The 57,671-nt window shown below is 36.0% G+C and carries 49 protein-coding genes (1 of these 49 running past the window's edge); 40 read left to right on the forward strand and 9 right to left on the reverse strand.

The window, feature by feature from the left end:
• Positions 1–187 precede the first annotated feature (187 nt).
• From ACQV2Q_RS06700 to ACQV2Q_RS06770, 15 genes are all read left to right on the forward strand, one after another.
• Positions 188–1,360, forward strand: a complete 1,173-nt coding sequence (locus tag ACQV2Q_RS06700; protein WP_428882342.1) for a hypothetical protein — start codon at positions 188–190, stop codon at positions 1,358–1,360.
• 72 nt (positions 1,361–1,432) lie between these two features.
• Positions 1,433–2,626 (forward strand): class I SAM-dependent rRNA methyltransferase, encoded by a 1,194-nt coding sequence (locus tag ACQV2Q_RS06705; protein WP_428873555.1) that lies wholly within the window; start codon positions 1,433–1,435, stop codon positions 2,624–2,626.
• Between the two features lie 18 nt (positions 2,627–2,644).
• Complete coding sequence (locus tag ACQV2Q_RS06710; protein WP_428873556.1) at positions 2,645–3,346, forward strand: ABC transporter ATP-binding protein; 702 nt, start codon at positions 2,645–2,647, stop codon at positions 3,344–3,346.
• Positions 3,347–3,358: 12 nt separating this feature from the next.
• Positions 3,359–6,271: an FtsX-like permease family protein gene (locus ACQV2Q_RS06715; RefSeq protein ID WP_428882344.1), complete on the forward strand. Its 2,913-nt coding sequence runs from the start codon at positions 3,359–3,361 to the stop codon at positions 6,269–6,271.
• 93 nt (positions 6,272–6,364) lie between these two features.
• Positions 6,365–8,413: a serine hydrolase gene (locus tag ACQV2Q_RS06720; protein WP_428882346.1), complete on the forward strand. Its 2,049-nt coding sequence runs from the start codon at positions 6,365–6,367 to the stop codon at positions 8,411–8,413.
• A 129-nt stretch (positions 8,414–8,542) separates the two neighbouring features.
• A complete protein-coding gene (locus tag ACQV2Q_RS06725) occupies positions 8,543–9,064 on the forward strand; it encodes a hypothetical protein (protein ID WP_428873559.1) in 522 nt (173 codons plus the stop codon).
• A gap of 149 nt (positions 9,065–9,213) precedes the next feature.
• Positions 9,214–9,783, forward strand: coding sequence for a glycoside hydrolase family 73 protein (locus ACQV2Q_RS06730; RefSeq protein WP_428882348.1), 570 nt, complete (start codon positions 9,214–9,216; stop codon positions 9,781–9,783).
• A gap of 27 nt (positions 9,784–9,810) precedes the next feature.
• The gene (locus ACQV2Q_RS06735; protein ID WP_428873561.1) at positions 9,811–10,947 is read left to right on the forward strand and encodes an ATP-grasp domain-containing protein; all 1,137 of its coding nucleotides are present in this window, start codon (positions 9,811–9,813) and stop codon (positions 10,945–10,947) included.
• Between the two features lie 140 nt (positions 10,948–11,087).
• Entirely contained in the window at positions 11,088–13,469 is a 2,382-nt protein-coding gene (locus ACQV2Q_RS06740) for a UvrD-helicase domain-containing protein (protein WP_428873562.1), read from the forward strand.
• A gap of 10 nt (positions 13,470–13,479) precedes the next feature.
• A complete protein-coding gene (ligA, locus tag ACQV2Q_RS06745) occupies positions 13,480–15,504 on the forward strand; it encodes an NAD-dependent DNA ligase LigA (RefSeq protein WP_428874874.1) in 2,025 nt (674 codons plus the stop codon).
• On the forward strand, positions 15,494–16,795 hold the full coding sequence (locus ACQV2Q_RS06750; protein ID WP_428873564.1) for a CamS family sex pheromone protein: 1,302 nt from the start codon (positions 15,494–15,496) through the stop codon (positions 16,793–16,795). Before ligA ends, ACQV2Q_RS06750 begins: the two co-directional genes overlap by 11 nt.
• 16 nt (positions 16,796–16,811) lie before the next feature.
• Positions 16,812–17,111 (forward strand): Asp-tRNA(Asn)/Glu-tRNA(Gln) amidotransferase subunit GatC, encoded by a 300-nt coding sequence (gene gatC, locus ACQV2Q_RS06755; protein ID WP_428873565.1) that lies wholly within the window; start codon positions 16,812–16,814, stop codon positions 17,109–17,111.
• Between the two features lies 1 nt (position 17,112).
• Positions 17,113–18,579, forward strand: a complete 1,467-nt coding sequence (gatA, locus tag ACQV2Q_RS06760; protein WP_428873566.1) for an Asp-tRNA(Asn)/Glu-tRNA(Gln) amidotransferase subunit GatA — start codon at positions 17,113–17,115, stop codon at positions 18,577–18,579.
• A 10-nt stretch (positions 18,580–18,589) separates the two neighbouring features.
• Positions 18,590–20,020 carry an Asp-tRNA(Asn)/Glu-tRNA(Gln) amidotransferase subunit GatB gene (gatB, locus tag ACQV2Q_RS06765; protein ID WP_428873567.1) on the forward strand — a complete coding sequence of 477 codons (1,431 nt, stop codon included), beginning with the start codon at positions 18,590–18,592 and terminating at the stop codon, positions 20,018–20,020.
• 110 nt (positions 20,021–20,130) lie between these two features.
• The gene (locus ACQV2Q_RS06770) at positions 20,131–21,018 is read left to right on the forward strand and encodes a YitT family protein (RefSeq protein ID WP_428873568.1); all 888 of its coding nucleotides are present in this window, start codon (positions 20,131–20,133) and stop codon (positions 21,016–21,018) included.
• A gap of 808 nt (positions 21,019–21,826) precedes the next feature.
• On the opposite strand, the gene uvrC is transcribed toward ACQV2Q_RS06770, so the two are convergent.
• Positions 21,827–23,638: an excinuclease ABC subunit UvrC gene (gene uvrC / locus ACQV2Q_RS06775; protein ID WP_428873569.1), complete on the reverse strand. Its 1,812-nt coding sequence runs from the start codon at positions 23,636–23,638 to the stop codon at positions 21,827–21,829.
• A gap of 15 nt (positions 23,639–23,653) precedes the next feature.
• Entirely contained in the window at positions 23,654–23,977 is a 324-nt protein-coding gene (locus ACQV2Q_RS06780) for a hypothetical protein (RefSeq protein ID WP_428873570.1), read from the reverse strand.
• Positions 23,978–24,106: 129 nt separating this feature from the next.
• On the opposite strand from ACQV2Q_RS06780, the gene ACQV2Q_RS06785 reads away from it, so the two are divergent.
• The 7 genes from ACQV2Q_RS06785 (at position 24,107) to map (ending at position 31,461) form a co-directional block, all read left to right on the forward strand.
• Complete coding sequence (locus ACQV2Q_RS06785) at positions 24,107–25,810, forward strand: M3 family oligoendopeptidase (RefSeq protein WP_428873571.1); 1,704 nt, start codon at positions 24,107–24,109, stop codon at positions 25,808–25,810.
• Positions 25,811–25,835: 25 nt separating this feature from the next.
• Positions 25,836–26,846 carry a Gfo/Idh/MocA family protein gene (locus ACQV2Q_RS06790; RefSeq protein WP_428882351.1) on the forward strand — a complete coding sequence of 337 codons (1,011 nt, stop codon included), beginning with the start codon at positions 25,836–25,838 and terminating at the stop codon, positions 26,844–26,846.
• 61 nt (positions 26,847–26,907) lie between these two features.
• Complete coding sequence (locus ACQV2Q_RS06795) at positions 26,908–28,176, forward strand: DEAD/DEAH box helicase (RefSeq protein WP_428882353.1); 1,269 nt, start codon at positions 26,908–26,910, stop codon at positions 28,174–28,176.
• A 98-nt stretch (positions 28,177–28,274) separates the two neighbouring features.
• Entirely contained in the window at positions 28,275–29,426 is a 1,152-nt protein-coding gene (locus tag ACQV2Q_RS06800; protein ID WP_428882355.1) for a glycosyltransferase family 4 protein, read from the forward strand.
• 109 nt (positions 29,427–29,535) lie between these two features.
• Entirely contained in the window at positions 29,536–29,781 is a 246-nt protein-coding gene (locus tag ACQV2Q_RS06805) for a GlsB/YeaQ/YmgE family stress response membrane protein (RefSeq protein ID WP_428873575.1), read from the forward strand.
• 84 nt (positions 29,782–29,865) lie between these two features.
• Complete coding sequence (locus ACQV2Q_RS06810) at positions 29,866–30,657, forward strand: acyl-ACP thioesterase domain-containing protein (RefSeq protein WP_428873576.1); 792 nt, start codon at positions 29,866–29,868, stop codon at positions 30,655–30,657.
• Between the two features lie 45 nt (positions 30,658–30,702).
• Entirely contained in the window at positions 30,703–31,461 is a 759-nt protein-coding gene (gene map, locus ACQV2Q_RS06815; RefSeq protein WP_428873577.1) for a type I methionyl aminopeptidase, read from the forward strand.
• A gap of 640 nt (positions 31,462–32,101) precedes the next feature.
• Here the strand turns inward: map and ACQV2Q_RS06820 are convergent.
• The 4 genes from ACQV2Q_RS06820 to ACQV2Q_RS06835 are packed head-to-tail and all read right to left on the reverse strand — an operon-like array spanning position 32,102 to position 35,223.
• Positions 32,102–33,214, reverse strand: coding sequence for a glycosyltransferase family 4 protein (locus ACQV2Q_RS06820; RefSeq protein ID WP_428882357.1), 1,113 nt, complete (start codon positions 33,212–33,214; stop codon positions 32,102–32,104).
• Between the two features lie 5 nt (positions 33,215–33,219).
• Positions 33,220–33,492 (reverse strand): hypothetical protein, encoded by a 273-nt coding sequence (locus ACQV2Q_RS06825; protein WP_428873579.1) that lies wholly within the window; start codon positions 33,490–33,492, stop codon positions 33,220–33,222.
• 24 nt (positions 33,493–33,516) lie between these two features.
• Complete coding sequence (locus ACQV2Q_RS06830; protein WP_428873580.1) at positions 33,517–34,758, reverse strand: aminopeptidase; 1,242 nt, start codon at positions 34,756–34,758, stop codon at positions 33,517–33,519.
• Positions 34,759–34,773: 15 nt separating this feature from the next.
• Positions 34,774–35,223 (reverse strand): flavodoxin, encoded by a 450-nt coding sequence (locus ACQV2Q_RS06835; protein ID WP_428873581.1) that lies wholly within the window; start codon positions 35,221–35,223, stop codon positions 34,774–34,776.
• A 195-nt stretch (positions 35,224–35,418) separates the two neighbouring features.
• On the opposite strand from ACQV2Q_RS06835, the gene galE reads away from it, so the two are divergent.
• From galE to ACQV2Q_RS06880, 9 genes are all read left to right on the forward strand, one after another.
• Entirely contained in the window at positions 35,419–36,429 is a 1,011-nt protein-coding gene (galE, locus tag ACQV2Q_RS06840) for a UDP-glucose 4-epimerase GalE (RefSeq protein WP_428882359.1), read from the forward strand.
• 24 nt (positions 36,430–36,453) lie between these two features.
• The gene (locus ACQV2Q_RS06845; RefSeq protein WP_428876295.1) at positions 36,454–37,284 is read left to right on the forward strand and encodes a hypothetical protein; all 831 of its coding nucleotides are present in this window, start codon (positions 36,454–36,456) and stop codon (positions 37,282–37,284) included.
• 23 nt (positions 37,285–37,307) lie between these two features.
• Positions 37,308–38,483, forward strand: a complete 1,176-nt coding sequence (locus tag ACQV2Q_RS06850) for a glycosyltransferase (protein WP_428882361.1) — start codon at positions 37,308–37,310, stop codon at positions 38,481–38,483.
• A 3-nt stretch (positions 38,484–38,486) separates the two neighbouring features.
• The gene (locus tag ACQV2Q_RS06855) at positions 38,487–39,899 is read left to right on the forward strand and encodes a lipopolysaccharide biosynthesis protein (RefSeq protein WP_428874868.1); all 1,413 of its coding nucleotides are present in this window, start codon (positions 38,487–38,489) and stop codon (positions 39,897–39,899) included.
• Between the two features lie 35 nt (positions 39,900–39,934).
• Positions 39,935–41,236, forward strand: coding sequence for an O-antigen ligase family protein (locus ACQV2Q_RS06860; protein WP_428873586.1), 1,302 nt, complete (start codon positions 39,935–39,937; stop codon positions 41,234–41,236).
• Positions 41,233–42,300, forward strand: coding sequence for a hypothetical protein (locus ACQV2Q_RS06865; RefSeq protein ID WP_428873587.1), 1,068 nt, complete (start codon positions 41,233–41,235; stop codon positions 42,298–42,300). Before ACQV2Q_RS06860 ends, ACQV2Q_RS06865 begins: the two co-directional genes overlap by 4 nt.
• Before the next feature lie 13 nt (positions 42,301–42,313).
• Positions 42,314–43,075: a glycosyltransferase family 2 protein gene (locus tag ACQV2Q_RS06870; protein WP_428874867.1), complete on the forward strand. Its 762-nt coding sequence runs from the start codon at positions 42,314–42,316 to the stop codon at positions 43,073–43,075.
• A 48-nt stretch (positions 43,076–43,123) separates the two neighbouring features.
• Positions 43,124–44,446: a nucleotide sugar dehydrogenase gene (locus ACQV2Q_RS06875; RefSeq protein WP_428873589.1), complete on the forward strand. Its 1,323-nt coding sequence runs from the start codon at positions 43,124–43,126 to the stop codon at positions 44,444–44,446.
• A gap of 129 nt (positions 44,447–44,575) precedes the next feature.
• Positions 44,576–45,454, forward strand: coding sequence for a M15 family metallopeptidase (locus ACQV2Q_RS06880; RefSeq protein ID WP_428882363.1), 879 nt, complete (start codon positions 44,576–44,578; stop codon positions 45,452–45,454).
• Positions 45,455–45,612: 158 nt separating this feature from the next.
• Here ACQV2Q_RS06880 and ACQV2Q_RS06885 read toward each other — a convergent pair whose 3' ends face one another.
• Complete coding sequence (locus ACQV2Q_RS06885) at positions 45,613–46,167, reverse strand: chromate transporter (RefSeq protein WP_428873591.1); 555 nt, start codon at positions 46,165–46,167, stop codon at positions 45,613–45,615.
• Between the two features lie 4 nt (positions 46,168–46,171).
• Positions 46,172–46,723, reverse strand: coding sequence for a chromate transporter (locus ACQV2Q_RS06890; protein WP_428873592.1), 552 nt, complete (start codon positions 46,721–46,723; stop codon positions 46,172–46,174).
• 144 nt (positions 46,724–46,867) lie between these two features.
• On the opposite strand from ACQV2Q_RS06890, the gene ACQV2Q_RS06895 reads away from it, so the two are divergent.
• From ACQV2Q_RS06895 to ACQV2Q_RS06935, 9 genes are all read left to right on the forward strand, one after another.
• Positions 46,868–47,983: an ATP-NAD kinase family protein gene (locus ACQV2Q_RS06895; RefSeq protein WP_428873593.1), complete on the forward strand. Its 1,116-nt coding sequence runs from the start codon at positions 46,868–46,870 to the stop codon at positions 47,981–47,983.
• A 301-nt stretch (positions 47,984–48,284) separates the two neighbouring features.
• A complete protein-coding gene (locus ACQV2Q_RS06900; RefSeq protein ID WP_428873594.1) occupies positions 48,285–49,955 on the forward strand; it encodes a formate--tetrahydrofolate ligase in 1,671 nt (556 codons plus the stop codon).
• Positions 49,956–50,049: 94 nt separating this feature from the next.
• Positions 50,050–50,904, forward strand: coding sequence for a bifunctional 5,10-methylenetetrahydrofolate dehydrogenase/5,10-methenyltetrahydrofolate cyclohydrolase (locus ACQV2Q_RS06905; RefSeq protein WP_428873595.1), 855 nt, complete (start codon positions 50,050–50,052; stop codon positions 50,902–50,904).
• A 9-nt stretch (positions 50,905–50,913) separates the two neighbouring features.
• Complete coding sequence (locus tag ACQV2Q_RS06910; protein ID WP_428873596.1) at positions 50,914–51,540, forward strand: cyclodeaminase/cyclohydrolase family protein; 627 nt, start codon at positions 50,914–50,916, stop codon at positions 51,538–51,540.
• A gap of 18 nt (positions 51,541–51,558) precedes the next feature.
• Positions 51,559–52,695 (forward strand): glycine cleavage system aminomethyltransferase GcvT, encoded by a 1,137-nt coding sequence (gene gcvT / locus ACQV2Q_RS06915; protein ID WP_428873597.1) that lies wholly within the window; start codon positions 51,559–51,561, stop codon positions 52,693–52,695.
• 83 nt (positions 52,696–52,778) lie between these two features.
• On the forward strand, positions 52,779–53,138 hold the full coding sequence (gcvH, locus tag ACQV2Q_RS06920) for a glycine cleavage system protein GcvH (RefSeq protein WP_428873598.1): 360 nt from the start codon (positions 52,779–52,781) through the stop codon (positions 53,136–53,138).
• 118 nt (positions 53,139–53,256) lie between these two features.
• On the forward strand, positions 53,257–54,606 hold the full coding sequence (gene gcvPA, locus ACQV2Q_RS06925; protein ID WP_428874864.1) for an aminomethyl-transferring glycine dehydrogenase subunit GcvPA: 1,350 nt from the start codon (positions 53,257–53,259) through the stop codon (positions 54,604–54,606).
• Positions 54,606–56,099 (forward strand): aminomethyl-transferring glycine dehydrogenase subunit GcvPB, encoded by a 1,494-nt coding sequence (gcvPB, locus tag ACQV2Q_RS06930; RefSeq protein WP_428873600.1) that lies wholly within the window; start codon positions 54,606–54,608, stop codon positions 56,097–56,099. The genes gcvPA and gcvPB overlap by 1 nt, the downstream gene beginning before the upstream one ends.
• A 127-nt stretch (positions 56,100–56,226) precedes the next feature.
• Entirely contained in the window at positions 56,227–56,685 is a 459-nt protein-coding gene (locus ACQV2Q_RS06935; RefSeq protein WP_428874863.1) for a Fur family transcriptional regulator, read from the forward strand.
• A 47-nt stretch (positions 56,686–56,732) separates the two neighbouring features.
• Here ACQV2Q_RS06935 and trpS read toward each other — a convergent pair whose 3' ends face one another.
• On the reverse strand, positions 56,733–57,671 hold the 3' portion of the coding sequence (gene trpS, locus ACQV2Q_RS06940; RefSeq protein ID WP_428874862.1) for a tryptophan--tRNA ligase. The gene runs 51 nt beyond the window's last position; the window shows 939 of its 990 coding nt (coding positions 52–990); the start codon falls outside the window, past its right edge — the gene reads right to left on this strand; it ends in the stop codon at positions 56,733–56,735.

The following is a 57,671-nucleotide window of genomic DNA, read 5'->3' on the forward strand; positions in this document are numbered from 1 at the left end:
TTTCAATTCAGAAGCCTATTTTTAGACATAAAAGTACCCCCAAAAGTTAGTTTTTAACTCGAACTTTTGGGGGTCACTTCAAATTTAGAGGTTTTTTGAAGCTAATTTTATAGAGTAGATTGTTGGTGTATTAAAGCTGAACTTCATTTATAATAATAGTAAGACTTTTTAAAAAGGAGAAGGATTTATGGATAGAGGATTTAAACTAGTCAATAAGCTTTTTATTTTCACTATATTATTAGCTTTATTATATACTCCTATTTCTGCTAAAGCGAATCAAATAACCACAGAGTCATTAACAGAAACTAAAACATCAATAGAAAACAAAGTGGATCAAGAATTACTTAAGAAACTTTCAGAATCATTAATTGATTTGAAAGAGGTTGAAGAATTTGAGGTCAAGATGAAGTGGACCAACCTGGATAAAAATCAAGCGATGGGGCAAGCGACCTACCAAGTAGATGTTACAAAAGGAGACCTGAAGGGCGATTTAAAGTTTCAAATGGAAGATGATTATCCCGAGACAGCAGATTTTGGCTTTATATCATATGGAAGACACCGTTTGTTCTATGTAAAAGAATTTGCTTTTTTAGATAGCCTAGCTTATTTTAAACAAGCTTTTTTTAATTACCAGTTTGATAAACAAATGGCTAAGTACACTAATCTTTATACAGAATTTTCAAATGAAACAATCGGGACGGTTAATCTTAATGAAAAGCCTGCGACTTCTTTGCTGCTCATTCCTAATCAGGATAAGTTAATGAGAGTAGATAAGGGACAATTAAGTTTCAAGAAGGCTCAATATCATTTAAATATTGAAAGAATCGATATTCCAAGTCTTTTCTTTGATAAGCACCCCTTCTTATCCATCTCTTATCGTTTAGATCATTTAATTCAACCTTCTACTTCATCTATCATGAGCGAGTATCAAGATTGGGAAAATCAATTCAACCATCAAATTAAAATTAATGAGCAAGCGAATGATTTTTTATTCGGAACAAAAATTGAATCCGAATTTTCTAACCATTTACAAGTTAAGGAAACGGAACACCGAACACCACAGTTCAATAAAACACTAAATTTGATGAGCCAAGGTTTAACTGATAAATTAACGAGTTTCACCATGGACTTTGATCCAGATAAACAAATTTTAGATGTTACCTTGGAGGGTATTGTAGAAAATGTAGCTTTTAACTTTTTTAGCAAAGATACAGCTGAACTTACTACTAAAAGAGTTCGATTAGAATATTCTTTTAAACCTAAAAAAGTAGTTATTCCCCAAAGAACAAGTCTTAAAACAATCAGTCCGGCAGCTGCTGACTATTTAATGGAAGAATTACTATCAAAAGAGAAAAAGTAATGCTTTAAGAAATGGGCTTGTTTTCTAGAGACTTCTACTATAAATGATCTTAAGAATGAAAGAGGTAATAGAATGAAGTGTTTTTATTTAAAAGATTTTGCGAGTCAAAGGATTCAAGCAGGAGAAAAATTAATAAGGTTAGAAGACTTTGAAGATCCTGATGATATTAAAGATGCACCTGAGGGGATGATTATCTTTATTACTGATCGCAGTCATAACTTTAAAGGGCAAGCTTTCGTTGGTCGGCAAAACAAAGGCTTTGCTTGGGTTTTCAGCTTAAATTTGGAAGATTTGTGGTCCAAAGAACTCTTTTCAATTTACTTTCAAGAAGCTGTTGAACGTAGACAATCTCTATTGGACGACCCTACAACAACGGGTTTTCGTTTATTCAATGGTGAAGGAGATGGATTAGGAGGAATATCAATCGACTGGTATGACCATTTCATTCAAATCAACTGGTATTCTAAAGGTGCTTATGAGTATCGTGATTGGTGGCTTGAAATTCTTTTAGAATCTCCACTTGAAGTTGCAGGTATATACGAAACCAAGCGTTTTCCAATAGGTGATAGTGAAAAAGCAATGGGACATGTTACCGGAAAAGAAGCCCAACAGCCTCTAATTATTAAAGAACAGAATCGAAAGTATGCTATTTATTTAGGTCAGGATTGGATGACAGGCCTTTTTTTTGATCAAAGAGAGGTACGACAGTATATTCAAGAGCAAGCAAAAGGCTTGTCTGTGTTAAATCTTTTTTCATACACGGGTGCATTTTCAGTTGCAGCTAGCCTAGGTGGTGCCAGTAATACTATCAGTGTAGATGTAGCTAACCGTTCATTAGAGTTAACTAAAGAAAATTTCTTAATTAATCAATTGGACGCTGATAATTTATCTAACGAGATTAGAATTATGGATGTGTTTGATTATATTGACTATGTCAAACGCTCTTCAAAAGATTTTGATATGGTGGTATGTGATCCTCCTAGTTTTGCCCGAACCAAACGTTATGTTTTTTCAGCCTTAACTGATTATATAAAAATGGCTAAAGATTTGTTTAAAATAACGAAAGCAGGAGGTTTGTGTGTCTTATCCACAAACCATTCAGCTTACTCAAAAGATAAATTTATTGAGGATATGAATGAAGCTGGGCGTTTAAGTGGCAAGAAGGTTCAATTGATTCAAAGTTTTAGACTTCCCGAAGACTACCCTTCTTCCGTTGATCCTACGAGTCAGTATCTTACAGTTCTGGTATATTATTGTTCTGAATAAGAAAGGCAGGGAGTAAGAATGTCTTATATTGCATTAAAAGAAGTTGTTAAAGAATATAAAACTGGCGAAGTCGTTACACGAGCAAATGATGGAGTCAGTTTTACAATTGATGAGGGAGAGTTTGTGGTTATTTTAGGTCCTTCCGGAGCTGGTAAATCAACTACACTAAATATCTTAGGTGGAATGGATCAAGCGACCTCCGGACAGGTAGTTATAGATGGAGAAGACATTGCTAAATACAAGGCTAAGCAGTTAACGCGTTTTAGGCGAAATAACGTTGGTTTTGTCTTTCAAAATTATAATTTAGTTCCTAACCTAACAGCTAAAGAAAATGTGGAATTAATGATCCACATTGCTAAAAGTAATATGCAAGCAGAAACCGTACTTAAAGAAGCAGGGTTAGGACATCGATTAGATAGTTTTCCTGCTCAGCTATCTGGTGGAGAGCAACAGAGAGTTTCTATTGCGCGGGCCTTAGCAGGTAGACCCAAAATTCTTCTTTGTGATGAGCCTACAGGTGCTTTAGATTATGAAACCGGCAAACAAATTTTGAGATTATTACAAGATACATGTCGAGAAACACGTACAACTGTTGTGGTAATCACTCATAATACGGTGATTTCGAAAATGGCAGACCGTGTGATTAAAATTCGTAATGGACAAGTAGAAGAAATCGTTAAAAATCCGCATCCTACTAATGTATTAGATTTACATTGGTAGAAAGGAGGTAACATGAAATCGCTCATAAAGGATATCTTTCGTGAGATATTAAAAAGTTTCCCACGATTCTTATCGATATTAGCTATTATTAGTCTAGGAGTTGCTTTTTTTATTGGAATCAAAGCAACAGGACCAGCTATGGTAGAAACCGCGCGTGACTATTATGAAACTTATGATTTGCCCGACGGTCGTATATTATCTACTCAAGGTATTAATGATAATGACATTAAAGAAATTAAAAATTTAAAAGATGGCGCAGAACTTCGGTTACGTCCCATTAAATCAGTTATTGGTATGGTTGAGCCAAGTACTCAACCTATCAAAGTTTTTGGTATCAATGAACAAGATAAAAAATATTATCAATTGGTTGAAGGGAGATTTCCACAGAAAGCTTCTGAAATCACATTGGATAGTAAGTATCTTGATTTAATTAATACTGATCCAAACGAGTCTGTCAAAGTTGGAGATAAGGTAAAAATCACTCTGAACCAACGAGCAAGTGAAGACGCTATAGATAGTGATAATTCAGATTCAATCTTTTCAATAAAAGATAGTGAATTGATAACAAATGAGTTTGAAGTTGTTGGATTTGTTCAAACACCACTTTATTATGAACGCATTAATCGAGGCCTCGACCATTCTGTTTTTGGGTTAATTCAAGAAGATCAAATACAAGCCAGTTACTATAGTGAAGTTTTCTATTGGATACGTAATAATAGAAAGAGAGCTTATGAACCAGCTTATCAATCAAGGCTCGATCAACTAAAAATTAAATTAGAAGATTTGTTAGCTAATCGTCCAAAACAGCGTTTGGAAGCCAGTAAAAAGGATATTCAAGCTAAATATGATGAGGTTAGTTCAGATTTAGAAGAAGCTAATAATGACTTTGAGGCGGCAAATAAAAAAATCTCCGAAGTCGAAAAGACACTGATAGATTCTGAACAAGACCTTCAAGAAGCTAAGATAGAATTTAGTCAAATTGAAGAAAACTTATTGCGGCAGTCTCTAGAAGGCAATATAGACTCTAATAATCCTCAAGCTTTAGGAAAGCCTGAAGAACAAGCAGAGTTGTTGGAAGGTCAAGAACAAAGCTTAATGGCTAGTAATGAGTTGTTTTTCGGAGAAAATCAACTGAGTCGCTCAAAAAAAGCTGTAGCAGATAGTATTGCTGAGAATAATCTAGAATTAAGAGAAGGACAATTAGCACTTGAGGAACTTAAAGAATTAGAAGCAGATTTAAAAGAACCGACTTATCATGTGTTGACACGTCAAGACGATGCAGCTTATAAATCTCTGAAAGAAAATGCGGAAAAATTGAATGTTATTTCTAATTTGTTTCCAGTTTTCTTTTTTGCTATTGCCGTTTTAGTTGTTTTCACAACTGTTAAGCGCATGTCAAGTGAACAAAGAAACTATATGGGAACCATGCAACAAATGGGATACCATCGCTGGCAAGTAATCTTAAAATTTGTGGTGTATGCTGGGTTAGCAGGAGTGATTGGAATAGTCTTAGGAATATCTTTGGGCTATCGTATCTTTCCACCAATTATTCTACAAGCATATAATTCCATGTTTTATTTGGCTAACCCATTGATTCCTCGCTCTTTATATTGGAATATGATTGTCGGTGCTATTGCTTTAGCTTGTACACTGATACCAGCAATATATACACCTTATGTATTGTTAAAGCAAGCTCCTGCACAACTTTTAAGACCTGAACCCCCTAAACAAGGTAAACAAATTTTACTTGAAAATTGGACTGAGTTTTGGAAACGCATATCTTTTAATCGTAAAATGACTTTGAGAAACCTTTTCAGATATAAAGGAAGAAATCTCATGACTTTCATTGGTGTAGCAGGCTGTTCAATGTTAATTCTCACTGGTTTTGGAATTAGTGATACTATTTCAGGTTTGCTTTCTAATCAATTTGAGCAATTACAACGCTATGATGCTACTCTGGTCTTGAATGAAGATTTAGGCCAATATCAAACTCAAAAACTGCAAGAAGAATTAGCAGATTACGAAGGCATTGAAGCGTATTATCCAATCCGTTCAGAATCCTTAGAATTAGAAAATGATGTTGAAAAAGAAAATGTCAATTTAATAGTTCCGCTAGGTGATGTTCAATCATTTAAAGACTTTGTATTTGTAAGACAAGGTGGAGATGATAAAGTGGCTGAACCAGTTGATTTAGATGAAGCAGGACCACTTTATACAGAACGATTAGCTGAGTTATTCAACTTAAAACCCAACTCTAAAGCTATCTTTAAAATGGACGATGAAAATTATACGATTCCTTTAAAGGGAGCAGCAGAAAACTATGTCAATCATTATCTCTATATGGGAGAAAATGACTACAATCAGGTGTTTGAAAAGCCCGCTCAAATTAATGCTTTTTTACTGAAATATGAAGCTAATGCCAAAGTGACTCGTATAGAAGACCAGTTACAAGATAATGAGGATGTTCAAGCTATCGTTAATATAACTAATATAGAAGAAGTAGTTAGCAAGACGATGGATAGTTTATACGTCATTACAATTGTTTTAATCGTTTCAGCGGCAGCCTTAGCTTTTGTGGTCTTGTATAACTTGACCAATATTAATATAGAAGAGAGAAATCGTGAACTGGCCACTATCAAAGTTTTAGGTTTTTATGCAAGAGAAGTGAGTTTGTATGTCTATGAGGAAATCTTTATAATCACAGTATTAGGTTCTTCTTTTGGCCTGATAGCTGGACGTGTGCTTACACATATTATTATGAAACAGATGCAAATGAATTCAATGCTCTTTTATCCTAGGGCAACCCTAGCATCCTTTTTAATATCCTTTATTCTTACATTTATTTTCTCAAGTTCTGTTATGCTGATCATGCACCAAAAAATAAAACGTATTAATATGGTAGAAGCTCTCAAGGGACTTGATTAATCAGTCCCGTATTGTTAAGCCCTTTAAGAATATGCTACAATGGTTTAAGTTAAGAACCAATTATAGAGCGACTATCTAAGAGGAGGCAATCAAATGAAGTGTCCAAATTGTGGACGGAATGTCCGTAGTAAGACCCAATGTGCGTACTGCGGTTATAGATTTAATCAAGCAGATAAAAAAGAACAGAGTTTATTGAAAAAGAGAAAACCTAATGATGAAATATCAGTTGAAAAAGATATCCGTGGTCTAAATGAAGTAGCTGATAATGAAAAACAATCTCAAGCTATCAAAGACAATAGACAGCACGTTCCTGTTAGGCGATCTCTTGAAAAAGAATTAGCAGAAGCAGAAAAAGAAGCTAAATTAGCTTATGAACGTTCACTTCAATCAAATTCAAAAGGCAATGAATCGGAAGAGGATTCAGAAGAAGCTTTTAAGAAAAGGGCAGACGAAATTTTATCTTATCCGTACACTGGCTCATTATTTTCTGATGAATCCACCGATAATGCTGAAGATTATATTGTCCCTAGAACTAAAAAGACTAGTTTTGGTAAAACGCTTTGGACTATTGTCAAATGGTTAATTTTATTGGCAGCCTTTTTTTTAATGTTTGTTTACGGACCTCAATTGGTAGGCATGGTTAAGAGTTATTTGGACCCAATAATAAATCAAAATAGTGAACAACCTGTCCAAGAAACTGAGACTTCTCAACTTCCAAAGGATACTGAAAAAACAATGAATGTTACTTCAGATAATTCTTCTTCTGAAGTAAAATCAGAAGAAGAAAATCAAACAACCACTGTAGAAGATACTGTTTTTGAAATAGAAAAATCAAAGGTAGATGTGGATGCTTATCCGATGATTACAGTTAATCTCGATTTTGCCAACTCTCTTTCTGATGTAGATCAAGAAACATTTAACTTTAAAGTGAAATATAATGAGACTGAAGCAGAATTGAAGGATGAGTTTTCTCTTTTTAAAGAAGGCAAGAAACTTAGATTATCCTTTAATGATCCCGCTTTATCAGTGATTGGTGAAGATACAAGTCAACAAGAGCTTTTAATAAGTGCAGAGAATTTTTCAGAACGCATCGCTTATGAAGTACCAAATAAGCAAGATCAAGCAGAAAGAATTGATCAGTTTAATCAAATAGTTACCAATTACTTTTCTAATCAGGAAACAGTAGCTTTACAAATTCAACAGCTAGGAGATAAAGCACCCTTTGTTTATGAAAACCAAACAATGGAGGCTGATCGTCTAATCGCTTGGTTTATTTTACAACGTACCTATGAATTGCTAGCAGAAGAAACAATTACTCTTGACCAAGAAATCCCTGTTAAAACACAATTAATTGCTTCTGGGGATTCAGGACAAGTGGCAAGTCAAGCTAGAGATTCCTATACAGTCCAAGAGTTGATTGATTTAACTATTCAATCAGGAGATGCCTCTGCCATGAATCATCTCGTTCAGCTTGCTGAGGGTGTCAACCGCTTTAACTACTGGTTAAAAGAGTCTGGATATTTTGCTACTCGTATGAACGCTCCATTAGCTATTGAAGAAGATAGTTACATAACGGGTGCAGTCACTGATGTAACGGACTTAGCTAATTTACTTATCAAATTAGCTAAAAACGAATTGATTGATGGAGAATATGACGACTTGCTGAAAGAATCAGTCAATCTCTCACCATTCACAGATAAATTTCCCAATTATAATGCTAATGTGACTCAACGTTACGAATTATTAACTACCGAAGAAAACCCACAACTTCAACATATTGCCGGGATTGCTCAAGCAGCAGGAGAAGACTATATTTATGTAGTTCTTACAAAAAAATTCACTGAACCTTATGAAATGAATGGTAAGATAAGCCAAACAATTAATGATATACTCATACAATATTTAGCGAACCAAGAAGGTGCTGAGATCTTAGAAAATGAAACTACTCTTGAGGTGACGCAAGAACCAGTTCAGACTACTCAAGCAGTAGTAACCCCACCTGTTACATCGGTTGAAACAGGTGTAGAGCCGACAGATAATTTATATAATGGCAAGCAAACAGAAAATTATTACTGGTTTGGCGATGAATACCGTAGAGGCACCTGGTATCAAGATGAAAATGGTGCTTGGTATTATTATTAAAAGGTTTATTCAAATGATTAGTTTTGAGATAGAAAGACTTCAATTTAAGAAGTCTTTCTATTTTTAAGAGTTTTTCCACTTTTCACATCACTTTTTAGGTGTATAATAGAGAAAAAGGGAGGAATTTCAATGAGTCCTACACTGATACAAATCGTTATTCATGCTATTAAAGAGAAATTTCAAACTGAAAAAGCTTTTTATGCGGAAAAGTTAGGCATTAGTCCTCAATCTTGGGACCGATGGAAAAAAGGAGAACAAGGTTTAAAATTTGAAAATATCCAAATAATATCGACTTTATTTACTGACTATGAATGGATGCTTGTTCAAAAAGTTGTGCGAAATGCTGAAATAATTCCAGAGGTTTCAGCTAATCCTGTTGGAGAATACCTCTATCTTAAATATCAAATCGCCAAGACTTGGGTTAACCATGGTATGGTACGCTTAGAATGGCATCAGAGTGAAAGCTCAGAAAACCAACAGAACACAATGATCTTGCAATTAATTGCAGATTATCAATTTTGGGGATACAACGATATAATAGAAATTCGTCTACCTGGAGTTTTGAGACAACAATTAGAAACTGATGAGGTAAAACTCTTACAATGGTTTGATGACCAAAGTGATAAAGTAAGAGACACTGTCGAAGAATAAAAATAGAGTGGTGAAGCTATTTGGTGCAAAGAAAACGCAAAAAAGCTCATAGACCCAGAAAAAAAACTTTGAAAAATAATAAGAAACTTAAACAATTCAAAAAATGGCAGGAAGCTTTCTTTAAACGATTAGGATGTTTAAGCTTCTTTATGATTATCTTTATTAGTTTACTTTTTGTGTTGTTATTTCGTTGGATGTTACAACCGGCTCCTAATTTTTATCAAAATGAGCTTTATCAATCAGATCACTTGCTCAAAGAACAATTTATTGCAGATTTGGTCCCAACTGCCCAAGCTTTACAAAGAGAGTTTGGTGTCTATGCTTCTGTGTCTTTAGCTCAAGCTGTTTTAGAATCGGACTTTGGTAGAAGTCAATTAGCTAGCCAGCATAATAATCTATATGGTGTAAAAACAAGTGCTGACGATCCTAATTCTGCACTCTATCCAACAATGGAGTTTTTTGATGGCGAGTGGGTTGAGATTAAGGATTATTTTAAGGTGTATCCTTCTAGACAAGCATCAATGCGTGAGCACGCTCTTTTAATGATTAATGGAACTTCTTGGGATCCTAATCAATATCAAGCTGTATTACAAGCCAAGGATTTCCAATCACAAGCTCAGGCATTACAAGATTCGGGTTATGCAACCGATCCAAATTACGGAGAAAAATTAATAAATATGATTGAAGAGTGGCAATTGGATCAATATGATCAACCATAAAAAGAATAATATGATGGGAGGGATAAAATGGTTCGAAGACATCAACCAGGAAGTATGATTGGTATTATTGGAGACTCACTTACAACCGCTTTACTGGCCCAAGAGGCCGGAAGATTGGGGTATCGTGTAGCAAGCATGGTGAGTCATGATGAAAACCCGGTCAAACAATTTTCTTATTGGCAAATAGTCGATGCTAACTATCAAGACGAGAGTTTAATCGAATTTGCAAGCTTAGTGGATATGATATATATTGAACCAGGTATTTTATCAAACCGACATTATAAATTATTGGAAGAATATACTGACTTGGCTTTATCAGAAGATTTAGTTGCAATTACAACAGACCGTTTAATTGAAAAAGTTTATTTAGACTCTACTAAAAGTTTAGTAGCTCCTTTTTCAATGGTGACTTCCATTGAAGATATTAAAGAAGCGATAGAATATATAGGTTATCCTTGTGTTCTTAAGTCAGGACAACGACATTTGAATCAAGCCAAGGACCACATTCTTCTATTCAATGAGGATGATTTACCTTTAGCAGAGAAGAAAGTTGAGCAAGCAACATGTATACTTGAGGCTTGGATTCCAGTTGAGAAGAGAGTTTCTTTGACTGTTGTCAGAAATGAGCGAGGAGAATTATTGATTTATCCTCCCTTTGAATTAGTAGATAAAGGGTTAATTATTGGTACACAAGTAAGGTATCCTGCGCGTATTGTTGATGAGGTTTCTAATGAAATCAACCGATTAGGCCGATTAATTGCTGAGTCACTTACATTGATTGGGGCTTTGACATTAGAGTTCTTTATTACATCTTCTGGTGTTATTTACATCAATCAAGCTTCGATTGGCTTATCGCAAGCGGCAACTTTTACAATCGGCTCGATGTCCATATCGCAATTCGAAGCGTGTATGCGAGCACTGTCAGGCTTGCCTTTGCCTACTTTAAAAGTAAAATCAGCAGCAGCTATAGCGATTCCTTTAGAATATTTAAATATAGAAAATGTCATGACACAATATATGTCTCGCACAGATTGGGGTTTTGCTTTAGTAAATTTTCCTGGACAATTACACAATCATTTGGAAGGACAGGTAATCATAACGGGAGATAGTTTAATATCGTGTGATCGGCAAATTGAAATGACCGGATTATATAAAATTCAATAGAATTAAGAAGCTGAAGGGATAGCCTTGGCTTCTTTTTATTTTATGAGGAGTTGAGAGAAGGCTATAAAGGACATAGGAGATTGTTCTTATTTTTGATATAATATCAAATATTGGAAGCGTTGGTGAAATGGAGTGATAATATGAATTTATTAGAAAGTATAGGTCGATTAAATAATAAGCAAAAGGAGGCTGTATTGACTACCCAGGGACCGCTGTTAATAGCCGCTGGGGCAGGTTCAGGAAAAACACGGGTTCTTACTCACCGAATCGCTTATCTTGTTGAAGAAGAAAGAGTAAATCCTTGGAATATATTGGCTATTACTTTTACAAATAAAGCCGCAAATGAAATGAAAGAGCGGATTAAAAACTTAGTTGGCCCAGATGCAGACTCTATATGGGTCTCAACATTTCATGCAATGTGTGTGAGGATACTTAGAAGAGAGGGCGAAAAAATCGGTTATCAACGAAATTTCTCAATCGTAGACCCATCTGAACAACTAACTTTGATGCGTCAAGTGTTAAAAGAATTAAATTTAGATAGCAAACAATTTAAAGATAAGAATCTTCTATGGCAAATTGAACAAGCAAAAAATGAAGGTAAAAGCCCAGCACATTATTTACAAACTGCCGGTAATTTTGTTGAAGAAATTTATGCAAAAGTCTATCAACTTTATCAGACAAAATTAAAACAAGCCAACGCCATGGATTTTAATGATTTGATTCTTAATACTGTTAAATTATTAGAAGAATATGATGATGTCCGTCACTTTTATCAGCATAAGTTTCAATATATTCATGTTGATGAGTACCAAGATACCAATAATACTCAGTATCAACTCATTCGATTATTAACAGGAATTCTTAATAACATTTGTGTAGTAGGAGATGCTGATCAATCTATTTATGGCTGGCGCGGCGCAAATATGGAAAACATTTTAAACTTTGAATCTGACTTTCCTCAAGCTAAAACGATTCTATTAGAACAAAACTACCGTTCCAGTCAAAATATTTTAGCTGCAGCTAATAGTGTGATTAAAAATAATCGAAATCGTAAAGTTAAGAAATTATGGTCTAATAAGGACAAAGGAAGCAAGATTAAGTTTTATCATTCAGACAACGACTCAGAGGAAGCGCTTTTTGTTATTCAAGAAATTATTGAGCTTAAAGATCGTTTTAATTTAAAAAATGATGATTTTGCTATTCTTTATCGAACTCAAGCTCAGTCACGCTCTTTAGAGGACCAGCTGTTAAAAGCCAATTTACCTTATAAAATTATTGGGGGCTTGAAGTTTTATGCTCGTAAAGAAATCCAAGACACCTTGGCTTATTTAAGGTTAATTAATAACCCCGCTGACAACCTTAGCTTTAATCGAATTGTGAATGTTCCTAAACGTGGAATTGGAAATACCACTATCGAGCGGTTATCAAATTTTGCTGCTCAGATTCAGTTACCCTGGTTCATGGCGATCGATTATTTAGATCAGTCTCAACTATCTAAAGCAGTACAAAAGAAATTACAAACGTTTGCTCAAATGGTTAAAAATCTTCAAGAACAAGCAAAATATCTCTCTATGAGTGAACTAGTAGAGCAAGTGTGGCAGCTTTCAAACTATACTCAGGCTTTAATTGAAGAAGGCACTCTTGAAAGTCGAGCTCGCTTAGAAAACTTAGAAGAATTTGCTTCAGTAACTAAACTTTTTGACCAAGAGGATCATAGTTTACTGTTAGAAAAAGATCCTGATTTTCAAAATCAAGATCAAAGCACTATCGAATCGCAAGCAATTTTAGAAATATCAGGTTCAAATGTTGCTTTGGATCTATTTGAGTCAGCAGTGGAAAGTGAGGACGATACTAATCAATCAACAGCTTTATTGACTCAATTCCTTACAGAATTGTCTTTGGTTAGTGATAACCAAGAAGAGGATGAACAAATGGGTATCACTTTGATGACTCTACATGCAGCCAAGGGCTTAGAATTTCCGGTTGTCTTTATTGTTGGAATGGAAGAAGGGATTTTCCCATCCTATCGTTCTTTTGATAATGAAGAAGATTTAGAGGAAGAAAGAAGATTAGCCTATGTAGGAATGACACGCGCTGAGGAAATATTATATTTAACAGCAGCATCCAATCGTCTACTATACGGACGTTATCAGCAAAATTTAGTTAGTCGATTTATAGATGAGATTGAACAAGATTTACTTGAGCATATTGGACTTCCAGGAAGAGTCAAAAGATTTACTGCAAATAATCGAGGAAAAAACCAAGCCAATAGAGTTAAGTTAAGTCCCCCTTCGGCTCCCGTTAAGAAGAAGCGAGCTTTCCAAGCAACTTCAAATGTCAAAGGTCTAGAAATGATTAACTGGCAAGTGGGAGACAAAGTGGACCACAAAGCTTGGGGTCAAGGGACAATTGTAAAAGTTGACAAGTCAGCTAGCGACCAAATTTTAAAAGTAGCTTTTCCAGAGCAAGGAATTAAACAGTTAATGGCAGCATTTGCTCCAATTACTAAGTTATCAGATTAGGAGGCTCCTGATGTCTAATCAGCAGAAAGAAAGACAACGTTTAGATGCTTTAAAAGAAAAATTAAATAATTATGCTTACTCTTACTATGTATTGGATCAGTCATTAATTACGGATGCAGAGTATGATGAGCTGTATCAAGAATTGCTCATGATTGAAGCTAAGTATCCGGAGTGGGTCACTTTGGACTCACCTAGTCAGAGAGTGGGTGACCAGCTGTTAGAAGGTTTTCAAAAGGTTAAACATGCTCAAACCATGTACTCTTTAAGTAATGCTTTTAATGAAGCAGACATACATGCTTTTATTAAAAAGGTAGAAGAAGTGGTTGGGTCTCAGCATTCTTTTATCTGTGAGTGTAAAATCGATGGTCTTGCCATTGCCTTAACTTATGAAGATGGTTTGTTTGTTCGAGGAGCTACACGAGGTAATGGTCAAACGGGAGAAGATATTACTCAAAACCTACGAACAATCCATTCCTTACCATTACGACTGAGAAAGCCCATTTCAGGTGAATTTCGAGGAGAAGCTTATATGCCTAAAGAGGTCTTTTTAAAATTAAATGAACAAAGAGATGAGGCAGGGGAAAGTCCCTTGGCTAATCCTCGCAATGCGGCAGCTGGTGCATTGCGACAGAAAGATCCCGCAAAGGCAGCAAAGAGGCAACTAAACATATTTATGTATAATTGCTCTAGTCAATCGGATATAGAGGCAACTTCTCAAGGAGAACTCCTAGAAGAGATGGAAGCTGTTGGCTTAAGAACGAACTCTTTTAGAAAAGAATGTCATAATTTTAATGAAGTATGGGAGTTTATCCAAACGGTTGGCCAAAAAAGGCACCAATTACCCTATGAGATTGATGGAGTGGTTATTAAAGTCAATGCTTTTGAATATCAAGAAAAATTGGGGCATACTATTAAAGCGCCCCGTTGGGCAATTGCCTATAAGTTTCCAGCAGAAGTTGCTCAAACAACTTTACTTAATGTAGATTGGACAGTGGGTAGAACTGGAGTAGTTACCCCTACCGCTATTATGGAGGCTGTTCAATTGGCAGGAACTACTGTTCAAAGAGCAAGTCTTCATAATGTAGATCTTATTGAAAAACTTGATTTACATATAGGTGATCAAGTCGTTATCCATAAGGCAGGAGATATTATTCCCGAAATATTAGAGGTTGATCTAACTAAAAGAAAGCGAGATGATCGACCGGTAGCTATTCCTACCGAATGTCCACAATGTCATGAAGAGCTAGTGAAAATTAAAGATGAAGTGGCTTTAAGATGTGTTAATCCTAACTGTCCCGCCCAAAGGTTGGCTCAGATTACTCATTTTGTTTCCCGATTAGCCATGAATATTGATGGTCTGGGTGAAAAAATTATTGAGCAATTATTGGACCATCATTTGATTGAAAATCCGGCTGATCTTTATTATCTCAAGCAAGAAGACCTTTTAAAACTTGATAAGATTAAAGAAAAGTCAGCTAACAACTTGATCCAAGCGATTAATGAGTCTAAGGATAGGGGATTAGATCGATTACTATTTGCTTTGGGAATTCGTCATGTCGGTGCAAAAGCTGCTCGCCTAATTGCCGAAGAATTTGGTACAATAGAAACAGTGATGATTGCCGAGGCAGAACAAGTCGGTCAAATTGAGGGCATAGGTGAAATCATCTCTCAATCACTGGTTCATTATTTCCAACAAGAGTCTTCATTAAAATTGATTGATCGTTTAAAAAAAATAGGTGTCAAAACCGATTTTCAAACAACCGTGATTGGCACTCAACAGACCAATGAATTTAAAGGAAAGACTATTGTTCTAACTGGTAGTATGAATGCTTATACTCGTAATGAAGCAAAGCAAATTTTACAAAATTTAGGAGCAAATGTAACCGGCTCAGTCTCAAAGAAAACAGATATATTGATTGCGGGGGCAGAAGCCGGCAGTAAATTAATAAAAGCTCGGGATTTAGGTGTTACAATCATAGATGAATCTACATTTATAGAAAAATTAGTAGAAAGTGGAATTAACGATGCAAAATAAATTGAAATGTATCACATTGCTAACCTGTCTTACTTTATTGTCAGGTTGCTTAAATAATTTAGAGGTAAAAAAAGAAGAAGCAGAACTGACACCTGAGAAGGTGATGGCCAGGTCAACTTCTAACCAATTAGCTAATGAAAATTATCGAGCTGTAATAACAGATGGTAAGTATCAACTCGGCCCCTCAGCTAGTGCAGACTACACATTATCTTCAACGGGCAATGCCTTTGCTTTCGAAGATGGTCTGTTACGTTTGTCACGAGAGGTGTTTCCTACCGATCAATACTTTTTACAAGAAGGCCAATTGATTGATGGTGATACACTGACTTCTTGGGTAGGCAGAGAAGCAGACAATAATCCAGCAGGCTTAAACCCTGCTATCCCTGTCGATAGTGGTGGTGCTAATCGTGAAACAACATCTTCTGACACTGATACGACTGTTGAGAATCAATCCCCTACTATTGAAGAAGCGACAGTAACTTCGGTTTTAGAAGATGGTCAAGAGGTTATGGTTGATGTAGAGGGTAATATCATTGATGAGAACGCCGGTAGGCCAGATCAGGTTGTCACTCAGGTTCAATCTACGCCTATTTACTTATCGCAAATTTTAGAAAAAAATATTATGGTTGAAACTGAAACAGGGTACAAGCTAGCAGGTATTGTTCTTGGCTTATCCATGAATTCGCGTTATGAGTACACCGACCCAGAGGGGGTTGTTTACGAAGAAGAAATCTCTATGGGAGAAATGCGTGAGCGCGGAAGAGCTTATGCTAATATAATTGTGGGTCGTTTAAGAGCAACCGAAGAATTGAGATCTATTCCTATTCTAGTGGGTATATACCGACAGGCACCTTCTGATGAAATTGTAGGGGGTAGTTTTGTCTTGGATGGTATTTCACGTGAGGGAAATGCGGTTTCTGATTGGAAAGAGCTTAATGAATACCGAGTTGCTCTACCTATGACTGATTCAGGTGTCGAAGCAGAAAAATACGCTTATTTTGATAGTTTTTCTAAAGGCATTCGTGAGTTTTTCCCCAATCTGAATGGTATTTCCGGTCAAGTATTATATGCAGACGATCAGTTGAAAACATTAGATATTGAAATAGTCACACAGTTTTATCAAACAACAGAAATTACTGCTTTAAGTCAGCATGTGCTGGACACTGCGCAGAAAACATTACCTGAGAACATAGCAATTGAGATTAAAATTGTTTCTAATGCGGATACAGAAGCTTATATAGGTAGAAATGCAGGAGAAACGGAGTATCAATCACATATATTTAGACAATAAGAAGAGGGGGAAAAGAATGATTACACGCGAGGAAATTAAGCATGTTGCAAAATTAGCCAAATTAAGTTTTAGTGAGGAAGAACTGGACCAATTTGCTCCAAATATCCAAGAGATTGTTGAAATGGTTGAGCATTTACAAGAGGTGAACACGGAAGGTGTCGAGCCGACTTATCATGGTAACCAGTTGAAGAATGTTTATCGTGAAGATATCGCAGTCCCTAATCCGTCTTATCGAGCCTTATTGGATAATGCCCCAACAGTAAATGAAGGCTATATTCAAGTACCAGTGATTATCGAAGATGAAAAAGGAGATTAAGATGAAAAAATTCCCAACAACCATTACTGAGATGAAAAAAGGGCTAGAATCAGGAACATTTACAGCTGTCGAATTGCTTGAACATACCTACCGGCAAATTGAGACTTTGGAGAGTGCTGTTCAATCCTTTTTAAATTATGAAGATTTTAAAGAGCCGGCTTTTGAAGTGGCTAAAGCTGCAGATGAAGAAGGCTATTCGAATAATGATTCAAAATTATTAAAAGGCATTCCTATAGCAATCAAAGATAATATTTTAACAGCTGATTTTAAAACAACTGCAGCCAGTAAAATGCTTGAAGATTTTGTGCCAACTTATGATGCCTTTGTTATAAAACAATTAAAAAAGGCAGGAGCCATTATAGTGGGTAAGGTTAACCTAGATGAGTTCGCTATGGGAGGATCTACTGAAAATTCCTATTTTAAAACAAGTAAAAATCCTTGGGATCTTGAAAGAGTACCAGGAGGTTCTTCGGGGGGGTCGTCAGCAGCCGTAAGCGCTAGACAGGTGCCAGCAGCTTTAGGAACCGATACCGGTGGTTCGATTCGTCAACCTGCCTCTTATACAGGTATTGTTGGAATGAAGCCAACTTATGGTCGTGTTTCTCGTCATGGAGTGATCGCTTTTGCTTCTAGTCTTGATCAAGTCGGACCGATGACTTTAACAGTTGAAGATAACGCTTTACTTTTACAAGTGATTGCGGGGCATGATCCAAATGATGCGACCAGTTTAGCCGACGAAAAATTAGATTTTAGCAGTTTGATTGGTCAATCCATTGAAGGCAAGCGAATTGCTTTTCCTAAAGAATATCAATCAGAGGTCATTGATGCGGATGTTCGTCAAGCAATGGAAAAAGCAGCTGATTATTTTACAAGTAAAGGAGCAATCGTTGAAGAAGTTTCTCTTCCTCACTCTGAGTACGGGATTAATGTTTATTACATACTAGCTTCTGCGGAAGCTTCATCTAATTTACAGCGTTATGACGGTATTCGCTACGGTTATCGTTCAAAAGCAGCTGAAAATTTAGAAGAAATCTACTTAAAATCTCGCTCTGAAGGCTTTGGTCCTGAAGTCAAGCGACGATTAATGGTAGGGACTTATTCTTTAAGCTCAGGCGCCTATGATAAATTCTTCAAGAAGGCAGCGCAAGTGCGCTCATTAATTATTCAAGACTTTAAAGAAGTATTTGATCAATTCGATCTTATTATGGGACCGGTCACTAATTCGACAGCTTACAAAATTGGTGAACGCATTTCAGATCCGCTCAAAATGTATGTGGCAGATTTGTTGACAATCCCGGTTAATTTGGCTGGAATACCCAGCCTATCTGTACCTGCCGGCTTTGATAGCAAGGGCTTGCCTATTGGAATGGCACTCACAGGCCCAGTGGATAGCGAAGCCTTACTTTACCAAATGGCTTATGATTTTGAGCAAGGTCACGACTTTGTTAAGCAAGCACCTAAACTATAGGAGGATCTAGATGAATTTTGAAACAGTAATCGGACTTGAAGTCCATGTGGAATTAAAAACCCAATCTAAAATCTTTTCTTCCTCACCTGTTGGCTTCGGTGTGGATCCCAACGCCAATACCAATGAGAAAGATTGGGGCTATCCGGGAGCGTTACCGACTATGAATCGCCAAGCGATAGAATACGGAATGAAAGCTTCTCTAGCTTTAAATTGCCAGGTAGCTAAGCAGATGAAGTTTGATCGTAAAAATTATTTTTACCCGGATAATCCATCTGCTTACCAAATTTCTCAATTTGATCAACCGGTCGGGTCTAATGGATACCTGGATATTGAAGTAGAAGGAAAAAAACGTCGGATACGTATTGAACGTGTTCATTTGGAAGAAGATGCAGGAAAAAACACACACGGAGTGGACGGCTATTCATATGTTGATTTAAATCGCCAAGGTACGCCATTAATTGAAATTGTTACCGAAGCAGATATTCGTTCCCCTAAAGAGGCCCACGCCTTTCTAGAAGCCTTACGGGAGAGAATAATGTATACAGGCGTTTCGGATGTGAAAATGGAAGAGGGCTCTTTACGCTGCGATGGTAATATTTCAATTCGACCTTTTGGCCAAGAAGCTTTCGGGACAAAAACTGAAATCAAGAACTTAAATTCCTTTAATTATGTTCGCAAAGGTTTAGAGTTTGAAGAAAAACGTCAGGAAAATATTTTAAGATCTGGTGGTATCATTTATCAAGAAACACGTCGTTATGACGAGAAAACAGGACAAACGATTCTAATGCGTACTAAAGAGGGGGCGGCAGATTACCGCTACTTCCCTGAACCAGATCTACCACCGGTAACTATTTCACAAGAATGGATTGATCAAGTCCAGCAAACGATGCCAGAAATGCCAGAAGTGCGTCGTAAAAAGTATGTTGAGAATTATCAGCTTCCGGAATACGATGCCATGGTCTTAACCCTTCAAAAGGAAATGTCAGATTTCTTTGAAGAAACTATTCAAGAAGGAGCAGATGCAAAGCAAGCTTCCAACTGGTTAATGGGAGAAGTATCTGCTTATCTAAATGCACAACAGCTTGAGCTTTCTCAAACAGCTTTAACTCCTAAGAATTTAGCAGAAATGATCCAACTAATTGATAAAGGAACAATTTCTTCCAAAATTGCCAAAAAACTCTTCAAAATATTAGCTCAAGAAGGGGGCAACGCTAAAGAAATTGTTGAAGCTCAAGGAATGGCTCAACTTTCAGATCCAGCCCAATTGAAACCTTTGATTGAAGATATTATTGAAAATAATCCACAATCCGTTGAAGACTATAAGAATGGAAAAGATCGAGCTGTTGGATTTTTTGTAGGACAAGTTATGAAAAAAACTAAAGGTCAAGCAAACCCCCAAGTCGTTAATGAGTTAATCCTTGAAAAATTGCAAACAATGTAGCTATAAGGAATCATAAACGAGACAAGTGAAAACCGACATTTGTGTCGTTTTTACTGGATTCAAACAATTATAAGAAAAGCCATTTATAAAAGAAGATAGGAAGTGTAAAAATGAAAAATATCATATCGTCATTATTAATGACAATCGTCGGAACATTCTTAGTCGCATTAGCTATCAACTTAGTATCTTTACCGAACGAGTTGGGAGATGGCGGAGTTACTGGTTTTACCCTCTTTCTTCACTATACTCTAAACTTTGATATTCCTAAGACCGCCTTCGTTTTAAACGTGATTATTCTGATTATTGGTTGGAAATTATTGAGTAAAATGACGATTGTTTATACGCTCTTATCAATTGCTGCACTTTCGTTTTTTTTAAAAGTCGTTCAGCCTACCCCTTTCATTCCAGATAACCAATTAGTTGCTCCTTTAGTATCAGGGGTAATTATGGGAACAGGATTGGGAATTGTCATTCGTGGCGGTGGATCAACCGGAGGTACAGATATTCTTGCTTTAATTTTGAATAAGTATGTTGGAATTAGCGTTTCAAATGCTTTACTAATATTTGATGGAGTGATTATTTCCTTATTATTTTTTGCGATTGGTCTAGAAAAAGGCGCTATTTCCATTGTTGGGATTCTCCTGTATAGCCGAATCTTAAACTTCTGGGTTACAGGTTACAATCCTAAAAATGCACTGTTTGTTATTTCAGAAAAACATGAAGAAATTGGTAATGAAATTATGGATAAAGTTAAGCGCGGGGTTACTATCTTCTCTGGTTATGGCTTCTACTCAAAGGCTCAACGACAAATATTATATGTGGTGGTTTCCAATCGTCAGCTAATGGCGGTTAAAAAGATTGTTCATAATATTGACCCTAAAGCATTTATTGCGGTTAACGATGTTCAACAAGTGGATGGTGAAGGCTTTACCTTCTTACGTGAACCTGAAGAAATGACTTTAGAGACTGACGAAAGTATTTTAAATACAAATGGCTAATATAATGCTTTCTATTTCTTAAGAATAATTATAAAAACCTTGCATGATTTGGCACTGCACCCCATAAATGGGACAGAATAAAGAACACCTTTGTTAGGCTGTTTGTTGTCGGTATTGAACCGGTGACACCTAGCCTAATTTTTGTTGAACTCGCTTATGATTAACAGTTTTTTCTGTTTATAAGTTGATTAAATGGGTGATTTTACGGTAACCATAGGTGAAAGGCTGTTTCTTACATAATTGTCCAATTTTAATTTTCCCTTCATTTTCTAGGTTAGCATTTACACGAACTTTCTAACGATAATAAGTAGATCGAGCGATCCCTTAGCAGGAGAGGATTAAACTTACCGAAACATGTGCTTTTAAACTTTCAACCGTTTCGACGACTACTTTTGGTACCCACTCCTCTTCAACACTTTGTGTTTTTTTAGGACATCCATCGCTGCTTGATGACGTTTTAATTTGATTTTGAGTGGATCTATCTCGCTAAGTTCTTCTAATCCTTTGCCATAAGTCTATTCTTTACCTCCAGCTTGATTGAAGCGCTAGGTTTGACCTTAACGATCCCAACGCCAGCAAGTTTTTACTTGAGATGTGTTCTTAATGTTTAATTCATCCATTATTTGTTTATTAGTCCGGCTTTCATTTTTCAATTCAATACATTTCCATTTTGTTTCTGCAGAATAAGCTAGGTGATTAACCCTAATCAAACACCTCCATTAAATTCATTTCACACGAATTCAACGGAGGTGTTTTTATGTTTGTCTCACTATTCGGGGTCAGTGCCAATTATGCAAGGTTTTTCTTATCAGTTATTAGAATCATTAAGAAATTCGAGAATTCGTTTTGAGGTCGGACGGGAAATGCCCAATCTACGCAAAGTGTCTACATCAGATTCTTTAATTTTTTGTAATGATTTAAAGTGTTTTAAAAGTTTAGAGCGTGTAGCCGGGCCAACTCCTGGTATAGTATCTAAAATAGAAGCCACCTGACTCTTAGCACGTACTTTTCGGTGATAAGATATTGCATACCGATGAACTTCTTCTTGCACTCTTTGAATAAAGTGGAAGGCTTGGGAACGCGGATCAAGGTCGACTATCTTTTCAGTGTAACCTTCCAGTAAGGAGGCCGTCTTGTGTTTATCATTTTTAACCATACCGACTACGGGGATAGCTAATCCTAACTCATTTTCCAAGACATCTCTAGCGGCTCTTACTTGTATAATCCCTCCATCCATCAAAATTAAATCAGGTAATGGTTTTTTTTCTTTGAGCAAGCGAGTGTAACGACGCCTGATTACTTCTTGAGAATGAGCAAATTCATTGGCTCCATCTCCACTCTTAATCTTAAATTTACGGTAATTTTTGCGATCTGGTTTACCCTCTTGATAAACAACCATCCCCGAGACCGTATGAACACCTTGGATATGTGAGTGGTCAAATGCTTCAATATGATTAGCCTGTTCAATTTGAAGGGCCTCTGCTAACTCTTCGATGGCGCCCAGCGTTTTACGTGTGCTAGCTTCAATTAAGCGGAATTTCTCATCTAAAGCTAATTTAGCATTTTTTTCACACAAATCGAGCATTGCCTTTTTCTTTCCTCTAAGAGGTGTTTGAACAGGAATTTCAAAGACTTCTTCTAAAACCTCTTGATCAACAGAAGCAGGGACTAAGATAGCTTTTGGAATAACATTATATTGCTCTTTATAGAAGCGAGCAATATAAGTTGTTAGTTCATGATCTGGTTCTTTTTCACCATAACTAGGAAAAAGAGCAGCTTTACGTTTAAGAATAGAACCCTGTCTTAACATAAAGGTTTGTATAGATATCCATCCCCTATCATAATAGAAATTAAAGACATCCATATTATCATAATCTTGACTCATAATAGCTTGTCTTTCAACGGTTGTCTCAATATATTCAATCTGATCGCGTAAATCAGCAGCTTGTTCAAATTCTAGCTTATCAGCTGCTTCAGACATCTTGCGCTTCAAGTCGTTTTTAATTGGACCGACTTCACCATTAAAGAAACGTTTAATCCGATTAATTTGCTTTTGGTAGGTTTCTTTTGAAACGGGATGATCACAACAACCAATACACTGTCCCAAATGGTAGTAAAAGCAAGCGCGCTTTTCATTTTTACCACAACGTCTTAGAGGATAAATTTTATGTAATAATTGTTGAGTGGCTGTAGCGGCTTGTACGTTTGGAAAAGGTCCAAAATAATGTCCGCCATCCTTAAGAACTCGATTGGTAATAATTAATTGAGGGTCCTTTTCATTAGTTATTTTTAAATAAGGATACATACTGCCATCTTTAAGTTTTATATTGTATTGCGGCTTGTATTGTTGAATCAAATTAATTTCAAGGATCAAAGCTTCTTTGTTAGAATTGGTAACAATTGTTTCAAAATGATGAATCTCAGAAACCAGTTTTGCTGTTTTACTATCATGGGCTCCTCTGAAATAAGATCGCACGCGGTTTTTTAAGTTTTTAGCTTTACCCACATAAATAATTTTATCATTAGCATCTTTCATTAAGTAGCATCCGGGCAATTCAGGTAATAAAGGGAGTCTTTGTTCAATATTATGTCGTATTTCTTCAGGGCTTTCTTTAGGCAAGGATGGGTCTCCTTTCTAGAGTTTTTTTTGATTAGGGAGTTGTTGGATTACTTTTTCATATGAGCGGGGGACTCTTTTTTCAATAAGATATTTTTCAGTAATAAATTGCTTTTTATTGTTAAAGTGTCCGTATATAAGAATCTGATCTCCCACCATAACCTCATACATAAAAGTTAAAGCTTTACGGGCAATCAAAGCAGTAAATTCTTGGTTTATTAAGTCAATAGGATTTAATGGATGCTTGATTAGTTTCAATTTAAATAAGACCAATGTCGGATCACTGGCCTTAATTAATTTTTGATAAATGACGATCCCTTTATATTGAAATTTCTTAGTCATTTGGATGCTCCTTAAATTCACTTAGATATAGTATAGCAAAAGCAGTCAAAAAAGTTTATTTTTAAATCGTTTTCAGCATATTCACGCTGTGTTATAATAAAAATAATAAATAAAAAAGGATGTGGAAGCATGAAATTCAATGAATTCGAATATAAAAGACCAGATATGTCTCTTTTAAAACAGTCATTCCAACAGCAAATTGAGGGAATCAAAAAAGCTGAGTCGGCTGAGGATGCACTTGCAGCGGTTAAGGCCATTCAAGACATTCAAAGAGATATTGAAACGAATTCAACATTAACTTCAATTCGTCATTCAGTGGATACCCGTGATCAATTCTATTCAGATGAAACGGATTTCTGGGATGAAAACTCACCCCTTATTAGTGAGTGGGAAAGTGACTATTATCGAGCTACACTTGGCTCACCTTATCGTAAAGAATTAGAAGAAGAACTACCTCACACTTTCTTTAAGTTAGCAGAAAATCATTTGAAAATCTTTTCTCCAGAAATTATACCGCTATTACAAAAGGAAAATCGTTTGGTATCAGAGTATGGTAAGTTAAAAGCTTCTGCTGAAATTGAGTATAAAGGTGAAATTTATAACTTATCAAGTATTGGCGCCTTTACTCAAGATGCTGATCGAAAAGTACGTAAAGAAACTTCTGAGTTAATTACTGATTGGTATTTAGAACGCCAAGATGAGTTTGATCGTATTTATGATCAATTAGTTAAAACGCGTCACGAAATTGCAACAAAGCTAGGTTTTAAAGATTTTGTTGAAGTGGGTTATGCGCGTATGGCACGTTTAGACTATGACCGTAAGGACGTTGAAGTCTATCGCAAAGAAGTGCAAAAACATGTCGTACCTTTAGCTGAGAAACTATTTGAACGTCAGCGTGAACGTCTAGGTTTGGATAAGCTAGCCTTTTATGACTTAGGTCTAACTTTCCCTACAGGCAATGCCAAACCTGAAGGAAGTCCAGAAGAGATTGTTGCTAAAGGTGTTGAAATGTACCATGAATTATCACCAGAAACAGGTGAGTTCATTGACTTATTAATTGAATACGATGTTTTAGATTTAGAGTCTAAACCAGGTAAAGATACAGGTGGTTATTGTACGTATCTACCAAATTACAAGACGCCTTATATTTTTGCCAACTTTAATGGTACATCACACGACGTTGAAGTATTGACTCACGAGGCAGGCCATGCCTTCCAAGTTTATAATTCAAGATGGATTCAAACCCCTGAAGCTGTATGGCCAACTTTAGAGTCTTGTGAGATTCATTCAATGTCAATGGAATTTTTAACTTGGCCATGGATGAAAAACTTCTTTGGTGATAGCATTGAGAAGTTTAAGTATCAACATTTAGCTGGAGCTGTTCAATTTATTCCTTATGGTGTTTGTGTGGACCACTTCCAACATGAAGTATATGAAAATCCAAACATGACACCAGAAGAACGTCGTCAAACTTGGAGAAAATTAGAAAAAATTTACAACCCTTGGATTGATTACCAAGGCAATGAGTTCTATGAAAATGGAGGCTGGTGGTTCAAACAATTGCACATCTTCACTATGCCTTTCTATTATATTGATTATACTTTGGCTCAAGTATGTGCTTTCCAATTCTGGAAACGTAGCCAAGTAGATCATGATCCAAAAGCTTGGGAAGATTATTTGAATATTTGTAAGGTTGGGGGAACTCAGACTTTCACAGAAATTATTGCAACAGGGAACTTGAAGTCACCATTTGAACCTGGCAATCTTGCGGATACTTTAGCAAGTATAGAGGCCTACCTCGACCAAGTCGATGAAGAAACTTTAAGAAAATAATGGTGATCCTAAAGGAGCGTTTGTCATGTTGAACTATGCGACGATCGGTAGCTCATGGATTACTGAGCAAATGATGAATGCGGCTCGGTTAACACAGCGTTACCATCTCACAGCGGTTTATTCACGTTATCTTGACTCGGCTAAACAGCTTGCACAAAAACATGATGCCGATTATTTTACCAATGAATTAAATAATATTCTCTATGATCCTAAAATCGAAGTGATTTATATCGCTAGTCCTAACTCCTTTCATTTTCAGCAGGCTATCCAAGCTGTAAAAGCAAAAAAGCATGTAATTATTGAAAAACCTATGGTAACCTCCTCGGCTCAATGGCATGAGCTCTATTCACTCGCTGACGAAGTCGGAGTTTATGTATTTGAAGCGGCAATGCACTATCATAGTCGAAATTATAGTCGTTTGAAGCCTTTAATTAAACATAAAATGAAAGAGTTGGACAGTCCTTTATATGGTGCTAACTTTAATATGGGACAATACTCTTCTCGCTATGAAACTTACTTAGAATCCAAAGAAAAGGGTTGGCAAGTTCCGAATGTTTTTAATGCTGATTTTCATGGTGGTTCCTTGATGGATTTAGGTGTCTATCCTTTATACATAGCGCTCGACTTATTTGGTCTTCCTGAATCTGTTTACTATCATGCGATAGATGATGGACGACAAGTTGATTTGTTTGGTACAGTCATTTTAAAGTATGCTCAAACACAAGTTTCAATCTTTTTGTCCAAGACTGTTCATTCTTTGATGCCGAGTGAAATTTATATTGGCCAAGAAACTTTTATCATTAATGATATCTCACGCTTAACCAAGGTGAGTTTAGTTAACACAGAGGGTAAGAAGGCCCAAATCATAGATTATTTACCAGCTAATCCAATGTTTGATGAGTTATTAAGCTTTTCAGATATGATCCATGAAGAAAAAACAATTCATCAAGAAATATTGTATGAGAACTGGAGACAATTATCCTTGCAAGTGGTTCAAGTTCTTGAGTTATTACGTCAGTCAGCTAAACTATTATAAGACCCTTGAACGGTTAGAAGTCAATGACTTTTAGCCGTTCTTTCATGAAGAAGGAGATTGTATGAAGGAATTATCAAATACACAATTAAAAAAACACTGGCAAGAAAAACATTTTTCCGAGGCAACACCTATTCAAAAACAAGTCTATCCCTACCTTAAAAATGAAGAGCCGGTTGTAGCTATTTCGCCAACTGGTACGGGAAAAACACTGGCCTATTTGCTTCCTATCCTAGAAAAGATTGAAGTAAACCAACATCTACAAGCCATCATATTTGCCCCTACTCAAGAATTAGCTCAGCAGATTTTTTTAGTGGTGGATGAATGGAGCCGATTACTTGGAATGACTTCTATGAGTATTGTTGGCGGTGCTAATGTCAAAAGACAAATTAAAAAATTAAAAAATAAACCGGAGCTTATTGTGGCAACTCCTGGACGTTTTAATGAGTTACTAAAGCAAACATCTAAACTGAAGGTTCACACGGTTAAATGGATTGTCTATGATGAAGCAGACTATCTTTTTTCAAAAGGTGAGCAGCAAATAGCAGACATTGAAATGATTGAGAAACGCCTCATGAGAGATATTAAACGCTATTATTTTTCAGCTACTAAAAGTAAAGATTTTCTTGATTATTTACAAGCAAAAAATTATGAATATGATCGTTTAGAAATTTCAATGCATTCAGCCAATATGCAAACTGAACATTTGTACCTAGAAGTTAACAATCGACAAAAAACAAATATGTTAAAACGTTTGGCTCAAATTGAAAGCATGCAAGCGATTGTCTTTTTTGATCAAATTAGTGAGTTAGAAAGAGCTGCTGCAAAAATGATTTTTGAAAATTTATCCATATCTGTACTTCATAGTCAATTAACCAATCGAGAAAGACAAATGGCCTTAGAACAGTTTAGACAGCAAAAAACAATCTATTTATTAACGACGGATTTAGCTTCTAGAGGACTTGATATAGAAGGAATACCTTATGTTATTCATTATCATCCAGCACGAGATGTGCGGACTTATTATCATCGTTCAGGAAGAACTGGACGCATGGGGAATGAGGGATGTGCTATTTCACTGGTCAATCAACAAGAAGCTATAGACCTAAAAAATATGCTTGATGACAGTAGTATTCACTTAGAAGAAAGAGTGCTTTATGATCGTAAATTATTAAATGAATGGCCTGAGGAGGAAGAAATAAAACGGTCTAGTAAACGAATAACTAAGAGTAAATCACATCCAAAAAAACCAAAAACAGCAGTCAAAGCTAAAAAGAAAAATCGTAAGCGTAATACTAAAAACATTGGGAAACCGCGCAAAAGGGAAAAATAAAAGCTTTACCTAAATTTTACAATAAATTTACAGTATCTTTTTATCATTGAGTTATAATAATTATTAAGATAGGACATTAAGGTAAAAGGAGAAGTGAAATGAGAATTTTAATAGCAACAGAAACATTTGTACCTGCTACAGATGGTATCTGTACACGCCTTGCTCATATGACAATTGCTATGAAGGACTTGGGTCATGAAATAATTGTCGTATCACCTGATTTAGGAATTACTGAGTATAAGGGTGTAGAAGTGATACCGATGGATTCTTTTAACTTTCCTTTATACAAATCACGTCCTTGGGGTTTACCTTCTCGCAAAATGAAAACAATTATTCAAAATTTTAAACCTGATATTATTCATGCAGTCAATCCATTTTTCATGGTAACTTCTGCTGTTAAATATGCTAAGCAATTGGGAATTCCTTTATTAGCTTCCTACCATACACACTTGCCTGATTATCTTGATTCCTATAATTTACCGCTCTTGAAACCAATTCTATGGGATTATATTCGCTTTTGGCATAATGACGCTGATTTAAATGTTACTGTTTCAGAAAGTTTAAAAGTAGAATTAATCCAACAGGGGATAGCTGCTGAAGGAGTTATGCCGCGTGGTATTGACTTTAAAAAGAGGCATCCTAAGTTTTTTGATCAGAATTTATATAACAAATGGACTTTTGGATTAGATAATCAAAAACTACTAGTCTATGTTGGACGACTTGCTGCTGAAAAAGATTTAGATCATTTATTACCAATCCTTTCTTACCGAGAGGATATCTGTTTAGCAATTGTTGGGGATGGTCCAGAGCGCCAACATTTAGAAGAATTATTTACAGGCACAAAAACGACCTTCACTGGCTTTTTAACTGGAGAAGACTTGTCTAAGGCATATGCAACAGGAGACGCCTTTATATTCCCATCTGTTTCAGAAACTTTTGGCTTAGTTATTTCAGAATCGATGGCTTCAGGAGTTCCGGTAATCGCTGCTGAAAATGGTCCTACCCTAGAACAAATTACTCCCAACCAAACAGGAATGATTTATCAATCAGGGAATATAAAGTCATTAATGGAAGCTTTAAAGATTTTAGATAATCCTTTAAAGCTTAAGAAAATGGGGTTAAGAGCCCGTCGAGAAGCTGAAAAATATTCATGGAAAAACGCCACCAGCATGCTGTTAAATTATTATGAAGAAACAATTCATCTTAGTTCTCAAAAACTCTCACATCTTAGTAAATTAGTAAATCAATAAAAGAGCAGCTCATCAAACGCTTAATAGGGTAAGGACAAAACAAAGGATTCGCAAAATGTAGTAATTTGTTATATAATTTATATAGAAATGAAAGAAAGAAGGTATAATTATGGGACTTATTATGACTTTAATTGTTGGAGGAATCATTGGATGGTTAGCAGGTATGGTTCTAGGTAAAGATATTCCTGGGGGAGTTATTGGAAATATCATTGCTGGTATCATCGGTTCATGGATAGGTGGTCAATTCTTCTCTAATTTTGGCCCTGTAGTATCTGGCATTGCTATTTTCCCATCATTAATTGGAGCGATTATTCTGATTGCAGTAGTATCCTTTGTCTTAAAGAAAACAAGATAAGTTGATTAGCTTAACACTTAGGCGGGTTCATTGAACCTGCCTTTTTTCTTTATTTACTGATATTCTTATTTGGGAGGAAATGACATGGTGGAAAAACTGACGTCTTATACTCAAACATTTAAAATAAATACTGATTGGTTTATCGATCCAGAAAATAAAAGTAATAATTTTACTAAACTATTAGAAGCTGTTCTGGAAACTTCCACAAGGCATGATCAAGTTAATCAATTTGATCAAACTGACTCTATTTTGGGGCAGGATGAAAGTTGGGTAATTACGCAAAACATCTGCATGATCAATCAACTGCCTCAATATGGTGATACGATTGAAGTTCAGACTAAGATTATTCAGGCCAACCGATTTTTATTAGAGCGGTGGTTCGAGATAAGGTCTAAAGATCATCTTTTGTTAGAATGTCAGATGCAATTCGCGGTGATTAATTTAAAAACTAGGAAAATGGGCCGTATTGCTCATAAAAAGTTAGAAGAATTACAACTTATTGACCACCAACAAGAGGTTAAGAAAATAAAGCTTAATTTTCCTGACGATATAACTCTTTGGAAAGAAAAAGACCAAGCTATAACAAATCAAGATATTGATTTTAATCATCATGTCAATAATCTTGTTTATATAAATTGGTCCATTGGTAGTCTTCCTTCTTGGTTACAAAATAATTATGACATAAAAAACTTAGCGATTAAGTATGGTCGAGAGTTGCTTAGAGAGCATCAAGTTAAAATTCTTACAGAGGCTAATGTCAAATTAGAGACTCAAACTGATGCTAAAAAAATAATAACTTATCAAACTATTTATAATGCTACTAATCAGCAAGAAGCGGCTCGGATTGAAATCGAATGGCTGGAAAAAGAGCTGTAATTCGTTATAATAGATTCGATAATGAAATTAGAAAGAAGGCTATTAATGATCACACTTAAATCTGAAAGAGAAATTCAAGCCATGAAAGAATCAGGAAAAATCCTTTCTGATATTCATGTAGCATTACGGGATTTTATAAAAGCGGGGCTAACTACTAAACAAATCGATCAATTTGTTCAAAATAAAATTGAAGCAGCTGGAGCTGTCGCTGCCCAAATTGGCTACGAAGGTTATAAATTTGCTACTTGCACCAGTGTTAATGACGAGATATGTCACGGTTTCCCATCTAATCGTAGCTTAAAAGCTGGTGATATAATAAAGGTAGACTTCTGTGTAGATTTTAATGGAGCTATCTCTGATTCTTGTTGGTGTTATGCGGTAGGTAAAATTAGTCCAGAGCATAAGCGATTAATGGAGGTTACCAAGGAAGCATTATATCGCGGGATTGAACAAGCTAGACCTGGGAATCGTATAGGGGATATTGGACATGCTATTCAAACATATGTGGAAAAAGAGGGCTTTGGTGTAGTTCGCGACTTTATTGGTCACGGTATTGGTCCTACTATCCATGAAGAACCAGCTGTTCCTCACTATGGTATAAAAGGCAAGGGACTTCGATTAAAAGAAGGTATGACAATTACCATTGAACCAATGGTAACCACAGGAGATTGGAAAATGAAGATGGATGCCAACGGTTGGACGGCCAGAACCCGAGACGGAGGATACTGTGCCCAGTACGAGCATTCATTAGCTATTGGACCAGACGGACCTATTTTATTGACTCAACAGGAAAATGAAATATAATTTAATTGTTTAAAAATAAAAACAAGGGGTTGGAACAAAAGCCCTGAATAATTAAAGAAAGTTTGGTAAACGGTACAATCGTTAATCGGACTTTTTCTTTAACAATATAAACATAGAAAGCGTTTCCTACTATAATAGTAGGAAACACAAAACTATTTAGGAGGGGCTTTCTATGTAGCAACAGTGTATTATGAATTAAACTTGCTTGCCTTTGATAAGATCCAATACTAAGCGAGCTCTACGAGGAGCAATTCGAACAGATTCCAGAAGCAAATATTCGCCCACTTGAACTTGCCGATGGGCGACCTGTTTATCATCCTCGTGTCTTACTTAAAGTATTGTTATTTGCTTGTTCTAAAGGCAATTTTTCAGGCCGTCGTCTCAAAAAGTATCACCGAAAAACTGCCTAGGATTTTATTCCTCGTAAAGAAAAACACACCACTTGTCAAGCACATCAACGGTCGCAATAGCTTTTCTAAGACCGATGTCGAGCGAATATTTATGGCCAATAATCTACGTCAATACGCAAAGTAGCGAGCCCAGATTGGAAAGTTACTTTCCAATCTGGGCTCGCTGTAAATTTTGAGGCAGGGCTGAGCAGCCCTTTTGTTCCAGCCCCTTGTTTTTATGATTGAAGCCTTTAGGAAATAACTGATTGATAGAGTTTTTCATAGCGGCTAATTATTTCATCCCATTTGAAGGGGTTGATTGCTTCTAAAGCATCTTGAGACAAACGTTCATAATGGTTTAAAATATAAAGAATTGCTTGATCGAAAGCTGTTTGATCAAATCGATCTACAGAAACGCCTACATGGTAATTTTTAAAAAATGAATCGAATCCTTCGTTTTGAGTATAGATTACTGGCAAACCTTGACTCATTGCTTCTGGATAGACTAATCCAAAGGTTTCAGGGAAAGATAGTAGGGCGAAAAGATCCATTGAACGATATAAACTGACCATTTCAGCTTTGTTTAAAGCGCCGTGGTAGGTAATATGATCCATTGCTTGCAATTGCTTGAGAATTTTAGCATCCCAATTGGGACCAGCAATATGTAACTCCGCTGCTTGGTATTTTTTTGAAAAGTGTTCGATCATTTTAGCTAATTCAACAAAACGTTTACCAGAAGATACTTTACCAGCGGTTACAATACGCAGTGGCTGATGACAAATAAATTTCTTTTCATTGAAGCGATTGTTATGCCAATAATCATCAATGCCGTTAGCAATGACCTGGCTTTTACCTTTAAGATTATCCAATTCTTTAGTGGGTATAAAGCGATTAAAAACCTGTTGGTAAGTATTTTGTGAAATAAAGATAATCTGCTTGGCATCGCGCATAATATCTAAGCCCACATTTCGCATCCATGGCATTTTTTCAAAAAAAGTATGTAGGTCCGCATTGCGTACAGCAACAATATAGGGGACATGATATTTAAGATAAACTTGTCTAGCTAACCAACCATTTGAAAAGAGTGAGTGTGCATGAGTAAGATCAAAGCTATCTAAACTGTATGATTCTTTTAAATCTTGCCAAATCTTATGGTGTTTAAGTGGAAAAAACCAGCGCATCCATTGATCGTGATTTCTAGATAGATTTAAGTAATCTCCACTAGCTGCTACTCTTTCTTGAGGGAATTGATGCGAAATGGGGACATAAACTTTTAATTTATGTCCCTGCTTTACTTGACGATCATAGACTTGTTTAAATAAACCAGAAGTTGAGAAATAGGAATTAATATGTAAAATATCCATATTATCTACTCTTGCCCTTCTTCGATTAGGGCTTCTAATGAAGAAAGTCGATTTTCTAAATCTTCAACTTTTTGATTCATGGCAGCTTGACTGCCTTCATATTCTTTCGTTGTTGGAATAGAGAAAGCTTTTACAGACAGATAAACAAGTAAGAAGAAAATAATGATGCCGATGATTAGAAGCGGCCAACCGGTTCGGTCTACCCGTCGATCTATTTCTTCAATGTGTTTGGTTATTTCTTCTTCAAAATTTGTGTTAAAGTTTGAAGGGGTTACCATCCTTAACACCTCCTTCTAAAGTGATTAAAATGCCCATTCACCTTTACGGAAGATCGGGGTAACAGTACCATCTACTGAGATTCCATCAACATTCATTTCCGCATTTCCTACCATAAAGTCCACGTGAACATTCGAGCGATTAAGTCCCACTTCCTCTAGCTCTTTTTGGCTCATTTTAGCACCATTTTTTACAGAAGTAGCGTAGGCTTGTCCTAATGCGATGTGGTTAGAAGCATTTTCGTCAAATAGAGTATTAAAGAAGATAATGCCTGATTGAGAAATTGGTGATTGATGCGGAACAAGCGCTACTTCACCTAAGGAATCAGAACCCTCATTTTCTTCTACCAGTTGACGTAAGGTTTCTTCACCTTCTTTGGCTGATACTTCGGTAACTTTACCGTCTTTGAAAGTGAATTTCATTTCATCAATTATAGTTCCACCATAAGCTAATGGTTTAGAAGAAGAAATATAGCCCTCTGCACGTCTTGAATCTGGAGCTGTAAAGACTTCTTCTGTAGGCATGTTAGCAATAAAGACTTCGCCTTTTTCATTAAGTGATCCGGCACTTTCCCAGACATGGTTTTTAGGTAAGCCGACAGTGAAATCAGTTCCAGGTCCTGTATAATGCAACTGATCGAATTGTTGTTCATTAAGGAAGCGTGCTTTTTCGCTAAGACGTTCTTCATGTTCATCCCAAGCTTTAATTGGGTCTTCTTCATAAATACGTGTTGTTTTAAAAATTTGATCCCATAAAGCGTCTACTTGTTCTTCAGAAGTTTTTAGTTCAGGGAAAACAAGAGCAGCCCACTCTTTACCTGCACCTGCAACAACTAACCATGAAACAAGATTTGATTGTGTCGCAATACGTACATCTTTCATAGCTTGAGAAGAAGCACGGTTTGCTGCGTTTATTTTTGCAGGATCAATTCCTTTAAGAACATTTGGATCACTTGAACGTAGTGAGATACGTTTAGCTCTTTTTTCTACAAAGTAATTGCCTTCATCAATTATAAATTGCGGAATATCGGTCAGTGTTTCTTCAGATTGATGGGTAAAATGAAGACGAGTTAATGTATCGTCTGCCCAATTTACTTTAACAAACTTAGCACCTGCTTTGTAAGCAGCTTCAGTCACTAAGCGAACTAATGGGGCTTGATCAAGGTCAGCGAAAATTAAAATATAATCTTCTTTACTAACTGCAATTCCTTTATTGACGATTAAGTTTGCATATTTTTCAAGAAGTTGATCAAAATTTTTTAAAGTCATAGTATACCTCTTTCCTTATTGATTTAATTTTTCAGCAATACCATCAGCTAAAGCTTGAAGACGTTCAATATCCTCACCTTCGGCATTTAAGTTAATTTTACATGATGGGCCACCAGCTTGAGCGCCTACTTTTAAAAATTGTTTTTCAAAGTGATCGACAGCACCACAAAAGACTTCATAGTAAGTATCGCCTGAACCAAAAACACCAAAGACTTTATCTGATAGATCTAATTCACCCAAATCATCGTAAAAATCTAGCATTTCGTCTGGTAGTACTCCATCGACTCCGTAAGTATAAGAACCGATTAATACAGCATCATATTCTAAAAAGTCTTCTGCATCTGCTTGCATGACTTCAACCACATCAGTAGTGATACCGTGAGCTTCAAGACGCTCAGCAATAATATCAGCCATTTCTTCGGTATTTCCAGTAAGACTTGCAAAAATGATTAATGCCTCTGCCATTATATTCCCCCTTAAGGTTAAGTTGTTTTAAACCTTGTGTTATTATATCAAACTTCATAGCAATTGTGGACCTCAATTCCTATTAGGTTAAGAAGTAGGAGTAAATTTTGGAAGAAATTATGAAGAATGAATCTAGCTAGATTTGTTATGCTATAATTAATCAGAATATAAATAAGCTAAGGATGGAGGCTATATATGTCAATCTTAGTTACAGGAGGAACTGGATATATCGGCAGTCATACAGTTATTGAACTATTAAACAATGATCAAGAAGTAATCGTTGTCGATAATTTTTCAAATTCAAAACCAGAGGTTTTAAATCGTATTCATACAATTACTGGTAAAAACGTTACTTTTTATCAAACTAACATTGAAGATAAACAGGCAATGGCTCAAATTTTTAAAAATCATCCTGTTGATTTAGTCATTCATTTTGCTGGCTATAAGGCTGTTGGTGAATCTGTTGAAAAACCTTTAAAGTATTATCATAATAATCTTAGTGGTACAATTACCTTGCTCGAAGTCATGCAGGAAAACCAAGTCAAAAATATTATTTTCTCATCTTCAGCAACTGTTTATGGTGAGGCACATAAAGCGCCATTTGATGAATCAATGCCGACGGGTGAGGCTAGTAATCCTTATGGTTATACAAAATTAGTCTTAGAAAAAATATTGCAAGACTTATCGTATTCTGATTCTGAGTGGTCGGTGACTTTATTACGTTATTTTAATCCTATTGGAGCACATCATTCTGGCTTGATTGGTGAAGATCCTCAGGGAATTCCTAATAATTTAATGCCATATATTACTCAAGTAGCAATCGGTAAGCGCCGTGAATTGCAAGTGTTTGGTAATGATTATCCAACACACGATGGAACAGGTGTGCGTGATTATATTCATGTAGTAGATCTTGCACAAGGTCATCAAAAAGCGATTAGCCACAATCTAAAAAATAAAGGTGTCGCAATATTTAATCTGGGGACCGGTCAAGGTTATTCTGTCCTAGATTTAATTAGGGCATTTGAAAAAGCCAATCAAGTCCAAATACCTTATCAAATCGTGGATCGTCGGCCAGGGGATATCGCGATTGCCTATGCCAATCCTGAAAGGGCTAATCAAGAGTTGAATTGGAGGGCTCAAAAAAACTTATATGCCATGTGTTTAGATTCATGGAATTGGCAGAAAAAAAATCCTGAAGGATTTTAATGATAAATTGAACGGAGGAAGCATATGTTTCCAGAACAGAAATCAGACAAACGTCCTTTTTTTTCAAAAAGACTTTTGGTCTTTTTTCTTGTAATGATTCTTTTAGTTTTTTCTACTTTTCTCTTTTTTGGCTATCTGGATGATTTGAAAAATTCTTTCCAAGGCACCTTTGTCCATAATCCTTCTGAATGGCAATACTATACTATTGGACAAGAATTACTAGAAAAAAAAGATAGGTCTTTTGAAGACTTAGCAAAAGATGGCATCGAGCTCTTAGTTTTGAGCTATGATTACAGTCAAGCAGGCCGAATTGGGGAGAAAAGAATTAAAGAATTAACTTATTATTTATGGGATTTTAATCAAGAAAAGATAGTCCAAGTCAACATCGATCCACAATTAGATTTATTTATATCAGATACTAAAATGTCAAAAACAATCAGAGAATATGGTTTAAAGCAAGGAGAGTTAGCTTTAGTTGAACAATTGACTCAATCATATAATTTGCCCATTGATTTTTTAATTGTCTTAGATCTTGATAGGTTAGAAGAAGTTGCTAAAAAGAACTCTAATGGAGTATTATTCAAAAATATTAACAATGATGATCGGCAAGAACAAAAGACAAGTCAAATTATGGCTGACAATTTAATGGATTATCATCACTTTTTAAAACTAGCCAAAGAATTAAATCAAACGGATTACCTGGTAAAAAGTAACATTGGTTTTAACCATTTTTTAAAATTTACTCTCTACTATAATCTTCAAAAGGGTCAAAAAACTGAAACATTTGACCTATCTAGCACACAAACAAGAAGTGAAAGAGAAAGATTACTAGAATCCCTAAATTTTAATCAGTAGAAAGTCGTATAAGGAGGAAGCTTTTGCAAAAAATTAGAATCCTACATCTAATGTCATCTTTTGGAGGAGGCATTTCTACATTTATTCACAATTTAGCTAAAGAAGCTAGCAATCAAGAGATGGTTTTTGATGTAGCTACCTACAGTCAAGTTCCTGACTATTTTAAACAGACGATTGAAGAGACGGGTGGTCAGATTTATTTTCTGAATAACCCCAAAAAAACTTCTTGGCAATCCTTTAAGAATAGTTTTGCTAAAGCTTTTCAAGAGAATGCCTACCAAGTAGTTTATAGTCATATTGCAGGTTACCGTTCAGTCATTTATTATTATTTAGCCCATCAATTCCAAAAGGATACGCCCTTTGATTTCTATATTCATGGGCATTACCGTTATGACAAAAATACAGCTTTAAAAAATAAATTGATGCAAGTTTTTGATGCGCAAGTCAATAGAAGATTGTCTCGTTTACCGATTGGATGTTCTCAACTTTCAATAGAAGAATTGTTTGCTTTGAAAGTTGGAGAATCCTCTGTGGTTATTCCAAATAGCATAGAACCCAATGATTTCTTTATCGATTTTGAAAAGAAGCGAACAAGTCGTAAATATTGGCTAAGCAAATTCACTAAGAAAAGTAAACAAAGCCTAATAATTGGACAAGTGGGGCGTTTAACGGCAATTAAAAATCATCCTTTGACCTTAGAAGTCATAGCTTATAGTAAAAAGCAGTATCATCCCTTGCGTTTAGTGATTGCTGGTGAGGGGGAAGATCGGGATTTTTTAGAAAAAGAGGTAGAAAAAAAAGAAATTGATGCCCAAGTTTTCTTTGCTGGCAGAATTAGTCCGGTTGCTAATTTATTAGCCGGTATCGATTTATTAATTATGCCCTCTTTTTCTGAAGGTTTTGGCACGGTAGCCATTGAAGCTCAAGCGGTAGGCATTCCCGTGCTTGCCAGCGATCAAATAAGTCAAGAAGTAGACTTGGGCTTGGGGTTGATTCAATTTTTATCTTTAAATTGTGAACCTAAAGAATGGTATCAAAGGCTGATTGAATTTTATCATCAAAGTTCAACTAAAATTCCCACTGATGAAGAACGATTTAGAAGTATACAAGCTAAGTCCCTTACTAATGAAGCTGCAGCCAAGCTGTATCGCCAGGTGTTAGATCATCAAGTGAGCCATTTTCGGATAGATTCGAGGTAATATATGAAACATTTTATGAAAAGATTAACAGGGTTTTCCTTAGGACCGATTATTGGTGCATTAATTTCACTGATTCAAATCCGCATTTTGACTCAGTTGTTAGTAGCAGACCAATATGGGGTTTCAGGATTGTATCGAAACTTAATCTTAAACATTCCTAATTTTCTTTATATTGGTCTCGATCAGGCTTTTTCTCGTGAATTTCATCAAGCTGCATCTAAAAAACACCTTTTTCAACAAGCAATTATTATCCCGATCGGGATGGGAATCCTTCTATCATTTGTTATGCTTGTTTTTAATCAGACCATTGCGAATTGGTTGTTTAGTGATCCTAACGCAGGCTATATTGTGATTTGGAGTACAATTTTACTTATTTCAATGATCATTGAACGCTTCGTACTCATTTCTATTCGTATGCAAGAAAAAGCAAAAGAATATTCTGGCTTTACCATTTTATTAAAGAGTTTAATTTTTGCAGTTTCCTTGTCTATAATTGCTTTGGGCATTCGCGATTTTCGTGTAGTGGTTTTTGGAATGATTTTTGGTCAACTTATAGGGGATAGTTTTCTTTTCTTACGTTATAGAGATTTGTTATCGTGGAATGATTTTGTTGTTGACTATGACCTCATAAAAAAATTATTATCTTTTGGTTTTCCGCTTATGATTGCAATGTCTCTTAATTCGGTGCTCAATACAATTGATAGCTTAATGCTTCGGTCTTTTTCTACCAAAAAAGAATTAGGGTTTTATGCTGCAGGCATCGCGATTGTCAATATGATTGGTATTTTAAAGACAGCATTTGCAACCTTTTGGGTTCCTACTGCCTATCGATGGCATGATGAAGGCAAGTCAATGAAGCATTATAAATTTATTTCAGACGCTGTTCTTTTTGTTTTAACGGGTATCTTTTTTGGGATTCTTGTATTTCGCCCCTTGATTATGATGATTTTAGGCGAGGACTATCGTTCTGTTCAGTATATTCTTGGCTTGCTCTGTTTTCCTCATATTATGTATACACTTTCTGAAACAACGACACTGGGAATTGTTTTTTCACGCAAGACCTATTTTAATACATTGGTTTCTTTATTGGCTTTGATTCCTAGTTTTTTTATTAATCTCTGGCTCACTCCAAGATGGGGAGCTTTAGGAGCAGCCACCGCGTCATCCGGAGCCTACATCATGTTTTATCTAGCTAGAACTTATTTTTCAAGTCGGACAGGCTTTTATTTCAAACAAAGTAAACATCTCATGTCCATTTGTTTAATGTTTATTGCTGCCTTCGTTAACACTAGTGATTATGCTTATCGTTTGTCTGTAACATTTGGCTTAGCTTTGGTCTGTCTCATTATTCAGTTTTCGACCATCCAAGATGGTTATCAAATCTGGCGTAATCCTGAGAAATGGGATTTTAATTAATTGTTCGAAAAGAAAGAGTAAGAAAGGAGTGGCCCATGTTTCTATATTGTTTACTTTTAGTTACGAGTGTTTTTTTAGGTTCGCAAATTTTAGCCGTTGAAACGCCAATTGCTCAAATTACCCTTTACCGAATTCTTGCTCTTTTTTCTGTTCTGATTCTTGCTTGGCAAATTTTACAAAAAGATCGAAAGCTTTTATTGGTGTTACCCTCTGCTTCAACACGTATGCTTTTTTGTTTTTTAGCTTGGTGGTTAATTGCTTTAACAACAGGTCTTTGGGCTGAAAATTTTAAAGATTGGCTGCAAGTTTCATTTTTAATGACGGTTGGCATGGCATCAATTGTGGCTATTTATTTTTGGGTGGGTACTAAAAGACAGTGGTTTCGTCTGGCTCAAGCCATGTGGGGGATGATGACTGCCTTAGTATTTTGGGGCTATATCGAAATTATCGGTAATATCTATGTATTTGCAGATATGACCAAATTGGATAAATATGGAACTTTTGATTCCCAACCCTGGACTCGGATTCCAATCACCTTTTTTGCCAATCAAAATGACTATGCTACTTTACTTTTAGCGTATGTCACCCTCTGTATGGTTCTATACTATTACAGTCAAAGATATTGGCAAAGGATGTTCTTACTATTAATGTTTGCATTAACAACATTTTTAATCTACCAAACCAGCTCAAGAATGTCCTTAATATGTTTAATTCTTTTTATCGGCTTACAACTAGTTCGCAACTTCAAGTTGGATCTTTTCCAAGGGAAAAGACTTTATATAATGACCGCCTTTATTATTTTTATGATGTTAATTCCACCTATACGTGAAAAAGTTTTTGAAGTGATTTTTCTAGGTGGTCCACAAGCAGGCTTATCTGGTGATACTAAGCGAATGAATATCTGGCGAAATGGTTTACTTTATTTGACCCAAACTTTTGGCTTAGGGGTAGGATCGGGGAATATCGAGCATTGGGCTAAAGTAAGACCTATCTGGCCAACTAATGAAATAACCAATATGCATAATTGGTGGCTTGAAATTTTAGTTTCTAACGGCATTCTTTCACTGTTACTTTATTTATGGGCATACATTGGAATGATAAGACGGTTGGAGTTTGTTGCTAGAGTGGGGAGAAAGACCTCTGTTTTACAAAGCAATATTTCTTTTGTATTCTATAGTTTTTTAATTATTTTTATTCTAGCAAGTATTACTAGTGCAAATAATATGTTGATTGAATGGCACTGGGTATTTTTTGCTTTAATTATAAGTTGGGTAAAAATAATCGATACAAAAGAACAAACGCAGGATTTTAAAAGTAAAAGGAGTTTAGGAATATGAGCTTAGCTACAGTTTTTCACGAGTTATACCGCTTTATTAAAAATAATTTTAGAAGAATTATGTTTGGATCAGTTATTATCTCATTATTAGTTGTAGGAGGAAGGTATGTCGTCAACCGCTTAATAAATAGTGATAAAATTGAATCATATAATTATCTAGCCCATGCCTATCAACAAGACCCAGCTTCATTCCAAGTGATTGTTACAATGGAAGATGGCAGTCTATTTTCAACTGCGGCTGTCTTTGATGACTATTTTGCGACACCAACTATTATTAAACAAATTGAAGCAGAAACTGGTATCGAGTTTGGAAAATGGCTTCAAGCAGAAAAAAAACTTGAAATGTATAAGACCAACACTTTTCGAGGTGGGCTTGCAGGAATTCGAGATGCCGCTTCAAATGTTATTACTTTAAGATTTTTGGTGGGGAATAATGCTGAAGAAAACTTAAAGATAGCCGAAGCATATGCTGAATTATTAGAAAAACAAAAGCTACCTTTCCTCGGGAAAAATACTGTCTCAATCATTCGGTCACCAGAAATTGGAGAAATGATTCCAATTGATTTGATCGAAGAAGTTCCTAGTAGGGAAACTTTGACCCCATTTCAAACTAAAGAGGCTAAAGGAAGTATTATCTATGGCTTATTGGGTCTCTTTTTAGGCGCTATTTTATCGATAGCTTGGAGCATGATTGCACATTATCGAAGACATAAAATAGGCTATGCTTTTGATTATACTTGGGGAATTAATGATCTGCATTTTATTTATAACCGTCAAGATAATCGAGAAGTCTTAGAAAAATTAATTCGAACTCCTAGTGATAGTCAGCGAGTAATCCTTAGACAACAAAAGCATCAAGAAGTGAATGTTCAAGAACTAATCTCTCCTGAAGGAAACACCTACGGAGTGCAAGCGACTAACTTAGCAAGTCTTGATGCAAACTTTTCACCAAATGAAATTGTTATCGTCTTAGACGCTAATATTACCGATAAAAAGTGGTATAATGACCAACGCCAATTGGCAGAGCTTTATCAAGCAAGAATCAAGATAATTCAGATTATTTAAGGAGAATTGTGAGATGAATTCAAAATCAGGATTGGTGTCGATAATAACCCCTGTTTATAACGCAGAAAGATTCTTAAAAAAAACCATCGAGAGCGTGCTTAATCAGAGTTATCAGAATTGGGAGTGGTTGTTAGTCGATGATTGCTCAAATGATATTAGTGTGAGAATAATTCAAGAATTTGCACAAGAAGATAGCCGTATTCAATTGGTTAATTTATCAAAAAACTCTGGTGCCGCAGTGGCAAGAAACAAGGGGCTTGAATTGGCTAGAGGTAGATATATTTCATTTATTGATAGTGATGATGTTTGGGAATATTGTAAGTTGGAGAAACAATTAGCATTTATGCAAGAAAAGGCGCTATCTTTTACTTATACAAATTTTTCCTTAATAGATGAAAGTGGAGAAACCCTTAAAGAAACAGTAGATTTACCAGAACGTTTAGATTATAATGGCCTTCTAAAAAACACAGCCATTGCTTGCTCTACAGTAATGATTGATCGTGAAAAAATAGGAGACTTTAGAATGCCTTTAGTGCGGAAAGGACAAGACACAGCAACTTGGCTAATGTTAATGCGTGAACGAAAAATTGAAGCTTATGCTTTAAATGAAGTGCTTAATCACTATCGTCAAGTTTCTGGTTCTATTTCCTCCAACAAGCTTTCAGCTCTTAAGCGAACATGGTACACTTATCGCCATTTAGAAAAATTACCACTATATCAGTGCATATATTATTATAGTCATTATGTTTTTCAGGCAATTAAAAGGCGGTTATAATTTAACAAGCAATTATATAAGATAGCTAAATAAGGTTAGGAGACAAAAATGAATATATATCAAAATTTAATTGAAGGTAAAACAAAGTTAGCAGTTGTAGGTTTAGGGTATGTGGGTATGCCGATTGCCATAGAATTTGCTAAGCACATTGAAACAATTGGCTATGACAACAATGTTCATAAAGTGGAGCAATATTTACAGGGTATCGATCCAACTCTAGAGGTTGGAGATGAAGCAGTCAAGAATACAAATTTAGCTTTCACCTACGACCAAAGTAGGCTAAAAGAAGCGAACTTTATTATTGTTGCGGTTCCAACGCCTATCAATCAAGATAAGACACCTAATTTAGATCCGGTTATTTCAGCCACAAGAACCGTAGGTAAAAACATGTCTAAAGGGACTTTAGTTGCTTATGAGTCAACGGTTTATCCTGGGGTTACTGAGGAAATGTGTATTGAAGAACTTGAAGAAAGTTCAGGATTAGTGCATGGTGTTGATTTTTGGGTAGGTTATTCACCTGAAAGAATTAATCCAGGAGATAAGGTCCATACTTTACCAAAAATTAAAAAGATCGTTTCTGCTACAACTGCTGATGCTTTAGATACAATGGCTAAAGTATATGAACTAGTAATTGAAGCGGGTGTTCATCGTGCACCAAGTATTAAAGTTGCTGAAGCCGCTAAAGTTGTTGAAAATAGTCAAAGAGATATTAACATTGCATTTATGAATGAGTTAGCTCTCGTTTTTGATCGAATGGAAATTGATTCGCAAGATGTTATTGATGCCATGAATACCAAATGGAATGCTTTAGGTTTCACACCAGGACTAGTGGGAGGACACTGTATTGGTGTAGATCCTTACTACTTTGTTTACGAGGCAGAAAACTTGGGCTATCATAGTCAGATTATTCTTTCTGGTCGCCAAATAAATGATCAAATGGGAGATTTTATTGGTGATAAGTTGATTAAGCTCATGGTTAAGGCGGGTAAAAAAGTAACAGACTCTAAAGTAGTTATTTTGGGTCTAACTTTTAAAGAGCATACACCAGATACGCGCAACTCAAAAGTTGCCGATATTATCAATTATTTAAGGACTTTCGATATTGAGCCTGTTGTAGTAGATCCTTGGGCTGAATCAAGTGATGCCAAAGCAGAATATGATGTTGATTTAACAGCGTTCGATCAAGTTCAGGATGCGGATGCTGTTATCTTTGCAGTAGCTCATCAGGAATTTCGAGAACTAAATAATACAAGCATCGAAAAATTGTTTAATGCAAAATTATCACCTAAAGAAAGAGTTCTTATAGATGTCAAAAGCATACTGGATGCTGATTATTTTAAGGAAGCTGGCTATACTTTTTGGCGCTTATAATAATAGCTGGCTCTCAAGCACTTTATCGAACAGGATAAATAGTTTGAGAGTTTCCTTAAGTAGTTTGCGTATCAGAATGTTTATTATTGGAACACTTGATCCTTTGAAAACAAATATGAGGTGATAAAAATGAGTATTAAGAAAATTTTCTTAATATTTTTACTTCTACTTATTTTTCCTTTTGACAAAGCGGAGGCTTTAGCTAAATACAATTTACCAGAATTGAGTCAGATTGATGCGATAAAATCAAATGCTAGTGTTGATGAATTAATTGATTCAATTCCTGCTGAGGGAAATTTAAATGATCCCAATTTACTTTTGGTGAATCCAAGCAACCCAATCAACAATCAAATTGAAGTTGATTTAGTTACTTCAATTGAAGGAATTCCATATGCTGCTAACATTGAAGAAAAACTTAGTCAGCTGTTACAAGCAGGTTTGGAGGATGGTTATCTATTTACAATTATTTCAGGATACCGTTCGACAAATCAGCAAGCAGGGTTAGAAAGTTCTAGAAAACAGTCTTTAATGGCGGTCGGTTATAGTGAATCAGAAGCGAGATATTTAACCAATTTATATACAGCACCAGCAAATGCCACAGAGCATATGACTGGGCTCGCTATTGATATATTAGGTCAAGATTGGACCAGCATAGGAGGAGGCTTAACTGAAAATTATAGCGAAACGGCATCGGCCCAATGGTTAGTAGAAAATGCAGCCAATTTTGGGTTTATTTTAAGATACCCTCAAAATAAGACAGAAATGACTACTTTTAATTTTGAACCTTGGCATTATCGCTATGTAGGTCAACTAAATGCGCAATTTATGATGGAACATGGGCTTACTCTTGAAGAGTACCTAGCCCTTATTGAAGAACGTGACCGGCGTAAAAAAATTGAGAAAGTAAAACAAGCGGCTGAAAATCAAGCGGTTGATGAAGCAAAAAGGTGGTTAGAAGAACAAAAGAAAACGATTGATAAACTGTTTTATAACTCATCAACTGATTAAATGACAAAGAGCTTGTGACCGAAGTTAGCTAAAACACCGTCCTTAACACTGTTAAACAGCGTTAAGGACGGTGTTTTAGTTTTATTAAATAAACAAAGAGTTGCCTACCTTCTGTTTAATATAACCCTAAAAAGGACAAATGAGTAACAACTGATTTTTTAAAATGCATGATAAATCAAATTAACAATCCCTGCAGAAATCATAATCACGATGGGGTTAGCTTTAAACTTATTAAGTAATAGCATGGCTATAATAAAAATTACCAACATTAACCAATTAGGGTCCATCCAAACAACAGTCTCTTTTTGCCAAATAGCATTCACAAAAATTGATAAGCCCGAACTAGCTATTAAGGCAATCACTATAGGCCTAAGGATAAAAAGGGTGTCTTGCATTAAACTTAGTTTTTGAAAACGCTGATAAAGATAGGCTAAAAAAGTCACGATAATTATCGATGGTAAGGTACAGCCGATAGTAGCAACTATTGCACCACTGACACCACCGATTTGAGTACCAATAAAAGTAGAGGCATTAATAGCAATTGGACCAGGTGTCATTTGTGAGATTGTAATTAGATGACCAAATTCTTCTAAAGATAGCCAATGCTCTTGGTGAACAACCAAGTCTTCAATCAAAGGCAAAGCAGCATAGCCACCACCAAAAGAAAGTAAGCCAATATTTAAAAAAGTAAGAAATAGTTCCCAATAAATCAAGTAATCACCTCTTCAAATAAGAATAAATAAAGCCACCACATAAAGAAATAAGAATTAACCATGAAATCGGGAAGTTAAAATAACTAACTAAAATGAGAGCGCTTATAAAAATGAGAATTAGATACTTTTCTTTTTGTTTAACAAGATCTTTGATCATGGTATAAACAACAGAAACAATTACCGCTGCTACTCCCGCTTGCATTCCTTCTAACATCCAAGCCACCCATTGATTTTCAATAAAGACCTGATAAAAATGTGCAATGATAGAGATAATTGCAAAAGGAGGAAGAATAGTGGCAAAAACAGTGGTGAGAACACCGAGCCATCCTGCTAATTGATAACCTACAATCACCGCGGCATTAATAGCGATTGCCCCTGGAGAAGATTGAGCGATTGCGATTAAATCGAGCATTTGATTTTCTTCAAACCAATGATAGTCATCAACAAATTGCTTTTTCATAAGACTTACAATTACATAACCTCCACCAAAGGTAAAAGCACTTAATAGAAAAGTCACTCTAAACAATTTGATATAAAATTTCAAATTTTTTTGCAAAAAATCACTCCTACAAGGAACTTGTAAAATCAGACAATTTAAATTATAGAAAGAAAAGTAAAAATTGTAAACTAGAGCTTAGGTATGACAAGAACATTTATAAGACCTATAATAGAATAGAAGATTATTGAGAGGAGAGAATTAATGAAAAAATTAGGAATTGTAGTAAATCCCATTGCTGGTATGGGAGGACGAGTTGGTTTAAAAGGTACCGATGGTAAAGATGTATTAACTGAGGCGATTAAGAGAGGAGCTAATCCTGAGGCCCCTTTAAAAGCCTTGAAAGCGCTCAAAGAATTAGCTCCTCTTAAAGAAGAATTAATTGTATATGTTGCTTCTGGTAAAATGGGAGAAGATTTAGTAAAAGAAACCGAATTGAATTATGAAGTGATTCATCAAATCGATGGTGACAGTATGGCGAAGGATACCATTCATTTAGTTGAAAAATTTCAAGAGAGAGAGGTGGATTTAATACTTTTTGCAGGAGGCGACGGAACGGCACGTGATATTGCTTCAGTTACTCAACTTGCTATTCCAACGATTGGGATACCAGCGGGTGTTAAGATTCATTCTCCTGTTTATGCAGTGACACCGGAACATGCCGGTAAGTTAGCTTTGAGGTATTTGAAAGACAAGGAATTGTCTCTAAAAGATGAGGAAGTTATTGATATTGAAGAAGATGCATTCCGTAGGGATGAAATAATTACTAAAGTCTATGGATACCTAAGTGTTCCTTATGATGAAAGTCATTTACAAAATTTGAAATCACCTACTCCTCAATCGGATGAGGCAGCAAGAGTTTCTATAGCGCTTGATATTATAGATAGAATGGAAGAAGATGTCTTCTACATTATTGGCTCTGGTTCAACAGTTGCTCCGGTAATGTTAGAGTTAGGTCTGGAACCAACATTATTAGGTGTTGATATCATTCGAAATAAAAAAGTTGTAAAAAAAGATGTCTATGAACAAGAGATTTTGGATATCATTGGGGACAAGCCAGCTAAATTGATTGTTACACCGATGGGTGGTCAAGGATATCTCTTTGGCCGAGGCAATCATCAATTATCTGACAAGGTTCTTGCCAAGCTAGATAAAGAGGATATTATAATCGTTGCAACACCAGGAAAATTAAACACCTTAAAAGGTCAACCGCTTTTAGTTTATACAGGTAATCGTGAAATTGATGAAAAATTAGCTGGTTATCATAAAATTTTACTAGGATACCATAACTCCAGAATGTATAAGGTAAGTGCAATTTAAGAAATAACGAAAATTTTGTGAAAAAAGATTAAGTTGACCAAGTGGTTATCACTATATTAATAACAACTTTCATCTATATCAATAGCGGTTGTGAAAAGCACAACTAACTTTCTTTATTGATAATATAAACAAATTTAGTACTTACTTACATAAAAATGTTTGTGAAAAAACCGAATTGCAAGCTAAAAATGCAATTTTTTAAAAACTGCCTGCAAAATGTAAGAGTTTCCTAACGTTTTATGGTATGATGAAAGATGCATAGAGATACTATGTGATTTATCTAAAGGGGGAAAAGATTTTAATGAAGACAGATATTCAAATCGCACAGGAAGCTAAATTGCAACCAATTGAAGATGTGGCTGCAAAGTTAGGTATTTCTAATGATGTATTAGAGCCTTACGGTAAAACAAAAGCTAAAATCGATTTTACTAAATTAGATATGGATAACAAGGACTTAGGAAAATTAATTCTTGTTACAGCGATTACTCCAACTCCTGCTGGTGAAGGTAAAACAACTACTTCAATCGGCTTGGCAGACGGAATGTCTAAAATTGGTAAGAAAACAGCAGTTGCTTTACGTGAGCCTTCATTAGGACCAGTATTTGGTATTAAAGGTGGAGCAGCTGGTGGTGGATACGCACAAGTTGTTCCAATGGAAGATATTAACTTACACTTTACTGGAGACTTCCACGCGATTGGAGCAGCAACTAACTTAATCGCTGCCTTATTAGATAACCACATCCACCATGGTAACGCATTAGATATTGATACAAACCGAATTGTATGGCGTCGTGTTGTCGATATGAACGACCGTCAATTACGTAATATTGTAAATGGATTAGGCCGTCGTGTTGATGGAGTAACACGTGAAGATGGTTACGACATCGTTGTAGCTTCTGAAGTAATGGCAGCATTCTGTCTATCTAATAATTTACAAGAATTAAAAGAAAAATTAGGTAATATGATCGTTGCTTACACTCGTAAAGATAATAAGCCAGTTACTGTTAAAGATATTAATGGTGCTGGAGCTGCAACTGCATTACTTAAAGATGCAATCAAGCCAAATATTGTACAAACTTTAGAAGGGACACCAGCTTTTGTGCACGGTGGACCATTCGCAAACATTGCTCACGGATGCAACTCAATTATTGCAACGAAACTAGCAATGAATTATGCAGATTACACAATTACTGAAGCTGGTTTCGGTGCAGACTTAGGTGCTGAGAAATTCTTAGACATCAAATGTCGTCAAGCAGGGATAGCTCCTTCAGCAGTTGTAATCGTTGCAACAATCCGTGCATTGAAGATGCATGGTGGAGTTGATAAAAAAGAATTAGGACCTGAAAATGTAGAAGCTTTACGTAAAGGTATGCCTAACTTAATGCGTCACATTAACAATATTAAGAATGTGTTCGGATTAAACCCAGTAGTAGCTATCAATGCGTTCCCAACTGATACAGATGCCGAAATTGAAGCATTACGTGAAGAATGTGAAAAAGAAGGCGTTAAAGTTGTTCTTTCAACTCACTTCTCTGATGGAGGTGAAGGTGCAACTGAACTAGCTAAGGCTGTAGTTGAAGCATCTGAAAAAGAAAGCAACTTTAAGTTTGCTTATGATGTAGAAGCTTCTATCGAAGAAAAACTTGAAACATTAGTAACTAGAATCTACGGTGGTGCAAAAGTTGAGTTTACTTCAGTAGCTAAGAAGAAAATTAAGCAATTCACCGAGCAAGGACATGGTAAATTACCAATTTGTATGGCTAAAACGCAATATTCATTCTCCGATGATCCTAAATTATTAGGAGCTCCAGAAGGATTTACTGTTACTATCCGTGACTTAACCGTTTCTGCTGGTGCAGGCTTCCTAGTTGCTATGACAGGTGACATTATGAAGATGCCTGGCTTACCAAAAGAACCAGCTGCTAACCGTATTGATGTTGATGAAAAAGGTAACATTGAAGGATTGTTCTAAAAAGAATTGATTCTAAGATAAAATTAATAGTCGAGCGAGTAAATTTTTGCTCGTTCGACTTTTACAGTGTATTGAATAGAAAAGGGAGGATCTTATGGGTAAGATTTTAGATGGTAAAGAAGTTGGGAAAGCAATTCGCGAGCGTACTCGTCAAGAAGCAGAAGCTTTAAGAGAAAAAGGGATTGTTCCTAAATTAGTAGTGTTACGTGTCGATGAAAACCCTTCTTCCATGGCTTATGAAAAAAATGCTATGAAAGTAATGGAAAAATGTGGAATCGAAGCAGAAGCTCGTACTGAATTGGATGCTAAGACCACCGAAGATGTCTTAAAAATTATCGATGAATTAAATGCAGATAAATCTGTGTCAGGCGTTATCATTATGCAACCATTCCCAGAAGGAATTGAGCGAGCAGAAATTGCTGAGCGCTTAAATCCATATAAAGACGTAGATGCCTTGAACCCAGTTAACTTAGGTAAGCTAATTAACAATGATCCAACTGCAATGGCTCCTTCTACAGCACAAGCTTGTATCGAAATTCTTGATTACTATGACTATGAATTAGAGGGTGCTGAAGTTTGTGTTATTGGTTCATCACCAGTTGTTGGTAAGCCATTAGCAGTTATGTTATCAAACCGTAATGCAACTGTTTCAAATACACATGTCTATACTAAAGACAACACTATCCACACTACTTTAGCTGACATTGTGGTCTCAGCTACCGGAGCTTTAGGACTTGTTGGCCCTGACTACATTAAAGAAGGTGCAACAGTAATTGATGTTGGCTTTGGTTACAAAGATGGTAAGGCAACTGGAGATGTTCGCTTTGATGAAGTTGAACCTAAAGCAAGTGCTATCACTCCTGTCCCAGGTGGTGTTGGTTCTGTAACAACAGGTGTTCTGGCTTCACAAGTTGTTAAAGGTGCTAAGCTTCTAAATGGCTTAGAATAGGAGCGCGTAATGAAAGAATTAAAAGTCACAGAATTTATTGACAAGTTAGCTTCTAATGATCCAACTCCTGGTGGAGGGGCTGCAGCGGGCGTTACAGCTGGATTGGGTATTGGTGCTATTTTGATGGCTATGATTTTCTCGCAAAGTGATAAATTGTCTAAAGAGGATCAAACTTTTCTTGCTAAAAAAATTGAAGAGTTTGAAAAAAGTAAAGAGATTTTTGTGAACATTATCGACCGCGATGCAACTGAGTTTGAACCACTTTCTAAAGCGTATGGTATGCCGAGAGCAACAGACGTAGAAAAACAAGTGCGTAATGAAGCAATTCAAAGTGGGTTAGTAATTGCATCTCAACCTCCAGTTGACTTGATTTCAGAAGTCAGCCAAATTGTGGAGGGCTTTGACAAGGTTATTCCTTTAATTAAAAAAATCATCGTTTCCGATGTTGGTGTAGGTCTTCAAATGTTACGTTCGGCTGTTCAGGCTTCTTCATTAAACTTATATATTAATGGAGGACAGCTTAAGGATAAGGAAAAGCAAGAAGAGTATTATGAGCTTGCTAACAACAAGGTCGCTGAATTGTCCTCTCAATTAGATGAATACTACGCACAAGTCAAAGATATTTTAATCAAGTAAGGCGAAGGAGATAGTATAATGACAAACGTTCAATTAGATGAAAATGGATTGAAAAAAACACCTATGTATGACTATTACATCGAAAAAGGATGCAAGATTACAGATTTTGGTGGATGGGGATTACCAATTCAAATCACCAAAATTGCTGAGGAGCACGAGGCAGTTCGTAATGCAGTAGGTTTATTTGACGCTTCACATATGGGAGAGGTTCGTGTTAAATCGGCTAAGATGAATGCTTATGACTGGTGGAACGGATTAATCACTAATGATGTGCATAAAGCTACTTTCAACGGAAAAGCTCAATATACCGCTGTATGTAAAGAAGATGGCGGCATCTTAGATGATTTGATTTATTACCGCCGCAATGATGACGAGTTTGTTGCAACTCCAAACGGCTCTAACCGTGAAAAGATTGTTCAATGGATGCATGATCATAATCAAGAGGGTCAAGTTGAGATCACAGATGAAACTTATGACTGGGGATTAATCGCTGTTCAAGGACCAAATGCTGAAGAATTATTGGCTCGCATTACAGATACTAACTTGAAAGAGATTGAATATTATTCTTATAAGCAAGATCAAGTAGTAGCTGGTTTTGATCGTGTTCAAATCTCACGTACTGGTTATACCGGTGAAGAAGGTTTCGAACTATATATTCCAGCTGAACATATGCTTGAGATTTGGAAGAAATTAGTTGAAGAAGGTCAAGATTTAGGTGTTAAAGAATGTGCGCTAGGAGCACGTGATACTTTACGCCTTGAAGCTGGTTTACCACTGTATGGCAATGACTTCGATGAGAGCGTCAACCCAATCGCAGGTGGTATTGCATTTGCAGCACCAAAAGCTAAAGAAGCAGATTACATCGGAAAAGAAGCAATTGCTGCTTATCGCGCCGGCGATAAGAAAGAAGCGTCTCGAGGATTTAAGATTGACGGCAAACAAATCGCTCGTCATGGTATGGAAGTTAAAAATCAAGAGGGTGAAGTGATTGGGGTAGTAACATCAGGAACGAAATCACCTACATTAGGATACCCTCTAGGTTTCATGCGTGTTGCCACTGATTATAAAGTTGGTGATAAAGTAATTATCGATATCCGCGGTAAAGAAATTGAAGCAGAATTAACTAAGAAAGACTGGTTAGCTGCTAGTAAGTAAATTTAAACTAAAGTGGTTTCATTTTTGTTAAATGTTTGATAAAATGAGCACATAAACAATTTTAAGAAAAGGGGTCATTTATAATGTCACAAGTATTTTTTACAGAAGAACACGAGTTTATTGAAATTTTAGCACCTAACAAAGCACGTGTAGGTATCACTGCTTTTGCTGCAGAGCAATTAGGAGATATCGTTCACGTTGAATTACCAGAAGTCGACGATGAATTCGATGCTGAAGAAGAAATCGCAACAGTAGAATCTGTTAAATCTGTATCTGAAGTATACGCACCTTTTGCAGGTAAAGTAGTTGCGGTGAACGAAGAGTTAGAAGATGCACCAGAATCAGTTAACGAAGATGCTCAAGGTAAAGGATGGTTCTTCGAAATTGAAACTGAAGAAGACATCGATACATCAGAATTCTTAACTGAAGAGCCAGCTGAATAATCATAAATTTTAAAGGTTTGTTTATTAGAGTGACTCTATGTCACTCTAATATTTAAGTCAAAATTGCTATTAATTTAAAAAGTACGAATTAAAGAAAAAATAGACTAAGGAGCAGATCATGGCAAAATTTAGATATTTACCTAACACAGACCAAGACCGCCAAGCAATGCTAGAAACAATTGGCGTTAAAGATATTATGGATATCTTCTCTGACTTGCCAGAAAATGTACGCCGTACAGGCAAAATGAACTTACCTGAACCACTTTCTGAATTGGAAATTGTTAAAGAACTGACTAGATTGTCGGCTCTAAACACTTCGTCCAGTCAAATGCCTTTTTTCTTAGGTGCTGGAACGTATGACCACCATGTACCTTCGATTGTTAATCATATTATTATGCGTCAAGAGTTCTTAACTGCTTATGTTCCCTACCAACCAGAAGTATCTCAAGGAGAATTGCAAGCATTATTTGAATGGCAAACAATGATTGCTGAACTGACAGGTATGGATTTGGCAAACTGTGGTATGTATGATGGATATAACGCAGTTTCCGAAGCAGCAAACCTTGCGTTTAACCATGTTAAGAAGTCTAAAAAAGTATTAGTTTCTAAAGGGTTAAACCCACAAGCAATTGAAACTGTAAAAACTTACGGTTTCGGTAAAGATTACGCTGTTGAAGAAATAGCACTTGAAAATGAAGTCACAAGTCTTGAAGATTTAAAAGCTAAATTAGATGCTGAAGTAGCGGCAGTTATTGTTCAATATCCAAACTTCTTTGGATCGGTTGAGGATTTAAAAGCAATTAAGTCAGCTTTAGAAGGAACAAAAACATTGTTAATTGTTTCTGCTAATCCATTAGCTCTTGGAAAACTAGAAAAACCAGGTGCTTTTGGAGCAGATATTACTGTTGGAGATGTTCAGCCTTTCGGTATACCAATGTCTTTAGGTGGCCCTCACTGTGGTTACTTTGCCGTTAATGACAAGTTAATGCGTAAGATTCCTTCGCGTATTGTCGGGGAAACAGTAGATGAAGAAGGTAGACGTGGATTCGTTATGACCCTTTCTACACGAGAGCAACATATCCGTCGTGAAAAGGCAACCTCTAACTACTCTTCAAACCAAGCTTTATTCGCTTTAGCATCATCTATTGCTATGTCAGCATACGGTAAGGTTGGTATTCAAGAATTAGCACAGGCTAATATCAATAATACACATTATCTTGCGAAAGAACTAAAAGCAGCAGGTTTTGAAGTTCTTAACACTAGACCGTTTTTCAACGAGTTTGTTATCAAACTAAATAAAGATGTACGTCAAGTCAATAAAGAATTATTTGAAAAAGGATTTGTTGGTGGCTTTGATGCTTCAAAAGCAATTGGTGTTGATAATGCCTATCTACTTTGTGTAACTGAAAAGCGTACCAAAGAAGAAATGGATAAATTTGTAACTGCTTTAGTGGAGGTGGCAAAATAATGATCTTACAAGATTATGATAAATTGATTTTTGAAATTTCGCAAGAAGGGCACACAGCTTATGATTTGCCAGTTTCTGAAGTAGAAGAGTATGACTTATTATCAGAATTAGGAGAATATGCACGTCAAGAACCTGCGCGTTTACCAGAAGCTTCTGAACTACAAATTGTACGTCACTATACAGCACTTTCAAACCGTAACTTTGGTGTTGAATCAGGTCCTTATCCATTAGGATCATGTACAATGAAGTATAATCCAAAGATTAACGAAGATGTAGCTGCTATGGATGGCTTTGCGAATATTCATCCTTTACAAGATCCAGACACTATTCAAGGTGCACTACAATTAATGTATGAATTACAAGAATATTTGAAGGAAATCACTCAATTTCCAGCATTAACTTTACAACCAGCTGCAGGTGCTCAAGGTGAGTTAGCAGCAATATTAGCTTTTAAAGCTTATTTTGAATCCATTGGAGAATTGGAGCAACGTCGAGTAATACTAATTCCTGACTCTGCTCACGGAACAAACCCAGCCACAGCTATGGTAGCTGGTTTCGAAACGGTTGAGCTTCCTTCCACTCCAGAAGGGATTATTGATGTCGAGGCAGTGCGTGCTGCTGTAGGGCCAAATATTGCCGGTATTATGATTACAAACCCATCAACAGCTGGTTTGTTTGAAAAAGATGCTAAGGAAATTGTAGATATTGTTCACGAAGCGGGTGGACTTGCTTATTATGATGGTGCAAACTTAAATGCTATTATGGGATTAACTTCTCCAGGTGCAATGGGCTTTGACGCTTGTCACTTGAACTTACATAAGACCTTTACTGGACCTCATGGTGGTGGAGGACCAGGATCAGGACCAATTGGCGTTGTGGATAAATTAGCACCATTTATTCCTGGACCCAATGTGGTAAAAAATGGCGACAAATATGAGCTTGAAACACCTGAGAAATCTTATGGTCGTATCAAAGGAAACTTTGGAAACTTTGGTGTAAACGTTCGTGCTTATACATACATTCGCTCAATGGGAGCTGAAGGATTACGTCGTGCTTCTGAAGATGCTGTTCTTAATGCTAACTATTTACGAGTACGTGTTAATGAATACTTTGATGCACCATTCCCTAACTTCAACAAAAACGACTTTGTATTGGACTTAAGTCGTCACAAGAAAGATTATGGAGTAACAGCTAAAGATGTTGGTAAGCGACTTTTAGACTTTGGTATTCATGCTCCAACAACTTACTTCCCATTGCATGTTAATGAATGTTTAATGGTTGAGCCGACTGAAACAGAATCTAAGCAAGACTTAGATTATGTAGCAGATATCTTAATTAAGATTAATCAAGAGGCTATTAATAATCCTGAAATTGTTCAAACAGCTCCACATAATACACCCGTAAGACGTTTGGATGAAGCAGGAGCTTCTCGTAAGCCAGTTCTAAAATATACTTTTGAGAAACATGAATCAGAATCTGCTGAAGTAGAATAAAAAAATCAAAATCAACTGATCTCGGTCAGTTGATTTTTTGATGGATATAATTTAAAATGTTAAATTGTAACAGCTTCAATTTATTATCATTCATTTCTATATAAACATATTAGAAGGTGGTTTGTCCATGCAAACAGAAAAGGCTATTGAATCCGATATTAATCAACTTTTAGAAAAAATGAAGAAGGGTAAAGTTCGTATAACTCCTCAAAGACGAGCCATCTTAAAAACAATCTTGACAAAAGTCAAGCATCCAAGTGTTGAAGAGATTTACCAGCAAGTTCAACAAGACTATCCACAAATGAGTTTAGCAACAGTTTATAATAATGTTCGTGCTTTTGTGAATGCAGGCATTTTACAAGAGTTGAACATTGATGAAAAAACAAAACACTATGATATTAATGTGCACCCCCACGGACATACAATTTGCGAAGCTTGTGGAAAAATTGAAGATGTTTTTTTAAATCAATTTAATGATATATACACCGAAATAAAAGAGTTAGGTAAATTTAAGGTAAGAGCGATGGAAGTATCCTTTTATGGGTTTTGTCAAGAGTGTTATGAGAAAGAAGCACAAAACAATTAAAGAAAACTGCCAACTTGTTGAATAAGTTGGCAGTTTTTTGCTATGTACTATCTATATCGTATACCCATTACTTTCTCCATACGAGCCAATGTCTGAGAAGCTGTTTCATTAGCTTTAGTTGCACCTATAGAAAGAATATCATAAAGTTCATCGCCTGCGATTAGCTGATTATAACGCTTTTGAATAGGCTCTAAGACAGATACAACTAAATCAGCTAAGTCTGATTTAAAGCGACCATAACCTAAGTCATGATATTGATTAACGATCTTTTTAATTGGCTGTGCACTTAAGCTTGCGTAAATTTCAATTAAGTTGGATAAACCAGCTTGGTTAGCCGTGTCATAATTAACGACTCCAATTGAATCAGTAACAGCTGATTTAATTTTCTTAATGATTTGACGCGGTTCATCCAACATTGAGATTTTACTTTTTTCATTTTCATCTGATTTGGACATTTTTCGACTTGGGTCTTGCAGACTCATAACTCGCTTACCAGCATTTGGATAAATAGGTTCTGGTTTAACTAATATGTCTTCTCCGTAGCGGTTGTTAAAACGGTCTACAAAATTTCTTGTTAATTCAATATGCTGACGCTGGTCATCACCTACTGGAACATATTTAGCATCATAAAGAACTATATCACCAACCATTAATGCCGGGTAACAAAGTAAGCCAGCACCAACTGATTCTTGTTTAGCAGACTTGTCTTTATATTGTGTCATTCGTTCTAGCTCACCTACGCCAATCTGACAGGTAATGAGCCAAGCAATTTGAGAGTGAGCAGGTACTTCTGATTGTACGAATACTGTGGATTTGTTCGGATCGATACCAATCGCTAAATAAAGGGCAGCTAGTTGCTTAGTTTGTCTTACCAATATTTCAGGGTCCTGTGGGACTGTGATGGCATGTTGATTCACAATACAATAGGTTGCTTGATATTTATCTTGTAAATCAACAAATGATTTCATGGCTCCAATATAGTTTCC

Source organism: Facklamia sp. P12950, from assembly GCF_050409465.1.
Lineage (GTDB): Bacteria > Bacillota > Bacilli > Lactobacillales > Aerococcaceae > Facklamia.

Excerpts from the sequence above, each read along its gene's own strand:
- galE (WP_428882359.1), top strand. The coding sequence starts at position 35,419 with ATGTCAATCTTAGTTACAGGAGGAACTGGATATATCGGCAGTCATACA.
- ACQV2Q_RS06715 (WP_428882344.1), top strand. The coding sequence starts at position 3,359 with ATGAAATCGCTCATAAAGGATATCTTTCGTGAGATATTAAAAAGTTTC.
- ACQV2Q_RS06740 (WP_428873562.1), top strand. The coding sequence starts at position 11,088 with ATGAATTTATTAGAAAGTATAGGTCGATTAAATAATAAGCAAAAGGAG.
- ACQV2Q_RS06750 (WP_428873564.1), top strand. The coding sequence starts at position 15,494 with ATGCAAAATAAATTGAAATGTATCACATTGCTAACCTGTCTTACTTTA.
- ACQV2Q_RS06780 (WP_428873570.1), bottom strand. The coding sequence starts at position 23,977 with ATGACTAAGAAATTTCAATATAAAGGGATCGTCATTTATCAAAAATTA.
- ACQV2Q_RS06735 (WP_428873561.1), top strand. The coding sequence starts at position 9,811 with ATGGTTCGAAGACATCAACCAGGAAGTATGATTGGTATTATTGGAGAC.
- ACQV2Q_RS06910 (WP_428873596.1), top strand. The coding sequence starts at position 50,914 with ATGAAAGAATTAAAAGTCACAGAATTTATTGACAAGTTAGCTTCTAAT.
- ACQV2Q_RS06905 (WP_428873595.1), top strand. The coding sequence starts at position 50,050 with ATGGGTAAGATTTTAGATGGTAAAGAAGTTGGGAAAGCAATTCGCGAG.
- ACQV2Q_RS06700 (WP_428882342.1), top strand. The coding sequence starts at position 188 with ATGGATAGAGGATTTAAACTAGTCAATAAGCTTTTTATTTTCACTATA.
- ACQV2Q_RS06810 (WP_428873576.1), top strand. The coding sequence starts at position 29,866 with ATGGTGGAAAAACTGACGTCTTATACTCAAACATTTAAAATAAATACT.
- ACQV2Q_RS06795 (WP_428882353.1), top strand. The coding sequence starts at position 26,908 with ATGAAGGAATTATCAAATACACAATTAAAAAAACACTGGCAAGAAAAA.
- ACQV2Q_RS06705 (WP_428873555.1), top strand. The coding sequence starts at position 1,433 with ATGAAGTGTTTTTATTTAAAAGATTTTGCGAGTCAAAGGATTCAAGCA.
- gcvT (WP_428873597.1), top strand. The coding sequence starts at position 51,559 with ATGACAAACGTTCAATTAGATGAAAATGGATTGAAAAAAACACCTATG.
- ACQV2Q_RS06875 (WP_428873589.1), top strand. The coding sequence starts at position 43,124 with ATGAATATATATCAAAATTTAATTGAAGGTAAAACAAAGTTAGCAGTT.
- gatC (WP_428873565.1), top strand. The coding sequence starts at position 16,812 with ATGATTACACGCGAGGAAATTAAGCATGTTGCAAAATTAGCCAAATTA.
- ACQV2Q_RS06790 (WP_428882351.1), top strand. The coding sequence starts at position 25,836 with ATGTTGAACTATGCGACGATCGGTAGCTCATGGATTACTGAGCAAATG.
- gatA (WP_428873566.1), top strand. The coding sequence starts at position 17,113 with ATGAAAAAATTCCCAACAACCATTACTGAGATGAAAAAAGGGCTAGAA.
- gatB (WP_428873567.1), top strand. The coding sequence starts at position 18,590 with ATGAATTTTGAAACAGTAATCGGACTTGAAGTCCATGTGGAATTAAAA.
- ligA (WP_428874874.1), top strand. The coding sequence starts at position 13,480 with ATGTCTAATCAGCAGAAAGAAAGACAACGTTTAGATGCTTTAAAAGAA.
- gcvH (WP_428873598.1), top strand. The coding sequence starts at position 52,779 with ATGTCACAAGTATTTTTTACAGAAGAACACGAGTTTATTGAAATTTTA.
- ACQV2Q_RS06865 (WP_428873587.1), top strand. The coding sequence starts at position 41,233 with ATGAGCTTAGCTACAGTTTTTCACGAGTTATACCGCTTTATTAAAAAT.
- ACQV2Q_RS06730 (WP_428882348.1), top strand. The coding sequence starts at position 9,214 with ATGATTATCTTTATTAGTTTACTTTTTGTGTTGTTATTTCGTTGGATG.
- ACQV2Q_RS06720 (WP_428882346.1), top strand. The coding sequence starts at position 6,365 with ATGAAGTGTCCAAATTGTGGACGGAATGTCCGTAGTAAGACCCAATGT.
- ACQV2Q_RS06900 (WP_428873594.1), top strand. The coding sequence starts at position 48,285 with ATGAAGACAGATATTCAAATCGCACAGGAAGCTAAATTGCAACCAATT.
- ACQV2Q_RS06820 (WP_428882357.1), bottom strand. The coding sequence starts at position 33,214 with ATGGATATTTTACATATTAATTCCTATTTCTCAACTTCTGGTTTATTT.
- ACQV2Q_RS06880 (WP_428882363.1), top strand. The coding sequence starts at position 44,576 with ATGAGTATTAAGAAAATTTTCTTAATATTTTTACTTCTACTTATTTTT.
- map (WP_428873577.1), top strand. The coding sequence starts at position 30,703 with ATGATCACACTTAAATCTGAAAGAGAAATTCAAGCCATGAAAGAATCA.
- gcvPB (WP_428873600.1), top strand. The coding sequence starts at position 54,606 with ATGATCTTACAAGATTATGATAAATTGATTTTTGAAATTTCGCAAGAA.
- ACQV2Q_RS06935 (WP_428874863.1), top strand. The coding sequence starts at position 56,227 with ATGCAAACAGAAAAGGCTATTGAATCCGATATTAATCAACTTTTAGAA.
- ACQV2Q_RS06785 (WP_428873571.1), top strand. The coding sequence starts at position 24,107 with ATGAAATTCAATGAATTCGAATATAAAAGACCAGATATGTCTCTTTTA.
- ACQV2Q_RS06860 (WP_428873586.1), top strand. The coding sequence starts at position 39,935 with ATGTTTCTATATTGTTTACTTTTAGTTACGAGTGTTTTTTTAGGTTCG.
- ACQV2Q_RS06870 (WP_428874867.1), top strand. The coding sequence starts at position 42,314 with ATGAATTCAAAATCAGGATTGGTGTCGATAATAACCCCTGTTTATAAC.
- ACQV2Q_RS06825 (WP_428873579.1), bottom strand. The coding sequence starts at position 33,492 with ATGGTAACCCCTTCAAACTTTAACACAAATTTTGAAGAAGAAATAACC.
- ACQV2Q_RS06835 (WP_428873581.1), bottom strand. The coding sequence starts at position 35,223 with ATGGCAGAGGCATTAATCATTTTTGCAAGTCTTACTGGAAATACCGAA.
- ACQV2Q_RS06770 (WP_428873568.1), top strand. The coding sequence starts at position 20,131 with ATGAAAAATATCATATCGTCATTATTAATGACAATCGTCGGAACATTC.
- gcvPA (WP_428874864.1), top strand. The coding sequence starts at position 53,257 with ATGGCAAAATTTAGATATTTACCTAACACAGACCAAGACCGCCAAGCA.
- ACQV2Q_RS06830 (WP_428873580.1), bottom strand. The coding sequence starts at position 34,758 with ATGACTTTAAAAAATTTTGATCAACTTCTTGAAAAATATGCAAACTTA.
- ACQV2Q_RS06725 (WP_428873559.1), top strand. The coding sequence starts at position 8,543 with ATGAGTCCTACACTGATACAAATCGTTATTCATGCTATTAAAGAGAAA.
- ACQV2Q_RS06710 (WP_428873556.1), top strand. The coding sequence starts at position 2,645 with ATGTCTTATATTGCATTAAAAGAAGTTGTTAAAGAATATAAAACTGGC.
- ACQV2Q_RS06895 (WP_428873593.1), top strand. The coding sequence starts at position 46,868 with ATGAAAAAATTAGGAATTGTAGTAAATCCCATTGCTGGTATGGGAGGA.
- ACQV2Q_RS06855 (WP_428874868.1), top strand. The coding sequence starts at position 38,487 with ATGAAACATTTTATGAAAAGATTAACAGGGTTTTCCTTAGGACCGATT.
- ACQV2Q_RS06805 (WP_428873575.1), top strand. The coding sequence starts at position 29,536 with ATGGGACTTATTATGACTTTAATTGTTGGAGGAATCATTGGATGGTTA.
- ACQV2Q_RS06800 (WP_428882355.1), top strand. The coding sequence starts at position 28,275 with ATGAGAATTTTAATAGCAACAGAAACATTTGTACCTGCTACAGATGGT.
- ACQV2Q_RS06845 (WP_428876295.1), top strand. The coding sequence starts at position 36,454 with ATGTTTCCAGAACAGAAATCAGACAAACGTCCTTTTTTTTCAAAAAGA.